The organism is Actinomadura meridiana (genome assembly GCF_039537545.1).
Taxonomy (GTDB): Bacteria; Actinomycetota; Actinomycetes; order Streptosporangiales; family Streptosporangiaceae; genus Spirillospora; species Spirillospora meridiana.
Genome location: NZ_BAABAS010000011.1, coordinates 107,730 through 165,026, shown reverse-complemented (window position 1 = coordinate 165,026; position 57,297 = coordinate 107,730). Strand labels below are relative to the sequence as shown.

The 57,297-nt window shown below is 70.2% G+C and carries 47 protein-coding genes and 1 pseudogene (2 of these 48 running past the window's edge); 27 read left to right on the top strand and 21 right to left on the bottom strand.

Annotated features, from left to right (window positions below):
* The 6 genes in view from ABD808_RS20370 to ABD808_RS20345 are tightly spaced (at most 45 nt apart) and all read right to left on the bottom strand, a layout consistent with a single transcriptional unit that may run on beyond the window.
* A protein-coding gene (locus tag ABD808_RS20370; RefSeq protein WP_344898971.1) for a hypothetical protein crosses the window boundary here: on the bottom strand, positions 1-65 show its 5' portion. Its footprint begins 313 nt before the window's first position; 65 of the gene's 378 nt are visible here — the first part of the coding sequence; its start codon is at positions 63-65; its stop codon lies beyond the left edge, outside the window.
* A gap of 34 nt (positions 66-99) precedes the next feature.
* Complete coding sequence (locus tag ABD808_RS20365) at positions 100-903, bottom strand: hypothetical protein (RefSeq protein ID WP_344898969.1); 804 nt, start codon at positions 901-903, stop codon at positions 100-102.
* Positions 904-948: 45 nt separating this feature from the next.
* Positions 949-1,773, bottom strand: a complete 825-nt coding sequence (locus ABD808_RS20360) for a hypothetical protein (protein WP_344898967.1) — start codon at positions 1,771-1,773, stop codon at positions 949-951.
* 33 nt (positions 1,774-1,806) lie between these two features.
* A complete protein-coding gene (locus tag ABD808_RS20355; protein WP_344898965.1) occupies positions 1,807-10,815 on the bottom strand; it encodes an ADP-ribosyltransferase in 9,009 nt (3,002 codons plus the stop codon).
* 8 nt (positions 10,816-10,823) lie between these two features.
* A complete protein-coding gene (locus ABD808_RS20350) occupies positions 10,824-11,126 on the bottom strand; it encodes a WXG100 family type VII secretion target (RefSeq protein ID WP_344898963.1) in 303 nt (100 codons plus the stop codon).
* Complete coding sequence (locus ABD808_RS20345) at positions 11,123-11,524, bottom strand: YbaB/EbfC family nucleoid-associated protein (RefSeq protein ID WP_344898961.1); 402 nt, start codon at positions 11,522-11,524, stop codon at positions 11,123-11,125. The genes ABD808_RS20350 and ABD808_RS20345 overlap by 4 nt, the downstream gene beginning before the upstream one ends.
* 253 nt (positions 11,525-11,777) lie before the next feature.
* Between ABD808_RS20345 and ABD808_RS20340 the strand changes: the two genes are divergently transcribed.
* Positions 11,778-12,053, top strand: coding sequence for a hypothetical protein (locus ABD808_RS20340; protein WP_344898959.1), 276 nt, complete (start codon positions 11,778-11,780; stop codon positions 12,051-12,053).
* A gap of 310 nt (positions 12,054-12,363) precedes the next feature.
* Complete coding sequence (locus ABD808_RS20335; RefSeq protein ID WP_344898957.1) at positions 12,364-13,926, top strand: nucleotide-binding protein; 1,563 nt, start codon at positions 12,364-12,366, stop codon at positions 13,924-13,926.
* 40 nt (positions 13,927-13,966) lie between these two features.
* Here ABD808_RS20335 and ABD808_RS20330 read toward each other — a convergent pair whose 3' ends face one another.
* The gene (locus tag ABD808_RS20330) at positions 13,967-14,776 is read right to left on the bottom strand and encodes a hypothetical protein (protein ID WP_344898955.1); all 810 of its coding nucleotides are present in this window, start codon (positions 14,774-14,776) and stop codon (positions 13,967-13,969) included.
* Positions 14,777-14,959: 183 nt separating this feature from the next.
* Between ABD808_RS20330 and ABD808_RS20325 the strand changes: the two genes are divergently transcribed.
* Positions 14,960-15,391, top strand: a complete 432-nt coding sequence (locus tag ABD808_RS20325; RefSeq protein ID WP_344898953.1) for a hypothetical protein — start codon at positions 14,960-14,962, stop codon at positions 15,389-15,391.
* Between the two features lie 69 nt (positions 15,392-15,460).
* On the opposite strand, the gene ABD808_RS20320 is transcribed toward ABD808_RS20325, so the two are convergent.
* Both ABD808_RS20320 and ABD808_RS20315 read right to left on the bottom strand, forming a co-directional pair.
* Positions 15,461-16,591 (bottom strand): DUF1266 domain-containing protein, encoded by a 1,131-nt coding sequence (locus ABD808_RS20320; RefSeq protein WP_344898951.1) that lies wholly within the window; start codon positions 16,589-16,591, stop codon positions 15,461-15,463.
* 77 nt (positions 16,592-16,668) lie between these two features.
* Complete coding sequence (locus ABD808_RS20315; RefSeq protein ID WP_344898949.1) at positions 16,669-17,610, bottom strand: DUF6177 family protein; 942 nt, start codon at positions 17,608-17,610, stop codon at positions 16,669-16,671.
* A 140-nt stretch (positions 17,611-17,750) separates the two neighbouring features.
* On the opposite strand from ABD808_RS20315, the gene ABD808_RS20310 reads away from it, so the two are divergent.
* Together ABD808_RS20310 and ABD808_RS20305 are read left to right on the top strand one after the other, a co-directional pair.
* Positions 17,751-19,196: an LCP family protein gene (locus ABD808_RS20310; RefSeq protein WP_344898948.1), complete on the top strand. Its 1,446-nt coding sequence runs from the start codon at positions 17,751-17,753 to the stop codon at positions 19,194-19,196.
* A gap of 182 nt (positions 19,197-19,378) precedes the next feature.
* Positions 19,379-20,413, top strand: coding sequence for a glycosyltransferase (locus tag ABD808_RS20305; protein ID WP_344898946.1), 1,035 nt, complete (start codon positions 19,379-19,381; stop codon positions 20,411-20,413).
* A 61-nt stretch (positions 20,414-20,474) separates the two neighbouring features.
* Here the strand turns inward: ABD808_RS20305 and ABD808_RS20300 are convergent, their stop codons facing one another.
* Genes ABD808_RS20300 through ABD808_RS20290 form a run of 3 tightly spaced genes read right to left on the bottom strand, consistent with a single transcriptional unit; the run spans position 20,475 to position 26,081 of the window.
* Positions 20,475-23,816: a hypothetical protein gene (locus ABD808_RS20300; RefSeq protein WP_344898944.1), complete on the bottom strand. Its 3,342-nt coding sequence runs from the start codon at positions 23,814-23,816 to the stop codon at positions 20,475-20,477.
* A 37-nt stretch (positions 23,817-23,853) separates the two neighbouring features.
* Complete coding sequence (locus ABD808_RS20295; RefSeq protein WP_344898943.1) at positions 23,854-24,798, bottom strand: glycosyltransferase; 945 nt, start codon at positions 24,796-24,798, stop codon at positions 23,854-23,856.
* A complete protein-coding gene (locus ABD808_RS20290; protein ID WP_344898942.1) occupies positions 24,795-26,081 on the bottom strand; it encodes a hypothetical protein in 1,287 nt (428 codons plus the stop codon). The genes ABD808_RS20295 and ABD808_RS20290 overlap by 4 nt, the downstream gene beginning before the upstream one ends.
* 199 nt (positions 26,082-26,280) lie before the next feature.
* On the opposite strand from ABD808_RS20290, the gene glf reads away from it, so the two are divergent.
* From glf to ABD808_RS38540, 11 genes are all read left to right on the top strand, one after another.
* Positions 26,281-27,456 carry a UDP-galactopyranose mutase gene (glf, locus tag ABD808_RS20285; protein ID WP_344898941.1) on the top strand — a complete coding sequence of 392 codons (1,176 nt, stop codon included), beginning with the start codon at positions 26,281-26,283 and terminating at the stop codon, positions 27,454-27,456.
* On the top strand, positions 27,453-29,450 hold the full coding sequence (locus tag ABD808_RS20280) for a glycosyltransferase (protein ID WP_344898939.1): 1,998 nt from the start codon (positions 27,453-27,455) through the stop codon (positions 29,448-29,450). The genes glf and ABD808_RS20280 overlap by 4 nt, the downstream gene beginning before the upstream one ends.
* Complete coding sequence (locus tag ABD808_RS20275) at positions 29,447-30,352, top strand: ABC transporter permease (RefSeq protein ID WP_344898937.1); 906 nt, start codon at positions 29,447-29,449, stop codon at positions 30,350-30,352. The genes ABD808_RS20280 and ABD808_RS20275 overlap by 4 nt, the downstream gene beginning before the upstream one ends.
* A complete protein-coding gene (locus ABD808_RS20270) occupies positions 30,352-31,164 on the top strand; it encodes an ABC transporter ATP-binding protein (RefSeq protein ID WP_344898935.1) in 813 nt (270 codons plus the stop codon). Before ABD808_RS20275 ends, ABD808_RS20270 begins: the two co-directional genes overlap by 1 nt.
* Entirely contained in the window at positions 31,161-32,288 is a 1,128-nt protein-coding gene (locus ABD808_RS20265) for an acyltransferase family protein (protein ID WP_344898933.1), read from the top strand. Before ABD808_RS20270 ends, ABD808_RS20265 begins: the two co-directional genes overlap by 4 nt.
* Positions 32,285-33,520, top strand: coding sequence for an acyltransferase family protein (locus tag ABD808_RS20260; protein ID WP_344898931.1), 1,236 nt, complete (start codon positions 32,285-32,287; stop codon positions 33,518-33,520). The genes ABD808_RS20265 and ABD808_RS20260 overlap by 4 nt, the downstream gene beginning before the upstream one ends.
* A 61-nt stretch (positions 33,521-33,581) precedes the next feature.
* On the top strand, positions 33,582-35,105 hold the full coding sequence (locus tag ABD808_RS20255) for a sulfatase family protein (RefSeq protein ID WP_344898929.1): 1,524 nt from the start codon (positions 33,582-33,584) through the stop codon (positions 35,103-35,105).
* Positions 35,106-35,167: 62 nt separating this feature from the next.
* Complete coding sequence (locus tag ABD808_RS20250; RefSeq protein WP_344898927.1) at positions 35,168-35,395, top strand: hypothetical protein; 228 nt, start codon at positions 35,168-35,170, stop codon at positions 35,393-35,395.
* A 126-nt stretch (positions 35,396-35,521) separates the two neighbouring features.
* Entirely contained in the window at positions 35,522-35,965 is a 444-nt protein-coding gene (locus ABD808_RS20245) for an SUKH-3 domain-containing protein (RefSeq protein ID WP_344898925.1), read from the top strand.
* A 43-nt stretch (positions 35,966-36,008) separates the two neighbouring features.
* Positions 36,009-36,557 (top strand): hypothetical protein, encoded by a 549-nt coding sequence (locus ABD808_RS20240; RefSeq protein WP_344898923.1) that lies wholly within the window; start codon positions 36,009-36,011, stop codon positions 36,555-36,557.
* Positions 36,558-36,581: 24 nt separating this feature from the next.
* On the top strand, positions 36,582-37,010 hold the full coding sequence (locus tag ABD808_RS38540; protein WP_425548951.1) for a DUF4240 domain-containing protein: 429 nt from the start codon (positions 36,582-36,584) through the stop codon (positions 37,008-37,010).
* 281 nt (positions 37,011-37,291) lie between these two features.
* Here ABD808_RS38540 and ABD808_RS20235 read toward each other — a convergent pair whose 3' ends face one another.
* The 3 genes and pseudogenes from ABD808_RS20235 to ABD808_RS38535 form a co-directional block, all read right to left on the bottom strand.
* The gene (locus tag ABD808_RS20235) at positions 37,292-37,855 is read right to left on the bottom strand and encodes a GNAT family N-acetyltransferase (RefSeq protein ID WP_344898921.1); all 564 of its coding nucleotides are present in this window, start codon (positions 37,853-37,855) and stop codon (positions 37,292-37,294) included.
* Positions 37,852-38,868: a hypothetical protein gene (locus ABD808_RS20230; RefSeq protein ID WP_344898919.1), complete on the bottom strand. Its 1,017-nt coding sequence runs from the start codon at positions 38,866-38,868 to the stop codon at positions 37,852-37,854. The genes ABD808_RS20235 and ABD808_RS20230 overlap by 4 nt, the downstream gene beginning before the upstream one ends.
* Before the next feature lie 60 nt (positions 38,869-38,928).
* Positions 38,929-39,108 (bottom strand): annotated as a pseudogene (locus tag ABD808_RS38535) (helix-turn-helix domain-containing protein); the annotation flags it as partial.
* Positions 39,109-39,303: 195 nt separating this feature from the next.
* Here ABD808_RS38535 and ABD808_RS20225 point away from each other — a divergent pair.
* The 4 genes from ABD808_RS20225 (at position 39,304) to ABD808_RS20210 (ending at position 40,887) form a co-directional block, all read left to right on the top strand.
* Entirely contained in the window at positions 39,304-39,762 is a 459-nt protein-coding gene (locus tag ABD808_RS20225; protein WP_344898917.1) for a hypothetical protein, read from the top strand.
* Positions 39,759-40,064, top strand: a complete 306-nt coding sequence (locus tag ABD808_RS20220; RefSeq protein WP_344898915.1) for a hypothetical protein — start codon at positions 39,759-39,761, stop codon at positions 40,062-40,064. The genes ABD808_RS20225 and ABD808_RS20220 overlap by 4 nt, the downstream gene beginning before the upstream one ends.
* Positions 40,061-40,273: a hypothetical protein gene (locus ABD808_RS20215; RefSeq protein ID WP_344898913.1), complete on the top strand. Its 213-nt coding sequence runs from the start codon at positions 40,061-40,063 to the stop codon at positions 40,271-40,273. Before ABD808_RS20220 ends, ABD808_RS20215 begins: the two co-directional genes overlap by 4 nt.
* 71 nt (positions 40,274-40,344) lie before the next feature.
* Positions 40,345-40,887 carry an HAD family hydrolase gene (locus ABD808_RS20210; protein WP_344898911.1) on the top strand — a complete coding sequence of 181 codons (543 nt, stop codon included), beginning with the start codon at positions 40,345-40,347 and terminating at the stop codon, positions 40,885-40,887.
* 731 nt (positions 40,888-41,618) lie between these two features.
* Here the strand turns inward: ABD808_RS20210 and ABD808_RS20205 are convergent.
* Positions 41,619-42,737, bottom strand: a complete 1,119-nt coding sequence (locus tag ABD808_RS20205) for an alpha/beta hydrolase (RefSeq protein ID WP_344898909.1) — start codon at positions 42,735-42,737, stop codon at positions 41,619-41,621.
* Between the two features lie 303 nt (positions 42,738-43,040).
* Here ABD808_RS20205 and ABD808_RS20200 point away from each other — a divergent pair, with 303 nt between their 5' ends.
* Both ABD808_RS20200 and ABD808_RS20195 read left to right on the top strand, forming a co-directional pair.
* Entirely contained in the window at positions 43,041-45,098 is a 2,058-nt protein-coding gene (locus tag ABD808_RS20200) for a hypothetical protein (protein ID WP_344899007.1), read from the top strand.
* A 169-nt stretch (positions 45,099-45,267) separates the two neighbouring features.
* Positions 45,268-48,195, top strand: coding sequence for an ATP-binding protein (locus ABD808_RS20195; protein WP_344898907.1), 2,928 nt, complete (start codon positions 45,268-45,270; stop codon positions 48,193-48,195).
* A gap of 47 nt (positions 48,196-48,242) precedes the next feature.
* Here ABD808_RS20195 and ABD808_RS20190 read toward each other — a convergent pair whose 3' ends face one another.
* Positions 48,243-49,070, bottom strand: coding sequence for a hypothetical protein (locus ABD808_RS20190; protein WP_344898905.1), 828 nt, complete (start codon positions 49,068-49,070; stop codon positions 48,243-48,245).
* A 99-nt stretch (positions 49,071-49,169) separates the two neighbouring features.
* On the bottom strand, positions 49,170-50,744 hold the full coding sequence (locus ABD808_RS20185) for a hypothetical protein (RefSeq protein ID WP_344898903.1): 1,575 nt from the start codon (positions 50,742-50,744) through the stop codon (positions 49,170-49,172).
* Positions 50,745-51,112: 368 nt separating this feature from the next.
* Between ABD808_RS20185 and ABD808_RS20180 the strand changes: the two genes are divergently transcribed.
* The 4 genes from ABD808_RS20180 (at position 51,113) to ABD808_RS20165 (ending at position 55,357) form a co-directional block, all read left to right on the top strand.
* Complete coding sequence (locus tag ABD808_RS20180) at positions 51,113-52,363, top strand: MurT ligase domain-containing protein (protein WP_344898901.1); 1,251 nt, start codon at positions 51,113-51,115, stop codon at positions 52,361-52,363.
* Complete coding sequence (locus ABD808_RS20175) at positions 52,353-53,069, top strand: type 1 glutamine amidotransferase (RefSeq protein ID WP_344898899.1); 717 nt, start codon at positions 52,353-52,355, stop codon at positions 53,067-53,069. Before ABD808_RS20180 ends, ABD808_RS20175 begins: the two co-directional genes overlap by 11 nt.
* A 453-nt stretch (positions 53,070-53,522) precedes the next feature.
* Positions 53,523-53,837 (top strand): DUF485 domain-containing protein, encoded by a 315-nt coding sequence (locus ABD808_RS20170; RefSeq protein ID WP_344898897.1) that lies wholly within the window; start codon positions 53,523-53,525, stop codon positions 53,835-53,837.
* Complete coding sequence (locus ABD808_RS20165) at positions 53,834-55,357, top strand: solute symporter family protein (RefSeq protein ID WP_344898895.1); 1,524 nt, start codon at positions 53,834-53,836, stop codon at positions 55,355-55,357. Before ABD808_RS20170 ends, ABD808_RS20165 begins: the two co-directional genes overlap by 4 nt.
* A 114-nt stretch (positions 55,358-55,471) precedes the next feature.
* On the opposite strand, the gene ABD808_RS20160 is transcribed toward ABD808_RS20165, so the two are convergent.
* The 3 genes from ABD808_RS20160 to ABD808_RS20150 are packed head-to-tail and all read right to left on the bottom strand — an operon-like array spanning position 55,472 to position 56,856.
* Positions 55,472-56,047 carry a TIGR03086 family metal-binding protein gene (locus ABD808_RS20160; protein WP_344898893.1) on the bottom strand — a complete coding sequence of 192 codons (576 nt, stop codon included), beginning with the start codon at positions 56,045-56,047 and terminating at the stop codon, positions 55,472-55,474.
* Positions 56,034-56,510 (bottom strand): SRPBCC domain-containing protein, encoded by a 477-nt coding sequence (locus ABD808_RS20155; RefSeq protein WP_344898891.1) that lies wholly within the window; start codon positions 56,508-56,510, stop codon positions 56,034-56,036. The genes ABD808_RS20160 and ABD808_RS20155 overlap by 14 nt, the downstream gene beginning before the upstream one ends.
* On the bottom strand, positions 56,482-56,856 hold the full coding sequence (locus ABD808_RS20150; protein WP_344898889.1) for an ArsR/SmtB family transcription factor: 375 nt from the start codon (positions 56,854-56,856) through the stop codon (positions 56,482-56,484). Before ABD808_RS20150 ends, ABD808_RS20155 begins: the two co-directional genes overlap by 29 nt.
* A gap of 169 nt (positions 56,857-57,025) precedes the next feature.
* Between ABD808_RS20150 and ABD808_RS20145 the strand changes: the two genes are divergently transcribed.
* Positions 57,026-57,297 carry the 5' end (the start) of a TIGR01777 family oxidoreductase gene (locus ABD808_RS20145; protein ID WP_344898887.1) on the top strand. 694 nt of this gene lie beyond the right edge of the window, so the window shows 272 of its 966 coding nt (coding positions 1-272); the start codon lies at positions 57,026-57,028; its stop codon lies off the right edge, out of view.

The window sequence follows — 57,297 nt, the reverse complement described above, 5'->3', positions numbered from 1 at the left end:
TGCGGGAGAAGGCGGCGCGGGCGTCCCCGGAGGAGCGCCCGCATCCCACGGGGCAGGCTGCTCACTCATCATGCGGACGCTCGGTGTGGAGAGGACATCTCAGGACGAGGCCGCCGTGATCGTCTCCGTGGCCCGGCGGCGCGCGTCCTCGTCCACCTCGGGAATCTCGAACCCGTTGCCCCGGGCGAAACCCACCAGACCGGCCTCGGGCGCGACACCGTGGACGCGCAGGTAGTACGCGACCGCGCCCGGCCAGATCCACGCACCGTCGGTGTGGTAGGTCATCGGCACCTCGGCGCGCCGACCCGGGTCCAGGACGTCGGTGTCATAACCCCTGGCCGCCAGGACGATCGGGGCGCGTTCCAGATACCGCAGCAGCGCCTCCCTCTCCTGCTCGGGAACCGAGGGACGTCGCACGACCGGCGCCCCCGACGGGTCGACGGAGTCGAACACGCGCGCGATCAGCATCTTCACGGGCGCGGGGTCCGGGGTGCCCGCCAGCCCGCGCTCGCGCAACGCCTCGTCGAACAGCGGGTTCGTCCGTGCGCTCAGCGAACGGATCAACGCCCGTTCCTCGGCGCTCAACCGCCGACGCCCGTCCTCCGACGCGGCCTGTTCAAGACCACGCATCGTCTCGTAGAGCGCCGCGACCGCGCCGTCCCCCAGACCCTTGTGAGCCCGGAACAACTCCACCGCCTCGACGAACTCCGCGAACGACAGTTCGTCGATGTCGGCGCTCTTGTTGAGGTCCAGTTCGCCGATATATCGCATGGCCCGTACGAACGCGCCGGTGCGGGGGTCGGCCGCCACACAGTCCAACCCGCCGCCGGGAACCTTCACCAAGACCACCGGCCGTTCGTCGTACACGAAGTACCGCGGATAGGTCTTCCTTACCAGCTGCACAGCGGGACTCCCATGATGATCCGTGATGGACGGCCGAACCTGGCGCTATTCGCGTGCGAGGCGGTCCAACTCGTCGAGCCCGGTGGCCTGGTGCTCCTGCGCGTCGGCGGCGATGCCACCGGCGAGCGGGTCCTCGGGTGTTCCGCGCAACCGCCGTACCGCGTCGGCGGCGGGCACGCCCGCGCCGAAGGCGTCCGCCAACCGCGCCTCCCACAGTCCCGCCGCGATCTCGCCGTCGCGGTCCGCGCGTGCCCGCCGGAGGTAGGAGGCCGCATCCTCCGACACCGACGCCCACACGTAGCCGAGGACCGTCCCACCGCGCGTCACTGGATAGGACAACACGGGCGTCGCCGTCCGCGTCGCGTACGACGGCGGCCGAACACTCACCAGCGGACCCCAACCCGCCGAGCGGTCCACCGGTGTCCCGTCCGGATACAGACCGTCCTGAATCAGCGGCCCGGACGACACCGGGGTGCCAGGGTTCGCCAACTCGTGCAGAGCGGCAAGACTCGGTACGCGCCGCTCTCGCGTACCCGGCGGGACCGCGCCGCCGACCGGGTCCTCGGGCGCACCGACCCAGCCCCGAATCGCGTCCAAAGCGGGAGTTCCACGGTCATGGAAGGTGTCCAGGCGCCGTCCCCAGACAGAAGTGGCATCCGCGCCCGCCGCCCGGGCCGCGATGGACCGGATGAAACCGGCCGCCTTCACGTTGGATTCTGCGGCCCACAAGTACCCGAGCAGCTCACCACGACGAACGACGGGCAGGTAGAAGACCGCCTGCCGCGTGAACTGTTCATAGGACGGCTTCGGCGGCCGGATCCCGCCCTCGATGGGCGGGGCCTGCGGAAGATCCGGAAACCCGTCACTCATGACGTGTGCGCCTCTCCCTCGTCATTCTGTCTCTCACGTAGCGGCCCTGGGCGGGATGACGTCCGCCTCGACGGAGAAGACCGGCTGGGTTCCGTTCCACCCGGTTTGGGTGACGCTCCTGATGTAGTACCTGGTGCCGCGCGGGAGGACGAGTTCGCGCTGGTCAGGATATGCGCTGCTGCGCCCCATCCACACCCCGTGGGCACCCTCGGGAAGGTTGAGGTGCAACTGGTAGTTGAAGCCTTCCCCGTCGACTTCCGTCGTCCCCGATCCTAGCGAGGTCGACATGTAGCCCGGCTCGTTCTGCACGGTCCCGACGAGGAGTAGCGGATTCCGTCCGGCCAGGGGCCCACCGTCCGAGGCCAGCATGAAGTTCACGTCGTGCAGACCGCGCATCGTCTGGACGGGTTCGGGCAGCGGCTGATGCAGGGCTTGGTCGAGCTCGTCGATCCGCCGCCAGAAGGCGTCCGGAGTAGGTTCCGCACCGAGATAGCGCCGTAGGAACTCGCGCTGCTGGTGGCTCCCCCACATCTCCTGGAGACGGGCCTCCGGGTTCGGCTGTGTGACGACGTGCTGGATCAGCTGCCGTTGGTAGTCGGTGAGGTCCGGCCGGTTCCAGATCTGCATCAGCTGGTCCCGGTGAACCGGCATCATCCCGCCGTTCAGGTGCGCGAGATGCTGAACGTAGTTCTGCTCCGTGTACAGATGGGTCAGATACCGTGCCACGTCGGCGCCCGGCCGCAGATGCGGGTTCGGCATCGACTGCACGGTGTACCAGTGCAGGGCCTGCTGCAAGTGGTGCGGCAGGTTGTGGTAGGTCTGCGCCAGCCGGTTCTCGCCGTACCGCTCACCCTGCTCGTCGGTGTCGAACCGGCGATACCCGTCCTCGTCGACGTGGCCCTCGCGCCGGAACCAGTCGCGCAGTCCCCGAGCCTCGGCGTCGCCACCGGGCCTCTCCTGGTCCGGGCCGCGATGCTCCTCCCTGCCCGGGGGACGGCCGTCCTGCCCGGCCATGGAGGTGGTGCCGTCGGGATTGAAGGTCTGCCACGTGCCGTTCGGCGGCCAGGTGGGGCGGAGCACCCCGTCCGGCCCGGTCTGGCCGGACGTGGCGAAGGTGTTGCCGTTGCTGTCGGTCCACGCCAGCCCGTGCGGGGCGGTGACCGGCACGCCGAGCCGCTGGGCCAGCTGCGCGGCGAAGTCGCCGTCGCCGGTCCGGCACGCTAGCAGCAGGACCTCGCGGCCGTCCCAGGTCGGGTCGTTGCGGATCAGGTGCGCGAGGTCGTCGACGTTCAGCCGGCGCCCGCCGCCGAGCCGCAACCCTTCCGCGTCGGCGTGCCCGTCGACCGTGTACCGCTGCGGGTCCGCCGGGACGCGCCGGGCGAGATCTCGCATCGCGGGATCGTCAGGGTCGTGGAATGACCGGCCGGCGGGAGTCGCCTCACTGTCCCGGAAGGCGTCGTGCAGGTGCGGCGGCAGGCCCTCCGGGATGTTCTCCGGAGTGTCGGCCTCCTCGTCCCGGACGGGGCCCTGCTCGTCGTCGTGGGTCTGCTGGTCGTGGGGTTGTTCGTCGTGAGGTTGTTCGGTGCGGGTCTGCTCGTCGGTGGGGGCATGGTCGTCGCCGTCGTCGCGCGTGGAGCGCAGTTCCGGCGGCAGCGCCTCGTCCAGTGCCGCGTCGAACCGCTCGTTGAGACGGCGGTTGATCACCTCGCGGACGGCCTCTTCCTCCGGTGTGAGCGGAGCGTCGCGCTCACCACGCGCCGCCCGTTCCTCGGCGACGTTGGGCATGTCGCGCGACACCTCGTACAGCGAGTGCTCGTAGTCGGCGACGTTGTCGAACGAGCGGAGGTGAAGCCGAAGCTCGCCGATGTGCCCGTTCGGCATCCGGACCGTCATCCGAATGTCGCGGTAGCCGCTCGGCTGCGGGCTGCGCAGCCGGTCCTTGATCGACACGACCTCGACGCCGTGCCGCCGCGCGACCTCCACGACCTGGTCGAGCGCCCGGTAGAGGTCCGAGACGCTGTCGAACTGGACCTTGCCGCCGAGCAGGTCGTTGAGCGCCGAGGCGTCCCCGTCGTTCTCATTGATGATCTTGTCGAGGGCGCGGACCCGGTCCTTCGGTCCCGGACGCATCTTGGCGTCGGCGGGCTCGTTCGCCAGGTCGTCCAGGACCTGCCGGAGTGTGCCGGTGCCCTCGGCGGCCTGCCGGTACAGATCGTTCAGGTACCGGTTGACGAGTTCGTTGTCCTTCGCGAGCGGCTGACCCCCGGCCTGCTCCCGCTCGGCGTTCAGGGCGTCGTCGTCGAATCCCGGCTGTTTCGGCGACTTACCGGGGCCGATCTCGTCGATGGCCCGGTCGCTGATGTCGATCTGCCAGTCCTCGAACGGGGTCGGCGTGGGCTGTATCTCGCCCTCGTCCAGGATCGCGTCGGCGCCGCGCTCGTTCACCTCCCGGACCGCGTCCTCCAGGATGTGGACGGCCTCCGGCTGGGACAGCAGGCTGTGCAGCGTCCTCGGCCGCGCCAGCAGGGAGTGCCGGAGCGAGTCCTCGGCCGGTGTCAGCGGTGGCGGGCCGTTGCCCTCGATGATCCGCGCGAGGTGGGGATGGTTCGGCAGCCGGTTCCGCAGGTCGTCGTCCAGTAGATCGCCGAGCCGGTTCCCCCGCTCGTCGACGACCGTCGCGCGTGACTCCTCCACCAGTTGCCGGATCTGCTCGTTCTCATGGATCCGGCGCATGAGTTCGGGATCCGCCGTCCGTGGCGCCTGGCCATCACCCTCGGCCGTTCTCGGGACGGCATGTCCCGGCGGTGGGACGGACGCGTCCTGCAACCTGCTGTCGGTGCCAGCCCGGCCATCGGTCGGCGGTGTGGACTCGTCGCCCGATCGCGGGGCGGGCGACTCCGTCGTCGTCCTCGGCGTCGGCGTGCCCGCGTCCGCTGCTCCGCCGGGCGTGGGGCTGGGGTCGCCGGGCGTGGGATTGCCGGGTGTTGGGCTGGGGTTGCCGGGCGTGGGGCTGGGGTTGCCGGGCGTGGGGTGGGTTGCGGTCGGTGTGCCCGAGGTCGGTGTGGCTGGGTTCGAGTTGCCTGGGGTTGAGGGGCTGGGTGCGGATGCGGTGCCCTGCTGGGATTCCTCGTACCAGCCGTAGCGGGCGGGGGCGTCCGACCGAGGTGTTGCCGGGCTGTCCGTGGCCTCACCAGGTGAACGCGGGGTTTCCCCCGAGTCCTCCGTGCCGCTCCGCCTGAAACGCGGCGAACCCTCGCCCTCGTGCCGAGGCTCGTCCGCGTCGCGCGGTTGGGTGTTGTCCGAGCGCTGTCCGGTGTCGTCGGAACGGGGTTGGCCATCGCTCGACCGTGGCTGCGATTCGCCCGGACGGCCGTTCTCCGGCGTCGGACCCCCGCCCGGGTCGGACGGTGGTGCGGTGCGGAAGCGCGGCGTCGGGCCCGAGTTGGACGAGCCCGGGTCGGACGGGCCGGAGTTCGGTGTCGCACCTGGGAGCGGCGCAGGGCCGGGGTTCGGTGGCGAGCCTGGGCCCGGGTTTGATGGCGATCCTGGGAGGGGTGAGGGGCCGGGGTTGGGTGGTGGGCCCGCGTATGCCGGGTTGCCGGTCGGTGGTGTGGCCGACGCGCCGCCCGGGGTGACCGGGCCCGGGTCGGGGGCGCCCGGCGGGATCACGTTGGCGCGGATCTCGACGATCGGGTTGCCGGCGCTGTCACGGGCGTTGGTGTCCACGCTCGTGATCTGGTAGCGGGTGCCGCGCGGAAGGATCAGCTCGCGCTGCTCCCCATAGTGGCTGTTGCGGCCCATCCAGACCCCGTCCGACCCCTCCGGAAGGTCCATATGGATCCGGTAGCTGAACGGGTCGCCGTCGACCACGGCGGGCTCGCGCCCGAGGGACGTCGACATGAAGCCCGGCTCCGTCTGGATCGACCCGACCAGCATCTGCGCGTCACGCGGGCCGAGCGCGGTGCCGTCGGGGAGCCGCATGAAGTTCACATCGTGCAGGCCGCGTTCGGTCTGCACCGGCTCCGGCAGAGGTTGGTTCAGCGCGTGGTCGAGTTCGTTGATCCGCCGGTTGAACGCGTCCACGGACGGCGTCTCACCGAAGTAGCCATGGAGGAAGGAGTGGTACCCCGCGTTCTCATGGAGTTGCTGAAGCCGGATGTCCGGATTGGCGGCGGACAGCACATGGTCGACCAGTGCGCGTTGGTCGGGCGTGAGATTCGGGTTGGCCGACCAGGCGCGCAGAGTGTCGACCGTGGGCAGCGAGTGGCCGCCGTTCATGTTGGTCAGGCCCCGAGCCGTATTGGACTCGCCCTGCAACTGGTTCAGGAATCCGGGCAGGTCGGTGTTCGGCCGCAGGAAAGCGTTCGGCATCGACTGCACCGTGTACTGGTACAGCGCGTTCTGTTGGTCCGGCGGCAGGTTGTGGAACTGGTCCCCGAGCTGGTTGTCGCCGTACCACTGGCCCTCGTCGTCGCTGGTGAAGCGGCGCACCGGGTCGGGCGCGACCTCGCTGCCGTCGCGGTCGTGGATCGTCCAGCCGGACGACTCGGGGTTGCCGTGCGCGTCGAGGTCAACAGCGGCGGTCGGAGCCGTGACGCGGACCCCGAGCTCCCGGGCGACGTCGGCCGCGAAGCGTCCGTCCCCGCTGTCGTTGGACAGCAGGAGCAGGTCGCGGCCGTTCCAGTTCGGGTCGCTGCGGACCAGCGCCGCGAGGTCCGCGGCACTCATCCGCTGGTCCCCGACGATCACTCCGTCGCGGTCGCCATGCGCGTCGAGGACGAACCTGCCCGCCGGGTCGGGTTGCACCATGCCCGCGGTTCCCCGCGCGAGCGGCTCGTCCGGCCCGTAGAGGGCCCGTCCGGCCGGGGTCTCGGTGCTGTTGTGCCAGGCGTCGTGGAGTGAGCCGGGCAGCCCCTCCGGTGTGTTCTGACGTCCCGGTTGCCCGTCGGAGCCGTCGTTCGGCTGCCCTTCACCGTCCGTGCGCGGCTGCCCGTCGTCGTTGCGTCCGGCGCCTTCATCATCACGACCGCGACCGTCATCCGCCCGAGTCTGACCATCATCCGTACGCGGCTGACCCGCGTCGTCTGTCCGCGGCTGACCCGCGTCGTCTGTCCGCGGCTGGCCTGTCTCGTCCGTACGCGGCTGGCCAGTGTCCTCAGTGCGAGTTTGACCGTCGTCCGTACGCGGTTGGCCCGTGTCGTCCGTGCGAGTTTGACCGTCGTCTGTGCGCGGTTGGGTCGTCTCGTCCGTGCGTGGTTGGCCCGTGTCGTCCGTGCGTGTCTGACCATCGTCTGTGCGTGGCTGGCTGTTGTTTTCGGACGACGGGTTTTCGTCGGTGCGTCCTGGGCCTTCGTCCGTGCGGGGCTGGCCGTTGTCCGTGCCGGGCTGGTTCTCCTTGGGGTGGGACGGGGATGAGTTCCCATTCCCGTTGGCCGGGGGGCTCGGGTTCGGGTTCGGCGCGTTCGTGGCGTTGGCGCCGAGGTGGCGGTCCATGACCTGGCCGATGGCCTGGGCGAGGGCGCGGGGGTTGTCGGAGAGGCGGTACTCGGTGAACGCCTCCGCCATCATCTCGTGCGGGTCGCCCGATCCGTACTCGGAAAGGGCGTTCTCCACGCGCTGCTGCGTGGCCGGGTCGTGCGGCTGGGTCGCGTCGTACGGGACGCCGAGCGCGTTGGACACGGCCTGGTTCAGGTCCGCGAGCATCTGCGTGTTGTTGAGGAGCTGCTCGCCGAGATGGTGGCCGAACTCGTGGGTGAAGACGCCCTCGGTGGACCCGCCACCGGGAACGGTGAAGCCGGTCGACTCTTCGTCGGCGCCGTCCTGGGACCGCTGCGTGTTGTCCGAGAAAGCGTCGTCGTTGATGTAGATCCCCGGGCTGTTGGACTCGGGGGTCGCGTAGGCGAGGACGTCGTCGTTGCCCGGTCCGAGCGACTGGTTGAAGTCCTCGGAGCCGATGTGGTCCAAGCCCCGCATCGTGCTCGGATAGTCAGCGGCGAGCTGTTGGATCGCGTTGTTGATCTCGGCGACGGCGGCCGGGTCGAGCGGGTTGGACGTGAAGTCCACGGTGGGGGCGTCGTTGCCGAACTGGGCGAGGGCGTCCCGCGTCTGCTGCTCGGCGTCGGCGAGTTCCTGTGCCTTGTCGGCCGCGTCGTCGGCGGAAGTGCTGCTGTCCGGCGGGGTGCTGTCGTCCGCCGGAGTGCTGCCGTCCGCTTCCTTCTTGTGCGGCGCGTCCTCGTTCGGTTGGGCCGTGTCCTCGTGGGGTGGGGCCTGCTCGTTGCGGACGACCCCTTGCTCGTTCACGTTCTCGATCGGGGGCGGTTTCGGCTGTGCCCCCGGGTCCGAGGGCTCGTACGGTTGGGACTCCTGCCTCGGCTGAGGAGATTCCAGCTCGGGGCCGTCCGCCGCGCCCGAACGTTCCGGTGAGCGCGCCGAGGACGGCGACGATGATGCGGGCGTTCGTCCCGGACCGGCGTTGGACGGCGTTGCGGCGCCGCCCCCTGCGGAAGGCATTCCGGCCCGGCCACCGCCTCCGCCCATCATGCCCATCGGCATGATCGGCATGGCCGTGAAGTTGCCGGGTTGCCCGCCGGAGCCGTCCGAAGGCTGGGCCATGGCGTCCTGCGGTTCCGCGTGCTCGTCAGGGCTGAGCGGATCCGAGTTGGAGGCAGTACTCGTTTCCCCGCCATCGGGCGCGGGCTCATCACCCGGTGTGGTGTCGCCCCCGGTGTCGGGTGTCGTGGAGCCACCCTCGTCCGGCGTGCCTGAACCACCCTCGGACGTTGTCGAGTCACCGCTGGACGCGTTCGAGTCGCCGCCAGAGGTGGTCGAGTCGCCGCCGGACGTGGTCGACGATGTGTCGCCGGGTGTGGACGTGCCTCTGCTCGCCGCCTCGGGGGAACCCGCATCGCCGCTGGAGGACGGCGTGGCGGGCGAGGAAGTGCTGTCAGTGGAGCTTGAGCCACCATCTCCCGGGGTGCCCGACTCCGGGGAGGACGTGGACGTTCCGTCGCCCGGTGTGGAAGTGCCCGTGCTGGGGGTGGTGCCGCCGGTTGGAGCGGACGTTCCGTCTCCGGGGGTGGACGCGCCCTCATGCGGTGTGGAGGTGCTGTCGCTCGGGTTGGACGTGCCCTCGTGAGGGGTGGGGGTCCCTTCGCTGGGCGTGGTGCCGTCGCCCCGGGTGGAGGTGCCGTCGCTCGGAGCGGACGCTTCGTTGTGCGGCGTGGACGTGCCGTCGCCGGGGGTGGTCCCGTCACCTGGCGTGGAGGCGCCCTCGTGCGTTGTGGACGTGCCGTCGCCCGGAGACGAGGTGCCGTCGGCTCGGGAGGGACCGCCGCCTTGCGCGGAGGACCCGCCACGGGTGCCGGGGCCGCCGCCCGCGCCAGCACTGCCGCCGCCACCCGAGGACGAGCCGCCAGAGGAGGACGACGAGCCGCCGGAAGAGGACGAGCCGCCGGACGACGAGGAACCGCCTGAAGACGACGAGCCGCCTGAAGAGGATGAGCCGCCGGACGACGAACCGCCGCCGGAGGATGACGAGCCACCTGTGGAGCCGCCGGAGGATGAGCCGCCGCCTGATGCGGAGGCGCCGCCGGAGGGGGCCGCGCCGCCGCCCACGGGGGCTCCGCCACCGCCCATGGGGGACATGCCGCCTGGGGCCGCGCCGCCGCCGGACGGGGCGCCGCCGCCCATCGAGCCGCCACCGGAGGGTGAGCCGCCGCCGCCGAACGCGGCCGGGTTGCCGCCGAGGCCGCCGCCAGAACCTCCGCCGGAGCCGCCGCCGGAACCGCCCGAGGCTCCGCCGCCTCCGCCGCCGTCGGGGGCCGCGGAAGCCAGGGACGCTCCGCCGCCACCACCGTCGTTGCCGCCGCCGCCCAGCAGTGTCGCGATGCGGTTCCCGCCACCGCCGCCGCCACCGTCGTTGCCACCGCCGCCGGAGGCGGAGCCTCCGCCCCCGCCTCCGTGGCTGCCGCCGCCACCGCCGCCGCTCCCGCCGCCGCCGTCATTGCCGCCGCCACCATCATTGCCACCGCCGGACGGCGAAGGCGAAGGTGACGGGGAGGGCGACGGGTTCGGGTCGGAGCCCGGAGAGGGAGGTGACGGTGGAGCCGGTGGGTCGCCGCCGGGGAGGGACGAGCGGTACTCGTTGAGGCCGTCCTTGCCGCCGCCGACGGCGCCGCCGAACGCGCCGGACGTGGCGCCCTTGGCGATGGAGTCCCAGGTCAGGGGGTCGCCGTGGATCGCGGCGGTGGCGACCGTGCCGGCCACGCCGCTGATCGCCTCGGACGCGCCGTCGCGGGCCATGCCCTTGGCCATGCTGCCGAGCGCGGTGTCGGCGGCGTCGCCCACGCCGGGGATCTTGCCGATTCCGTGGCCGATGCCGCCGGAGATGGCGCCGCCGATCGCGCCGTCGAGGGTGGCCGAGCCGGTCTTCTTCCAGTCGACGCCGTCGCGGTTGCCCTGCGCGATCTGGACGCCCTGGACGAGCAGGTCGAGCCCGCCGCCCTCCAACGCGCCGACGATGGCGCCCTTCAGCACGGCGCCGAGGAACCGCTGGCTCAGCCACTCCAGCAACCGCTGGAAGATGGTTCTGGACGCCACCTGCGCCCCGGCCTCGACGGCCGGGATGCCCGCGGTGGACGCGCCGAACGTCGCGAAGGCAGCCGCGATCAGGTAGGCGATCTCGATCGCCGTGACGATCAGCAGCGCGATGAACATGTACTTCGCGTACTCGATGTCGAGCGCGCCGCCGTCCATCGTCTCGCCGAGCTTGCCGCACGACTCGGCGAGTTTCGGCAGGATCTCGGGGTCGGTGGAGACCCACTTCTCCCAGTTCTTGCCGAACTCCTCCGCCGCGCCGCTGTCGAGCGCGCCCTTGACGTTGGAGGCCGTGCCGTTGAGGTCCTCGATCAGTTCGTTGATCTCGGTCGCGGCGGTCCGCCACGCCTCGGCGCAGCGGCGCATCGCCGTCTCGTCGCCCTCTGGCCAGTCGGATCCGATGATCCAGGACAGCCACTGGACCGGTTCTGGGATTTCAAGACCCACGGGTCAGCTCACTTCAGCCTTGAGGAGTCCTCGGCCTTTTTGTAGGACTTGGCCATCTGGTCCACGCCCTTCTTGATGCCGTCGAGACCGTCCTTGAGCTTGGGGAACGACTCCAGCACGCTGTCACTCGGCTCCTTGTAGCCCTCGGCGAACGTCTGGCCCGTCTCGTCCGAGCCCCAGCACGGGCCCTCGGTGTTGAGCGCGTTGCTCAGCCGGTCGTAGATCTTCTGCATCTGGGTGGCGCCGGTGTGGAAGCCCTCGCCCGCACGTTTCAGTTCGTCGGTGTTGACTTCGAGGTAGTCATAGGTCATCGCGGCAGGATCCCGAGTCGTTGGCGGATGGCGTCGATGTCGTCAGGACGTTCCGGCAGCAGCTTGCCGATGTCGAAACCGGCGTCGGCCGCTCCCTCGGGCGCGAGATCACGCATGGCGGCGCGCATCTGGTCGGTGACCTGCGACTGAGCGTCCTTGGAAGCTTCCAGGATGGCTTCGGCGAGCTGCTCCGAGCCGAGCTTGCGCTGTACGCGCGGATCCAGTTCGAGGGAGGTCAGCCGGCCCTGTCGGTCGACCTTGACCCGTACCATTCCGTCGGCGGCCTCGGCCTCGGCCTCGATCGCCTCCAGCTTGGACTGCATGTCAGCGATCTGTCGACGCTTCTCCTGGTAGGTCTGTAGGAGTTCGTCGATGTGTGCCTGCCATTCAGCGCGCACGGGTACCCCTCTGTTCGTCGGGAGCTTTGAGAGCCCGCGACCGCGCACGATCACAGGAACACAGAGATTGATCATTTATAGGGCTTATCTGGATCCTTATGCAACCTGCCGCGGAATGTCCAGGACGCCTGGGGAACACCGGTGTCCTTATGGAACACTGCGGAGACCGTGCGGTGCGCCGCGCGGACCGAGTCGAGCACCAGTGAAGGGCGGGCCAGCGATGCGCAGGAGGCCGAATATCTGTGACGCCTGCGTGCGGTTGCAGAAGCGGTCCAACCCGGAGTCCGAGACGTCGCTCGATCGCTGGATCCCCTATTGCGACGCGTTCCCGGAGAGGGTGCCGAACGAGATCTACCGCGCGGGATTCGATCACCGGAACCCGTTCGAGGGCGACCATGGCATCCGGTTCGAGTTGCGTCCCGGAGGAGAGCGGGCGCTCGCTTCGTACGAGACGTGGATCGCCCGGAAGGAGAGCCGGCGGCAGGACGCGGAGGACTCGCGGAGCGCGGGGCCGGGTCAGGGCGGCTGACCCCGCCTGCCCCGGGCGCCGGTCGCTCGGACGTGGCGCCCACCGCCGTGCCGGGGTGGGGGGCATGGTGGCTCCGGAGGTTTTCGCTGGCTTGGCGAGACGGGGCTGAGAACAGACTAACTGGGGACTCGGTCGCTTTGGGATTGGACGCCACGATCAACCTATTGGTTCGGTGAGATTCTGGTTTGGCGGTACTCCTACGATTGTGGGAGGACGGTGCGCGCGGTCTTCGGACGTACCGCGGATGTGTCCGGCGGCGTCCGTGCGGCGCGGCCGGGTCTCGTAGGCTGACCGGTGAGAGGGGAGGCAGGTGACTGACTCCAGCTGGCAGCACGCGGTGCTCCGCGAGCTCGGCGTCTCACGACGCGGGCTCCAGTTGCTCGACGGCGTGCCGGGCAGCCCGGTGCACGGATCCTGGGGGGCCGAGGCGCCGCCGCGTCCGGCGCCCGAGCAGCAGCCCGTCGCCATGCCCGTCCCGCGTCCCGCCGCGGAAGCGCCGACCGCCGCGCCGGAAGTGCCCCCGTTCGCCCCGTCCGCAGAGGCCTCCCCGTCCGCGCCCCAACAGCAGATGCCGCTGCTTCCGGAAGCGCAGCCGGTGCCCCCGCAGCCGCCCGAGCCCGCCCCGCAGCCACCCGCTCCGCAGCCGCCCGTCCAGCCGACGCGACCGCCCGCGCCGCCCCCACAACCACAACCGCAGCCGCAGCCGCCCGCGCCGTCTCCGCAGGTGGCGGCTCAGCCGGGGGCTCCGAGGCAGGGGGCGGACGCTCCCGGTGAGGGGCAACAACCGGAGCCGCTCGTGAGCTCCGACTTCGACTGGGAGTCGGCGGTCAATCCCGTGCTCGGCGCCGCGTCGGCGCCCGGTGACGCGTCCCAGCCGGGGGACGGAAGCGAGCGCGCCGAGACGGCCGCGGGGCCCGTGGCGCCGTCGCCCGTCCAGCCCGCGGCTCCCGGCCAGCACGGTGAGCAGGGGCCGCCACCGCCGGACGACCTCGTCCGCCGGAACCAGCACGGCGACCCCCTCGGACGGCGCGTCCGGCGCGGTGTCCGCAACGCGATGGGCGGCGGTGCGCGGGAGGCCAGGGAGCTGGCCGCGTTCGTCGACCTGATGCGGCGGCCGGTGCCGAGTGCCCGCCAGATCGCCATCGCGAGCGTGCGCGGCGGCGCGGGCAAGACGACGATGGCCGCGCTGGTCGCGACCGAGTTGGCCCGGCACCGTCCCGACCGGGTGCTCGCCGCGGACGCCGACGCCGAACTGGGATCGCTGCCGTTGCGTCTCGGCGTCCGGCCGCACCTTTCGCTGTTCGACCTGGCGGCGCAGAACCCGAACACCTTCCAGGAAGCGGAGTCGTTCCTGACGCGCACGCGCGAGGGCCTGTACGTGCTGTCGTCCACGCGCGGCGGACGCATCGCCGGAGAGTTCGCGCTGGAGACGTTCCAGACCGCCCTCAGCTCCCTCAGCCGTTATGTCGCCGCGACGGTCATCGACTGCGGCGCGGGCATCCTCACCGAGGTGAACCGGGGTGTCGTCGCCGGTTCGCACGGCCTGGTGCTCGTCACGCCGGGCACGGTCGACGGCGCGCTCAGCGCCCGTGGCGCCCTGGAGTGGTACGCCGCCAACGACCAGCGGGACCTGCTGGGACGCACGGTGATCACGATGGTCTCGCACGCGCCCCAGGTGGGCGCCGACCTCCAGCGGGCGCACCAGATGCTGACCGCGTGGGGCCTGCCCGTGGTGTTCGTGCCGTACGACCGGCACCTGGCCACCGGCGGTTCGATGGACATGTCGAAGGTCTCCGCCGCCGCCCGCACCGCCGTGACGCGCGTCGTGCACGAGGTGTTCGCGCGGTCGCTGGGCGGCGGCGGGCACCGCTGACCCTCGTCCCTGGCACCCCGGCGGGTCGGGCGGGCGGCGGTCAGTCCGTCCAGACGAGGGTGTTGGTGACCTCGACGCCGAGTTCGCCCGCGGTGGTGAAGACGCGGCCGGTGCGGCCGCCGGTGTCGTTGCCCGTCGTCCAGTACGACTGGGCGTAGATCACGTTGGCGCCCTGCGTCCAGGACCGCGTCCAGTAGGCGGGGTCGGAGCGGGGCTGCGGGAGGCCGCTCGCGTCGGACGGGGTGAGCAGCAGCGGCCAGCCCTTGGTGTTGGTGAGGCGGCTGATACCGCTCGCCGCGGTCGAGCTGGAGAACCGCGCGATCGACACCGACGTGATGATCCGCTTGGCGGGGTCGGCGTAGACGGCGGAGTACATGTTCCCGACGCAGGGGCTGGAGCGCAGCGCGGTGCGCAGCTTGGAGTTGGCGCGGCTGACGCAGTCCGAGGTGCGGGTCCCCGCGCGGGTGAAGGTGTTGCCCTTCGCCGTCCGGATCGTTGGGCCGAGGACGGACGACGGGTCCGACCCGCCGCTGGACTCCGTGGGACTCGGGTCCGGGGTGCTGGGCCGTTCCGTGGCGGTCGGCGGCGAGTAGGCCGACTCCGTGGGCCGCGCCGACGTCGTGCGGGGGTCGTCGCCGTCATCGTCGCCCAGGATGACGAACGCGCCGATGCCGACCACGGCGAGCAGCGCCACCGCGCCGAAGATCAGCACCAGGACGATCGCGCCCCCGCCGCCGCGCGGCGGCGGGGGAGTGGGGAAGCCCGGGCCTCCCGGCAGCGGCGGTCCCGGCGGGGGCGGCGGAAAACCCGGACCGGCCGGGGGCCCGCCGGGCCATTGGGGGGAGTTCATGGACGCTCCGTGCTGGGGTCCCTGCGGGAACGCGGTTTCGGATCGGTCCAGGGTAGCGGTCGTTAGTTCGGACTATGGCGGTTGATGGTAGGGATGTCGGGGGATGGGCGTATCCGCGGACGCGCGGCGGCGCCCCCCGGATGTCTCATAGGGTTGCGGTGGAGAGGGGAGGCAGGTGACTCGATGAGCAGTGATCTGGTGGCGCTCGCGCGCCGCCGTCCAGATGTGCACGCCGTGGCCGACGGCATGATCGCGATGGGTGAGCCGCTGGAGCTGCGCGGCGGGGAACCCGAGCCGACCCTGGTGTACGACGCCGAGGGCCGGTTGCTCGTGGCGATCGAGGACGCCGTGCAGGTACCGGTGCAGAGCGAGATCCGGCGGCTGCTCGGCTCCGACTTCGCCGACCGGGTGACCGCCCCCGTGTGGTGGGTGGACGTGCGCGCCGTCGCCGACGTGCCGGACGCGCTGCGCGTCGCCCGCAAGTTCGCCGACTCGCTGGTCCGCTGGGCGGGCGGGACGGTCTACCCGGACGGGTCGAGCGAGGCCCCGGCGCGCAGCTGGCGAGCGTCCGACCAGGACAGCGCCGCCTACCACGGCGGAGTCATCGGCGGCTGACCCCCTGGACGGCTGACCCTCGTGGGGTGGCAGGTCCGGGTCAGGGCTGGCCCCGCGCACGAGGCTGGATCAGGGCCAGTCGCGGGTGAGGTCCAGGTCGAACGGGACGAGGTTCCAGGGGCTGCGCGGATTGGTGACGAGGTCGTCGATGAGACGCTCGTATTCGTCCTGCGCCTTCCCGGCTCCGCCCGACCAGAGCAGACGGCCTTGCAGGTAGCAGGTGGCCATGTCCCGCCAGGACGAGTAGCGCCGCTGGATGTCGAGAGCCAGCGGAAGCATCCGTTCCCAGCAGTACTCCTCTGTCAGCCAACCCACCATGTGGCCCCAGCGGTAGAGCATCGGGGCTCGGGCGTAGTCCCAGATGAGGAACCGTCCCACGTTGGCGCGCAACGCCGGGTCGGCGAGGGCTTTCAGACGGTGCAGCTCCTCGACGGCATGGTTGCGGTCGTTGAAGAGCTGGTGCAGGAACAGGGCGAGTTCGGCGCCCTCCTCGCTGGCGTCCGCGCCGGGTTCGTCGCGGAGCAGCGGCGGGACGAGCCGCGTGTACGAGCCGCCCTCGTCGTCGTAGCGGACGCGCACCAGCTCGATCAGCCGCTCGACGAACGGCGGTTCGAGTTCGTCGCGGGCGATGAGGCCGTCTGCGGGACGCGCCGCGGCGCGGGGTAGGCCCGGCGCGGAGATCAGGTCCCAGAGCCGCCGCTCGAACTCGACCGCCTGCCGTTCCTCGCTGCCGAAGAACCCGGCGAGCTGTCTGCGCAGGGACGGGTGCCGCACGTACAGGCGCCGGAAGAACCGTCCGTTCTTCCACACCAGATGCTCGGGCCGCAGGTCGCCGAACGGGACGCGCGTGCTCCGGTGCACCATCGTCCGCTCCGCGAACCGCAGCTCCAGATCGGGCCACATCGCGCTCAACGGGGTGAACCGCAACAGCATGAGGAGGCCGGGCACGAGGACGAGTAGAACCGCGCCGGGAGCGAGCGCCCATCGCGCCGCGTCCTGCGACCCGGTCAGGGACAGGACGGCCCCGGCGAGCAGCAGCCCGATCCCCGCGACGCCGCAGGACAGCAGCCAGCCCGTCGTCAGGATGAAGGACCCCTCGATGCGGAGGACCGAGACGTCGCCGTCGAACTCGAACGACCCCTCGGCGAGGGTCCCCTCCACGGCCCGCTCAAGCGCGTCGAGCTGACCGTCCTCTCCCATGGGCAGGACCGTACATCATCCTGGACAGGTAGATCATCGGCGGTCCCGAGCGCCCCGGGCGCCCCCGGCGGCGCGGCTCAGGCCGACTGGAGGTGCTGCATGAGGGCGCTGTGGCGCTGCCAGCCGTCCGGGGAACGTCCGTCGCCGAGGGGGAAGAAGGTGAGGGGCGCACGTGGCGGCCCGACCTGCTGGCCGGGCAGGCCGTTCGGCCCGCTGACGGTGCCCGCGACGGCGAGCGCGACGGGCGCGGGCGCGCCCGTCCAGCGCGGCTCGGTGGCGAGGTCGGCACGACCCGGGGTGAGCTGCACGAACAGCGACGCGACGCTCTGGTCGGCGGCGAGCGCGCCGACGAGCGTCGGCAGGTGTTGCAGGGGCGGCGGGTCCTCCGGCATGTAGCCGATGGTGACGGTGCTGACCTCGGCGACGACGCCGCCCTCGGCCGCGGTGAAGTCGCAGATCGCCATGGCGGGACGGGGCCCGTCGCCGCTGACCAGGAGCCGGGCGGTGGCGCGTCCGCGCGCGTACTCGGTGAACCGGTCGGCGCGCCAGGGATGCTCCAGCGGCTCGGCGGCGCCGAGTGCGCCCGGGGGCTTGCCGGTGAGCAGTTGCAGGAGGCGTTCGACGGGCCCGCCGAGGTCGCCCTCGGCGCCGTGCCTGGTGCGGTAGACGAGGGTGAGCTGCGATCCGATCGGCGCGCTGGGACGGGTCGTGAACCCGGGCGCGTAGTCGCGGGCCTCGGGCACGGGAATGTACGTCGAGCCGTTCCATTTCATCGGCCGTCCGGTCAGGCCCTCGTAGTAGCCGTCGCCGTTGCTGACGATCCACTGCACGTCGTCCCCGGACGCGGCCGTGCGGAGGGGGAGCGACAGCCGGGAGTCGAGGGGCGTGACCAGTTGCAGGGTGCGTCCGCTCGCGGTGCACTCGCCGAGAGCCTTGGTCAACCAGGCGGTCAGCGGCACCAGCGGCCGGTCCTGCAACACGACCATGGCCTGGTCGGTCAGCGCGTCTACTGTGCTCATCTTCGGAGGAGTCTAGCGACCGGGGCCCTCCCCGCGACGGCCCTCCCGTGATCATCGCGGGCGGCCGGAGGGCGCGGTGGTTCGTCCGACTTTGCTGTGACGCCCGTGACTGCTGTCCAATCTGTGCTGAAATGTTACGGATGCAGCGAGCCGCCGCGCCGTCTCCGGTGTACTACGCGGATGACGCCCCACCGCCACCGGAGCCACCGGCACGGGGGCGCGTGTGGCGCGTGCTCGGCTGGCTGTCGATCGGACTGTCGGTGGTGCTGGTCGCCGCGAGCCTCACCGCGTACGGGTTCTGGCGCCGCCTCGACGGCCAGATCGCCCGCGAGAACGTGGACGGACGGCTCGGCGACGACCGTCCCGAGAAGCTCAACAACTCGCTGAACATCCTGCTGATGGGCTCCGACAGCCGCGCGGGCGAGAACTCCCGGTACGGGGAGGAGTCCGGCCAACGGTCCGACACCACGATCCTGCTGCACATCTCGCCCGGCGGTGAGAGCGCGATCGGGATCAGCTTCCCGCGCGACTCGATGGTGCAGATGCCGTCCTGCGAGAAGAAGAACGGCGCCGTCATCCCCGCCCAGTTCGGAATGATCAACGCGGCGTTCTCCAACGGCGGCCCGGCGTGCACCTGGAAGACCATCGAGTCCCTCACGAGAGTCCACATCGACCATTACGTCGAGGTGGACTTCTCCGGCTTCAAACGGGTCGTGGACGCGCTCGACGGCGTGGAGATCTGCGTGCCGCACCGCATCGACGACCCGAAGGCGGAACTGCACCTCAAGAAGGGGCGCCAGACCGTCCAGGGCGAACAGGCCCTCGGTTACGTCCGCACCCGGTACGTGCTCAACGACGGCTCCGACCTCGAACGGATCAAACGCCAGCAGGCGTTCATGGCGTCCGTGGTGAAGAAGGCCACCGACCGGGGGATGCTCACCGACCCCGGACGCACCTACGGCTTCCTCTCCGCCGTCGCCAAGTCGATCAAGGTGGACGACCGGCTCACGCTGCCCACCATGCAGAAGATCGCGGGCAGCCTGCGCGGCATGAGCGCCGGGAAGGTGCGGTTCGTCACCGTCCCCGTGCAGGCGTATCCGCAGGACAAGAACCGCGTGCAGTTCAGCCGGGCCTTGGCCGCGCCGCTGTTCCAGGCCGTCCGGGAGGACAACAAGCTGCCCGAGCCCGCGCCGACGCCCGTCCCGGCGCAGAACGCGAACCAGGCGCCGCCCGTCCCGCCCGCGCAGGTGAGGGTCGGCGTCTTCAACGGCACCCACACCCCCGGCCTCGCGCAACGCACCGCGGACCAGCTCACCGAACGCCGCTTCAAGGTCGTCAAGGTCGGCACCACCAAGAAGCCGTACCCCCGCACCCAGATCCTGTACGGCGTCGGCGCCGAGGCGCAGGCCGCCCGGCTGGCGATCGCCATTCCCGGCCATCCGCCGCGACCCTGGAAATCCGCGAAGCCCGGCTACGTCTACCTCGTCATCGGCAAGGACGGCGCCGCGCTCCGCGGCCAGAACACAATGGTCCCGACGGTCGCCGGAGAGATTCGCGCAGACCGTGACGTCTGCGCACGAACGTGACCAGGGCGGCGGTCGCCGCGCAGGCCGTCCGGGCGGAGCGATATCTTGGCCGCGCAAACCAACGCCATTGCTGAGACGTCACATCTACGACGACCGACGATCCCCCCGACTTCTGCCCCGAGGACCCGCCCCCCGCACCGGGCTCTGCCGGGCGCTCACGCTCCCTCCCCCGGAACGGACGCATGCAGCCCGAACCCTTCTCCCTTCTGATGACCGTCTACGGCGGTGATCGCGAGGAGCACGTCAGGGCCGCCTTCCACAGCGCGGTGCACGACCAGACGCTCCGACCCGACCAGGTCGTCCTGGTGCGGGACGGCCCCGTCTCCGCCGACCTGTCGGCCTGCCTGCGGGAACTGGTCGACGGCAGCCCCGCCGAGGTGACGTTCGTCCAGCTCGCGCGCAACCAGGGCCTCGGCCCCGCCCTCGACGCGGGCCTGCACGCGGCGCGGCACGACATCGTCGCGCGGATGGACGCCGACGACGTCGCGATGCCCCACCGGTTCCAGATCCAGGTGCCGCTGGTCCGCGCCGGCGCGGACCTCGTGGGCGCCGGGCTCCTGGAGTTCGGCTCCGACATCTCCGACATCGTCGGGCAGCGCACTCCGCCTAGCGACCCCGCCGACATCGCGCGCTACTCCCGCCTGCACGACCCGTTCAACCATCCGACGGTCGTGTACCGGCGCAGCGCCGTCGTCGCGGCGGGCGGCTACGGCGACCTGCCGCTGATGGAGGACTACTGGCTGTTCGCGCGGATGATCGCGAACGGCGCGCGGATGGTGAACGTCGCCGAGCCGCTCGTCTACTACCGGGTCGGGGACGGCGCCTACGAACGCCGCGGCGGCCGTGACCTGCTGCGGTCGGAGCTGCGCCTGCAACGCCAGATGCTCCGCGAGGGCTTCATCTCCCAGCCGCAGTACTGGCGGAACGTCATGGTCAGGGGCGGCTACCGGCTCGTCCCCACCGTGATACGCAAACCGTTCTACCGGCGGGTCGTCGCGTCCTACGGCGCCCGCCGCAACCGCTCCCGTGACCGGGAGGACGCGCGCCAAGCGATCGAGTCGGCACCACCTGACCCTGTGCCGCCAGACACAGTGCTGCCTGACCTGGTGCTGCCTGAGCCCGTGCTGCCTGACCCGGTGCCCGACCACGAGCTTCCGGTGGTCGAGCACGACGACGTCCGCGGCTACGACCCGGCGCCACCGAACCGCGACCACTGACCCGCGAACCCCGTCCCGCGAGCCCTGTCTCGCGAGTACAGGGCCGCGAGCGCTGGGGCGGTCATGAGGCCGGGCGGCTCCACAGGACGGGTTGTTCGCCGGACGTGGCGACGTTGCGTCCCACGCCCAAGAGCCGGTCCTTGAACGACGCCAGGCCCGTGATCTCCTGACGTCCCGGGCCGGACAGGCCGTCCCCGGTGGGCGTCGACGACTCCCAGGACGCGCCGTCGGACGACGTCCAGGTGACGACGTCCGCCCCGCCGGTGCCGCCGGTGGTCCCGGCCATCGTGAAGGACCTGGACGTCGCCGTCACCGCCGTCACCCGGACGGATCCCTTCGAGCCGGGCGCCGGGAGCTTGCCGTCCTGCCAGGTCTTACCGCCGTCCGACGAGACGAGGCAGAACACCGCCTCCCCGGACGAGTCGGTGCCTTCCCCCGTCGCGACCAGGACGTTCCCCTTGGCCGCGACGTGGGTGAGCCAGCCCTGCGTCAGCCCGCTCGGCAGCTTGAGCTCCTGCAACCGCCACTTCTTCCCGTCGGGCGACGCCCACATTGCGGGACGTCCGCCCGGAGTGCCCGGTTTCAGCATGCCGCCGACCGCGACGAAGCCGAATGCCCCGCCCGCCGCCGCGCGCACCCAGCGGTTGCCGTTGCTCGTGGCGGTGAGGTCGTTGCGCTCGACGCCGCCGCCCCGCTGCCAGACCTTCAGGTCGCGTGAGTACCAGATCGAGCCGGACGGCCCGTCGTCGCCGACCACGACATACCCGGCGGGACCGGCCGCAGCGCCATAGGTGGACAGGGGGAGCGAACCCTTCGACTCGAACACCGAGCCGGTGTCGGCGGGCTGCCAGACGTTGCCGTCCGCCGACGTCACCACCAGCGGCTTGCGGGGCGAGCCGCCGCCGTCGCCGACGGCCAGCCAGCCCGCGCCGCCATGCGCGACGGCGGACAAACGCTGGAGGGCCGGTCGGGCGATCCCGCTGGAGAAGCGGGCGCGCTGCCAGGCCGAACCGTCCGACGATGTCCAGACCGCGGCGTCGCCGCCGGTGCTGCCGACCGCGACCGCCTGGCCGTCCGTCCCGCCGACGGCGGTGACCGTCTGGTCCTTGCGGAACGCGCCGGAGATCTTGAGCGGGTCGACGGGGATCTCGCCGCCGCGCGCGTCGCGCACCGCCAGCACGGCGTTCAGGTCGCCGTCGCCGGAGTCGCGGCCGACCAGGATCGCCTGTTCGCCCGAGACCGTCGCGCCGAGCAGGGCCCGGCCGGACGTCAGGGGCAGCGTGCCCGCCGCCTTCCAGCTCCGGCCGTCCTCCGACCGGACGACCATCAGGTCGCGGCCGCGCTGCGCGATCCCGGCATAACCGGTGTCGGCCGCCAGCAGTTGCTGGACGTACTGGTAGCCGGACGACTGGATCTTCCCGGCCTTCTGCCATTCCGTGGCGTCCGCGGACGTGAACACCTGACCGTAGGTCGTCTTCCCCGACTTGACCTCGCGGACGGCGACCAGCCCCGCCCGGCCGCCGCCGACCTGGAGACCGCGGGTGCCCTTCGGCGCGGGGATCTTCGCGGGCGACCAGGTTCGGCCACCGTTGGTGGACCGCCACGCGCGGTGGAACGACGCCTTGCCGGGCTTCGGCGTGTGACCGCTGCCCATCAGGACGACGCCGCCGCTCGCCGCCACACCTTCCAGGACGACCTTCCCGCGCAGGGGGACGCCGACCTGGTCGCCGGTCAGGGCGTCCCAGTTCGTCCCGTCGGTGGACAGCCAGACGGCGGGCACCGAGTCGCTGAAGTCGCGCTTGGGGGAGTGCTCGCCGATCGCGAGGAAGCCCTTGTCGGTGCGGATGACCCGCGTGACGCGGTTGCCGGGGCCGAAGACGTCGCCCGCCGCGTCGGGCTGGCGCTGCCAGACCCGGCCGTCGTCGCTCGTCCACACGGCGCCGCCGTTCGGACGTGTGCCGATCGCGACCCAGCCGCCCTGGCCGCCCGCGACCGCGCGGGGCACCTCGGCGGCACCGGGGTCGCCGCCGCCCTGCCCCTTGACCTCGGCGGACTTGAAGGTGCGGCCGCCGTCGGCGGACACGAGGAACACGCCCCGGTAGTTGCCGGGGTCGGCCTCCCCGCCCACGGCGACCACCGTGGAGCCGGACGCCGCGACGCCGGTGAGCTCCTGGTCGCGCCCGTCGGCGCGGGCGGCGGGATCGGCGGCGAACAGCGCGCCCGCGAGGCGCGACTTCCCGCCGTCGTCGCCGGAGTCGCCGCCTCCGCGGTTGAGTACGACGAACGTGCCGCCCGCGGCCAGCGCGACGACGGCCAGGCCGCCGACGATGCCGAAGATCAGCTTCTTGTGGCCGCCCCTGCGCCGGGGCGCGGCCGACGAGGTGCGCCACGGCTCCTCGACCGGGGGCGGCGGTGGCGGCGGGGCGGCGGCCAGCGGGTTGCCCTGCGCCGGTGGTCCGGGGACCTCCTGCGCGTACGGGGGGACCTCCTGCGCGTACGGGAACTGCGGGGGCCCGGACGGTTGCGGAAGCGGAGCCGGTGACTGGCCGGGGATCTCCTGCGCCCACGGGAACGGCTCGGGTGCCGGGGGCTTCGGCGTCTCCGGAATTTCCTGCGCCCAGGGGAACGGCTCAGGGGCCGGGGGCTTCGGCGCGTCCGGGATCTCCTGTGCCCAGGGGAACGGCTCCGGCGCGGGAGGCTGCGGCGTTGGCGGCTGGGGAGCCGGGAGCTGTGGAGCGGGAGGCTGCGGGGCGGGCGGTTGGAAAGGGGGAGGCTGCGCCACGGTGGCCGGGGGCGGGGACGGTTCCGGCGGCGCGGGCGGCGGGGCCGGTGACTGGCCGGGAATCTCCTGCGCCCACGGAACCGGCGGGAGCGGCGGCGGACCGGCGCTCTCCGGCTCGGCCCCCGGCGCGGCGGGCCCGGGGCCGGGCACCACGCGGGTGCGGTCCTCCTCGTCGCGGTCCGGGGCGGCGGGCTGCGCGCCTTCGCCTCCCGGGGCGCCCGAGGACGTCCCGCGCGAGAAGTCGGTCATCGTGTAGTCGGCGATGACGCCACCGGTCGGCGGCGCGGCGGGCGGGGCCGCTGGCGGTGCGGGCGGCTGGGGTGCAGGAGGCGCGGGCGGCTCGGGGGCGGGCGGAGCGGGTGGCGCGGGCGGTCGGCCTGTGTCCTGCGAGAAGACCTGGGTGCGCGGCTCGCCGCCGACGCCGATCGTCTCGTCGCCGGTCGTCCCGCCGGTCGTCCCGCCGGATCCGCCGACTACCTCGGTTCCGCCGGGTTCGTCCTGGTCGTCGTCCTCGCTGAGCCACTGCGGCCGCGGGGGCGGTCCCGGCAGGTGCCGAGCCGGCGGGTCCTCGTTGGGCAGGTCGTCCCCGCGCTCGTCGTCCGGGCTGCCGTTCGAAGTCACACCCGCCCTCCCGTTAGCCCTCGTATGGTCTGCGTCGTCAGGGATCATATCGGCGCATCGCCGCCAAAATGACCTCCTCGGTCGGCCGGGGACGTCGCCGCACACCGTCGCGGACACCGGCCGCCAGCCCCCTGCGCAGGGTCGCGCGATCCTTGGAACGAGCGTAGGTACGGGCCCAACGCCGGACGGACGACCCGGCGTAGAGCACCCGTTCGCCGGGGCCGAGACCGCGGCTGCGCGTGAACAGCCACAGCTTGTTCCGCACCTCGTAGTAGAAGCGGTCGCCCGGGTCGGCGTCGGTGCCGCCGAACGCCCCGGTCTTGTGGACGACGACGCTCGCCGGGCAGTACAGCCCGGTGCGCCCGCGCAGCAGCCGGGTGGTGAACTCGAAGTCGTCGTTCCACAGGAAGTAGTCCGCGACGGGCAGCCCGCGTTCCCGCACCGCCGCCGCGTCGACGAGCACGGACACGAACGACGCGGACCGGACGGGCGTGCACCCGGCCTCGGCGGCGTCCGCCAACTCCGTCCGGGACGCGCCCGGCTTGACGCGCGGCGTGTTCATCGGATGGTCGCGCCCGTCGGTCCACACGACGCGGCTGGCGACGAGGGCGGGGCTGCGGGGCGCCAGGTCCCGTGCGTCCAGCAGGGCCTGGAGCGCCCCGGGTTCGGGGACGGTGTCGTCGTCCATCAACCAGATGAGCGCCGACTCGTCATCGGGCACGGTGTCCAACGCGCGGGCGATCCCGGCGGCGAACCCGCCCGCGCCGCCGGTGTTCACGGCGAGTTCGAGCAGGTCGGCGTGCGGGAACCGGTCGCGGACGAGCGCGGGAGTGCCGTCGCCGGACGCGTTGTCCACGACGATCAGCCCGTCCGGCGGCCGGGTCTGGGCGGCGAGCGCGTCCAACGCCTCGACGAGGAGGTCGCGCCGGTTATACGTGACGACCACGGCGGTGACCCGGGGCCGGGGCGTACCGGGGTTCATCGCGTCGTGGCCCGGGGTGACAGCGCGCCGCCTGGGATCTCCGACTGCTCGTCGTCCGCCTCGGGTTCGGGTTCGGGCGTCGGCTCGATGCCCTTGAGGCGCTCCTTGAGATGCCAGTACCCGACGCGCATCTTCCAGACGGCCTGGTTGCGTTCGCTCAGGTGGCGGGCCATCAGCTTGGGAAGCGCGGTCTCGTACTGCTCCGACCGTTCGCGTTGCAGTTCGGTGAGTTCTTCGCGCAGCACGGAGACCCGGTCGAGAAGTCCGAGAATGGTGTGGGCGGCCGCGTCGAGCAGTTCCGCGTCGCCGGGCGCGGCGGCGGGCTGGCTCGGGCCGTCCCCGGGCAGCAGTTCCGCCAGGTCGCCGACGACGTCGTACCCGCCGGAGCGGATCGCCTCCGTCAGATCGCGGGCCCTGTCCGCCGCCCACGCACGACGCCCTGGCGGCAACGGAACACGGCCGGGCTCCCCTCGGCCGGGCAGGATCGTCAGCGCGAGGACGTCGGTGACCAGCCGGTGGTACAGCCACATCGGGACGTCCTCGTCGACGGCGGCGTTCACCGTGCGGAGCAGTTCCGTCTCCGTCCAACTGAGCGAGGCGTTCGTGCGCACGTCCGACAGGTCGGCCGTCGCCGGGTCGATGCCGATCAGCCCGGCGAAGCGTTCCCAGAGCAGTTCGCGGGGGGCGTCCCGTCCGGGCAGGGTCAGCACGTGCACTCGTTCTGGCGGGACGTGCGGCGCCCACCGTCCGAGCACATCGGGAATGTCGTGCACGCGCCAGAACCACCAGGCCGCGCCGCCGTCACGATCACCGTCGACCACTTCGCCGAGCCAATGGTCGAAATCGTAATGGAACCGGTGTTTGACGTACTCCTGCCATTCGGAGGGCAGGAGCCCGGCGAGGTCCCGGGCGGAATAGACGAGATGGACCTCACAGGGCGCGAGGGACCGCACGGCCCGTTCGGCTCCCTCGGCGTCGACCGCGCAGATGACCTCGTTGGAGATCACGGCCACGCGCTGGTCGGACGCCCTGACCTCGTCGGCGAGCAGATCCCACGCGCCCTCCCAGCCGGGCCGGGGGTCGTCGGGTTCCCTGGTCAGGCCGCGCAGATCACGGGTGGCCTGCACGTGCGCGTCGAACGAGCCGCCCGGAAGGAGAACGCCCGCCTCGGGCAGATCCTCGGCGTTGTTCCACATCAGGTTCTGTAGGAAAGTCGTTCCGCTCTTAGGCGCGCCGATATGGAGGTATACGGTCGGCGGGAGGCCGCCGGAGGCCACCGACACCAGTGACTCCTTCGGGGAGCTCGCGGACGACGCGCGAGGCGCCGGTTCGGTTCACAGGCGAGGCGTGGCGGACCGACCGGGGTGATTCCACACAAGTGGGATGATGTTGTCGGTATCTTGGCCCGCGCGGCCCTGCCGGGTCCTTTCTATCAACGGATCACCCCCACGACGCGACGGGGGCGTCGCAGGAAGACGAGCCGTGAACGTTGATCTTGTAGTGGTGGGTTCGGGTTTCTTCGGACTCACCGTCGCCGAGCGCTGCGCGACCGAGCTGGGGTCGCGGGTGCTGGTCCTGGAGAGACGCGACCACATCGGCGGCAACGCCTATACCGAAAACGAGCCGGAGACCGGCATCGAGATCCATCGGTACGGCGCGCACCTCTTCCACACGTCCAACGAACAAGTGTGGGAGTACGCGAACCGATTCACCCGGTTCACCGGGTACCGGCACCACGTCTACACGACGTTCAAGGGCCGCGTGTACCCGTTGCCCATCAACCTCGGCACCATCTGCGAGTACTTCGGCCGGGCGTTCACCCCGGACGAGGCGCGCGCTCTGATCGCCGAACAGGCCGCCGAGATCCCCGCCGGACGCGAGCCGCGCGACCTGGAGGAGAAGGCGGTGTCGCTCATCGGGCGGCCGCTGTACGAGGCGTTCATTCGCGGCTACACCGCCAAACAATGGCAGACCGACCCGCGCGACCTGCCCGCCGAGATCATCACGCGGCTGCCGGTGCGGTACACGTTCGACAACCGGTACTTCAACGACGTCCACGAGGGCCTGCCGGTCGACGGCTACACCGCGTGGCTGGAGCGGATGGCCGACCACCCGAACATCGAGGTGCGGCTCGACACCGACTTCTTCGACATGCGCGACGGCCTGGTCGGCCGCGTTCCCGTCGTGTACACCGGCCCCCTCGACCGTTACTTCGACTTCGCGGAAGGGGAACTCGGCTGGCGGACGCTGGACTTCGAGACCGAAGTCGTCCCGACCGGCGACTTCCAGGGGACACCGGTGATGAACTACGCCGACGAGGACGTCCCCTACACCCGAGTCCACGAGTTCCGGCACTTCCACCCGGAGCGGCACTACCCGGACGACCGGACGGTCATCATGCGGGAGTTCTCGAGGGCCGCCGACCGGGGCGACGAGCCGTACTACCCGATCAACACCGCGCGCGACCGCGAGCGCCTGCTGCGCTACCGGGAGATGGCCCGGCGTGAGGACGGCGTCCTGTTCGGCGGGCGGCTCGGCACCTATCAGTACCTTGACATGCACATGGCGATCGCGAGCGCGCTGAGCGCCGTCGCCAACCGGCTGCGGCCCCACTTCGAACAAGGCGAACGACTGACCAGCGGAGGAGTCGACCGATGACCGAGCCGGCCGAGGGGCTGCGCGTCCTGCACCGGATCGTGATGCCCGGCGAACGCGACTTCGACGTCCTCGCCCTCTACGTGGACGGCAACGCCGTGTTCGGCCGCCGCACCGCCGACCTGGAGAGCACCGCGGTACGGGTGCTGGGCGAGGCGGACGGCGACGCCGGACGCGCGACCGCGTACCGGCCGTCCACCCAGGACGACAGCGCCGAGATCATCGGACGCCGCAGCATCGTCGTCCCGTCCGGCACCAGGGTGTCGTTCTGTAGTTACTTCAACGCGTTCCCCGCCGGGTACTGGCGACGGTGGAGCACGGTCGAGAACGTCCAGTTGCGCGTCCGTCTCCGTGGTGAGGCGACCATCCTCATCTACCGCTCCACCGGCAAGGGTCATCTGGAGCGCATCAAGGCACTGCACGTCGACTCCGACTCCTCCGTCGAGGAGACCGTCGACCTTCCGCTCGCCCCGTTCATCGACGGCGGCTGGTACTGGTTCGACGTCATCGCCGACGGGCGCACCGCCGTCCTGGACGGCGCGGACTGGTGCGCGGTCACCGACCGCACCCGTCCCGGAACCGCCACCGTCGGCATCACGACGTTCAACCGGCCGAAGTTCTGCGTCGAGCAGCTCACGACCCTGGCGGCGTCGGGCGACGTCCTGGACGTCGTCGACGAGATCGTCGTGGTCGACCAGGGCACCGACCGCGTCGAGGACCACCCCGACTTCGCCGCCGCCGCGGAGGCGCTCGGCGACCGGCTCCGCGTCATCGACCAGGCCAATCTCGGCGGCTCCGGCGGCTTCTCCCGCGTCATGCACGAGACCGTCGAGTCGGGGCGCAGCGACTACGCGCTGCTCCTGGACGACGACGTCATTCTGGAACCCGAGAGCATCCTGCGTTCCACCACGTTCGCCGACCTGGCGCGCGGGCCGATGCTCGTCGGCGGTCACATGCTCGACCTCTACAACCGGTCGGTGCTGCACGTGTTCGGCGAGACCGTCGCGCGCTACCGCTGGTGGATGGTCCCGGCGGCGCACACCGAACTGTCGCACGACCTCGCCGAGAACCCGCTCCGCAGCACGCCGTGGCTGCACCGCCGCGCGGACGTCGAGTACAACGCCTGGTGGATGTGCCTGATCCCGGTCGAGGTCATCCGCAAGGTCGGGCTCTCGCTGCCGTTCTTCATCAAGTGGGACGACATCGAGTACGGGCTGCGCACCAAGGCCGCCGGTTTCCCGACCGTGTCGCTGCCGGGCGCCGCCGTGTGGCATGTGCCGTGGCACTCCAAGGACGTCATGACCGACTGGCAGGCATACTTCACCGAACGCAACAGGATCATCACCGCGCTGCTGTACTCGCCGTACGACCGCGGCGGCAACATGCTCAAGGAAAGCCTGTTCATCACCATCAAGCACGCGCTGGCCATGCAGTACTCCACGGCCGAGCTGATGCTGCTGGCGATCGAGGACGCGCTCAAGGGCCCCGAGGACCTGCACCCGTCGATCGTCACCAAGATGGGGGAGCTGCGGGAGTTGCGCGCCGGGTTCGTCGACGCCCAGGCCAAGTCCGACCTGGACGAGTTCCCGGTGGTCAGGCGCAGTAAGCCGCCGCGCAAGGGCCGTGACGTCGTCGCGCCGAAGAACCGGCGCGCCATGTTCCAGACGGCCCTGCTGGGCGCGGCCCGCCAGATCAAACCGGTCGGCCCGTTCCCGAAGACGCACCCGGAGGCGCTCGTCCCGCACGTCGACCAGACCTGGTGGCTGCTGACCAAGTTCAACAGCGCGCTCGTCTCGTCCGCGGACGGCACCAAGGTCTCCTGGTACCAGCGCGACCCGCAGCGGTTCTGGTCGCTGATCCGGCGGGCGTCGGCGCTGCACACCAGGCTCGGCAAGGACTGGGCGTCGCTCAGCCGCCGGTACCAGGACGCGCTGCCGGGCCTCACGTCGCCGGACGAGTGGCGGGAGACCTTCGAAACGGCGCGGCGGCAGCAATGACGTCCGTATCGGGGCCACCTGTGCACGACCCGGCCGACTCGGCCGACGACCTTTCCGACCCGGAACTGGTCGAGCCGGGGCGCGGCGGCGGGCTCGCCGACGTCCTGCGGCGCCGCTACCTGCTCAGGCTGATCGTGCGGCGGGAGCTGCGGGCCCGCTACCAGGGCTCGCTGCTCGGCCTCGGCTGGTCGTACGTGCGGCCCGCCGCGCACTTCGCCGTGTTCTTCTTCGTCGCCGGTGTGTTCCTGCGGATGAGCGAGCACATCGAGCACTTCCCGATCTTCATGTTCTCCGCGCTGGTGCTGGTGTCGTTCTTCAACGAGACGCTGATCAACACGACCCACGCCGTGGTGGGGAACGCGCCGCTCGTCCGCAAGGTGTACCTGCCGCGCGAGCTGTTCCCCGTCGCGTCGCTGCTGGTGTCGTGCGTCCACCTGCTGCCGGGCCTCGCGATCGTGCTCGGCGTCGCGCTCGCCTGGGGATGGACGCCGACGGCCGCCGCGATCGGCGCGGCACTGCTCGGGTTCGCGCTCGTCGCCGTCCTCGGCATCGGCCTCGGGCTGATCTGCTCGGCGCTGCACGTCTTCTACCGCGACACCGCCAAGGCCGTGGACATCCTGACGCTGTTCGTCACCTGGTCGGTGCCGATGATCTACCCGTGGACGGTCGTGCGGGACACCGCGCCCGGCTGGGCCCTGGACCTCTACCTCGCCAACCCGCTGGCCCTGGGCGTCCTGCTGTTCGAGCGGGCGTTCTGGTGGCCGACGACCGACGGCACACCCGAGTTCCCCGTCCACCTCACCAGGGACGCGCTCGTCATGATGGTGTTCGCGGTGCTGCTGCTCGGCGCGGGCCAGGCCGTCTTCGCCCGGTTGCAGCGCCGCTTCGCGGAGGAACTGTGATGGACGCACCCCGGCGCGCGGTCGTCGTCGACGCGGTGACGAAGCGCTTCACGCTGCGGCACGCCCGCTCGATCAAGAACATGACCGTCCGGGCGCTGCGCCGCGAAAGCCTCCGCGACCGTTTCACCGCCCTGGACGACGTCTCCTTCACCATCGGCGTGGGCGAGGCCGTCGCGCTGGTCGGCGTGAACGGATCCGGCAAGAGCACCCTCCTGAAGATCATCTCCGGCGTGATGCCGCCCGACACGGGCTCGGTCCGGATCCGCGGCCGCGTCGCCGGACTGATCGAGGTCGGCGCCGGACTGCACCCCGACCTCACCGGACGCGAGAACGTCTTCCTGAACGGCGCCATCCTCGGCATGGACCGTGACGAGACCGTCCGCAAGTTCGACTCGATCGTGGAGTTCGCCGACATCGGACAGTTCCTGGACCAGCCCGTCCGGTTCTACTCCTCGGGCATGTTCATGCGGCTGGCGTTCTCCATCGCCGTCCACACCGACCCCGACGTCTTCCTCATCGACGAGGTCCTCGCCGTGGGCGACCCGCTGTTCCGCCGCAAGTGCATCGACCGCCTCCACGAATACCGCGACAGCGGCCGCACCATGGTCGTCGTCGCGCACGACGCCCAACTCCTGCGCCAACTGTGCACGCGCGGCGTCTTCCTGGAGAACGGCAGCGTCCTGTGGGACGGCGACATCGACACCGCCGCCGACCTGCTCCTCCGAAAACGCCGCGAACGCCGCCAAGCCCAGGCGACCCCGGCGCCCGCCGCCGAGCCGAACGCGGCAGGAGCAACCGAGGCCCCCCGATGACCGCACGCCCACCCACCGACCGCCCCCGACTCCGAGAACTGGACCTCCTCCGCTTCGTCGCCGCCTTCCTCGTCGTGCTGCACCACTACGTGGGTCGCATCAGCGGATGGGGCGTGCCGAACCACCACCACATGCCCGGCATCGCGCAGATCGCCCACTTCGGGAACCTCGGCGTCGACCTGTTCTTCCTGATCAGCGGCTTCGTGATCCTGATGAGCGCGTGGGGACGGGGCGTCGGCGACTTCGCGGTCTCGCGAACCGTGCGGATCTTCCCCTGCTACTGGTTCGGTGCCGCGATCGCCCTGGCGGGCTACGCCCTGGTCGGCGAGACGCCGATGCAGTCGCACAGCCCGTTGCGGCCCTTCCTGCCGAACCTGACCATGCTCCAGACGGGCATCGGCATGCCCAACATGGAGGTCGTCTACTGGACGCTCTGGGTCGAACTGCACTTCTACGTGCTGATCGCGATGCTCGTCTGGCGCGGCATCACCTACGAGCGGTGCGTGGCCTTCATGGCCATCTGGCTTCTGCTGGGCCTGTTCGCCCAGGAGTCGAACTTCACGGTGCTCACCACGGCCCTGATGCCCCCGTGGACGCCGTACTTCGTGGCGGGCATGGCGTTCTACCTGATCCACCGGTTCGGCCCCAACCTGCTGATGTGGTTGATCGTCTCGGGGTGCTGGGCGCTCGCCGTCCCGTACCGGGTCGGGACCGTCAACCCCGAACTGGCCTGGCCCCAGGTGTGGGACGCCGTCATCACCGGCGGCGTCACGTTCGCGTTCCTGATCATGGCCATGGTGGCCACCCACCAGTTCGACATGGTGCGCTGGCGCGGGTTCACCCTCCTCGGCGCGCTCACCTACCCGCTGTACCTGGTGCATGAGACCGTGGGACGGCTGCTGGACGAGGCCCTCGGCCCGTGGCTCGACCGGTGGACCCTGCTCGTCGTGTCCTTCGCCGCCGCGCTCGCCGCCGCCTACCTGGTGCACCGGTTCGTCGAGGAACCCGCGCAGCGTTGGCTGCGGCCCAGGATGAAGACCGCGCTCGTCCGGCTCCGTCAGGCGCGGCTTCCGCTCGCCCGTAACCAGAACCCGTCCAGCGCCACCGCGGAGATCGTCCGATGACACGTCCGTCCGCAGCCCCCTCGACCGCCGTCTCCACGTCCGTGGCACCGGCGGGCACGATCCCCGCCGGGACGCGGCCACGGCTGCGCGAACTGGACCTGCTGCGTTTCGTCGCCGTAGCCGCGCTCATGCTGCATCACTTCGCCGGTGTGCGCAGCACGGTCTGGCCGGGCCGGGACGCCCAGAAGATCTATCCCGAACTGTCCCCGGTCGCCCACTTCGGCTACCTCGGCGTGCAGCTCGCCTTCCTGATCAGCGGCTTCGTCATCCTGATGGCCGTGTGGGACCGCGACGTCGCCGACTTCGCCGTCGCCAGGGTCGTCCGGATCTACCCGGCCTACTGGTTCAGCGTCCTGCTCAGCCTCGTGCTCTACCTGATCTGCGGCTCGGCGGTGCCGTACGACGACGGCGCCGACCCCGTCCGGCGGGTCCTGCCGAACCTTACGATGCTCCAGGACGGCCTCCACGTAGCGCCGCTTGAGGTCGCCTACTGGGTGCTGTGGGTGGAACTGCATTTCTATGTACTCATGGCGCTCCTCGCATGCGTCGGCATCACCTACGCGCGGTGCGTCACGTTCATGGTGTCCTGGCTGCTCATCGGTGCCTACGCCAAGGAGAGCGGCAGCGCGTTCCTCGGGGCGGTGTTCCTGCCGGAGACGGCTCCGTACTTCATCGCCGGAATGGCGTTCTTCCTTATCTACCGGTTCGGTTCCAACCTCGCGCTCTGGCTGATCATCGCGGCGTCGTGGGCGCTGTCGGTGAACCATCTGGTGAACGACGTCAGCCCGCTGAACGAGTGGGAGGGCGTCCACGAGGTCGTGATCCCGATCGTCGTCACCGTCCTCTACGCGATCATGGCATTGGTGGCGTTGCGGAAACTCACCTGGCTGAACTGGCGCGGCTTCACCGTCCTCGGCGCGATCGCCTATCCGCTGTACCTGGTGCACGAGACGGTGGCGCGGGCGATCGTGAAGCAGTTCTTCCCACACCCGATCATCGACCGGCTGACAGTCCTTCCCGTCATCACCGTGGCGGCGTTGGCAACGGCATGCCTGGTGTACTGGTTCGTCGAGAAGCCATTGCAGCGAATCATGCGGCCCCGGCTACGGGCCGCCGTCGCGCAGATTCGTAGGAATGGCGCGGCACCACCCGTCCCGCCCACCACGGAGACCGTCACGGAGCCGTCCGAGCGCGAGCCCGCGGCGGCGGCTCCGCCCGCGTCGGTGCCCTAACCTGATCATCATCGGGCGGCCGTCGACCGGCTGACCGCCGTACGACGTACAACAGGGGGACATGATGCTGGGCGCCCGGCCGCGACGACGATGGCAGGCCGCACCGTTGGGGGCGGCACTGCTGGCGGTCGCGCTGGTCCTGGCCGCGTGCGCGACGCCCGGGGCCCCCGACGAGGGCAAGGGCGGACGGGTGTCGGCCACCCCCGCGAAAGACGGCCCCAAACCCAACATCGTCTACATCCTCACCGACGACCTGTCGTGGGACCTGGTCAGGTACATGCCGAACGTCCAACGCCTACAGAAACGCGGCCTGACGTTCTCCAACTACTTCGTGGCGGACACCCTGTGTTGCCCATCCCGTGCCACGATCCTGACGGGAAAGTATCCGCACAACACCGGGGTCCGCAGCAATGACCCGCCCACGGGCGGGTTCACGGTGTTCCGCGGCCGGGGCAACGAGCAGGACACGTTCGCCGTGGCGCTACAGAAGGCCGGATACCGCACGGCGCTCATGGGCAAGTACCTGAACGGCTACGAGACCACGAAGAAGCAGGGTTCCGCCCGCGCCTACATCCCGCCCGGCTGGACGGAATGGCAGGTGACCGGCCTCGGGTACGCGAACTACAACTACTACCTGAACAGCAATGGCGCCCTCGTCCACCACGGCCGTGCACCGCAGGACTACCTCACCAACGTGATCGGCGCCAAGGGCGTCGACTTCATCAACCGCGCGTCCGACGCCAAGCAACCGTTCATGCTGGAAATGTCGACGTTCGCGCCCCACTCACCCGCGACCCCCGCCCCGCAGGACGCCGCCAAGTTCCGCACCCTAAGAGCGCCCCGCACCCCAGGCTTCAACGAGCCCAACATCACCGACAAACCAGGCTGGCTACGCAAGTACCCCCGAATGGGGAAGCGCCAGCTCCGCGCCATCGAACAGTCGTTCCAGAACCGGGTACGGGCCGTCCAGTCCATCGACCGAATGATCGGCGCGCTGGAAGCCGCCGTCAACGCCAAGGGCCGGGGCGCCGACACCTACTTCGTCTTCAACTCCGACAATGGCTACCACCTGGGCCAACACCGCCTGGTCGAGGGCAAGCTAACCGCCTACGACACCGACATCCGCGTCCCCCTGATCGTCGCGGGCCCAGGTGTCCCAGCCGGAAAAACCGAACAGCGTTTCGCGCAAAACACCGACATCTGCCCAACATTCGAAGACCTAGCAGGCCTAAAACCCTCCCCAACAACAGACGGCCGCTCCCTGGCCCCCCTCATACGCGGACAACCAGTCTCCAGCTGGCGAACAACCGCATTCATCGAACACCTAGGCCCCAACTACAGCCACGACGACCCCGACCTCCCACGCAAATACGGCGGCAACCCACCCACATACGCCGCAGTACGCACAGCAAACGAACTCTACGTCGAGTACGAAAACGGCGACCGCGAATACTACGACCTAGCAAGAGACCCCTGGGAACTAGGAAACCTATGGACCCAGGCCCCCGAAGCGCGCAAGGCGGAATTGAAGTCCCTGGTAACGTCCTACCGCAACTGCTCCGGCCCCGAATGCCGCGACCTCTAGGACGCCCAGCCCGCCAGACGGTGAGACCTGGACCAAACCCCGCCACCGCTTATGGAGAATGAATGAGCGTCGACGTGTGCTTCTGGAAGGCAGGCGGAGCGCCGCCCCTGGGACTCTACGAAGCGGCATGCGAAGGCGACCTGGATCTGTTCTCTTCAAGCCAGGACGTCCTCGACTTCAGAGCCGATATCCACACAAGGTGGCCTGAAATCGAGGACATGGTTGACCCACCCGAGTACAACCCGGATCTGGAGGAACAGGAGGATCTGTCCTGTTACGTTCTGCACTGACATTGCATGTCGGCCGAGCGCACATCATCCCTCTCGCCACAGACCTCGCTGTGCGCTACGGACTCGCAGGATACGACCCCCAGACCGAGCAGGTCATCGGTCATCCGTAATTCGGAGATTGGCAGAATGAGGGTCGAGACCAGAGAGGCGTTGCGAGAGGCCGGCTGGTCACCCTCCCGCAAGACTTCGCCTTGGCGGTGGTTCGACTTCCTGCTGCGCCAAGGGTACGAGGACTTCCCGGCGGCGCGGTGGGCCCTGACCTCGGTCGGCGGACTGCGGGTGGCGGCGCACCAGGCCATCGGCCCGAACTACCCGAACAGTGACATGCTGTTCGATCCACTGCTCGGAGCCTGGGACAACTACGACGACGTCTACCAGCTCATGGACCTATGCGGGTCACGGGTCTTCCCGCTCGGCCTCTGGGACATCGCGATGACTCCAATGATCGACGAGTCGTCCGCGGTGTACGCCTTCGGGGCGTTCGGGACGTGGCGGGTCGGAGCGAGCATGGAGGAGTTCCTCGACAAAGTAGTCTGCGCCGAGGACCCCATAGAAATCATAGAACCCTAACAACCTCCGCATGGAGGAATCCCGCACCCTAAACGCCTGACCGATGGAACTCAAGAATCAAGGGACATGGCAGATGGCCGTGATCAGCCCTGACGCCGAGCGAGCGCTCGGCTCAGATTTCCTGGCCCGCCTCCGCACGGCCGACCTATACCTTCCGCTGCGCACGATCGTCGACGAGGGATGGGTCATGGAGGACGGCGCGAATCTACTCGCCGCACTCCGCGACGCCTACTTCGGAGATCGCAAGCGATCCGCGACAGTTGGTCATTACGAATCTGCGGTCAACGGGCGAGGTATCCCGGACGATGACATCAATGCATCGGGCCCCGACCGAGTTTGCCAGCTGATGCGACGAGGCGTGGCGTTTGCGTGGGCTGCCCTCTACGCGGCGAAGTCGTCCGAGCGGAAGCCCCTGCTGATGTCACGTATATCTATGGAGCCCACTCTGTTTGACTCGAATGTAGTCACCGGGTATGTGACAATCTTTTCATCCGATTTCGCCGACGCATTGGGTGTTGGGCCTCTTCACGAGAAACGCGGAGTTCAGATTCTTCTAGAAAGCTCAGATTGCCCGCATCCACTGCCGGGTTAATCCCAGCCGATCGAGTAGGTGAGGATGGGGCGCGTGATCGACTTTTGGGACATCATCGGGTTGAGTTCAGCACAATCAGCAGACGACGTCCGGTCGACTCTCGGCCGAGTCTCTGGGCGCCTCGGTGAGCTGGCTGCGGCTGATTTGGTCAAGTTTTTTGAGCGGCTACACGAAGCTCTCAATGGGCTTGATAGAGGGGAGCTTGCGGAGATCCCAGTGTTCGTGAGGGGTCAGGAATGGCCGCAATCAAGCGACCACTTTCTCTATGCACGCTGCGCGTGCGTTCTGGCTGGCAGGGATGCGTACGATGCGTCCTTGAGATCAAGTTCGGAGTTCGCGCGCTTCGTCCAAACTTTCTTTCAGACCGCCGAGGAGCTCCTCTCCCTCGCACCTGCTGTTCACGAGAGAAGAGTTGGCCGCGAAATGGACATGGTCGGCGGGCCGACACCATAACCGACGAACGCCTCGGCCACGAGGACAGGCAGCTCCAGCGCCGATACACCCAAGTCACACAGGTAATAAAGAAAGGGGGCGACTCGAAGGTCGGCCCATGGGATTCCCGCAGGGGAACGTTTCCGTCCTCTGCGCCAAGCGCCGAAAGAGGACCTGACCTGTGTCGGGGTGGCGAGATTTGAACCCACGACCTCTTGATGTCCTCCAGAAATGCGAGTGGCGCCCACTCTCCTGGTGAGGGTGGGCGCCACTCGCACGTTCGCGCTTTGCCCGCGCCGCCCCTATGGAATGGAAGAGGCGAGGGGTAGGTCGACGATCATCACGTCGAAGTGCGGTGAGTCGGGGAACGGTTGCGCCTTTGCCACCTTCTGCCAGCCCCACCGTGCGTACGCGCGCTGCGCTGACTCGTTGTCTTCGCGGACCAGGAGCGTCGCCCGCTGCTCGCCCCGGCCGCCCAGCAGAGCGTCGTGCAGGGCGTGCGCGACCCCCTTGCCCTGCTGTTCGGGGACGACCATCAACTCGTTGAAGGCGAACGTTCTTGCCCCGGTCTCGACGGTGAACCCGTCCGGGACCGGCGTCGTCAGCCCGTCCCACCAGCGGGGCTTCACCGGCAATGCGTACCCGAACGCCTGGCCCACCGGCTCGCCGTCCAGATGCGCGATGACGATCTCGAACCCGGGCGCCTTGGCGTAGCCAGGAAAGCGTTCGGCGAAGCGCTGCGCGGAGTAGAACGGCTGGTCGATCACGTCCTGATGCGACGCGACGTACACCGGCACAATCACGTCGTCGAGGATGTCCACGGCTTCGGCGGGGTCATGGCGGGTGAAGGTGAGGTCCGCGGTCATCGGTCTCCTGCTGCCAGTAGTTCACGTACTTGCCGGATCGAGGGCCGCCCGGCCTGCGCGGGAGGAGCGAGCCGCAGTGAGGTCATGGCGCTGACTTGCAGGAGCCCGTCCCCACGCTGTTCGGCCGGGAGGCGCTCCAGCACGCGCGCCATGTGACGGGTGCCCTCGTCGACGTCGCCCGCCCCGATCAGGGCCCCCGCCCTGTGCATCTCGACCTGCCCTCGGGCCTGCCAGTTACGGACCGGGAAGAGGGCGAGCGCGGCGTCCTGGGCCTCCATCGCCGACCCGACGTTCCCGGCGCAGGTGTGGACGAGGCTGGTCACATACAGCAGGCGGCCGTTGGACCAGCCCCATTGGCTGCCGTGCTCGGTCCGCACCGCATCGGGCAGCCTCTGAAACATGTCGCCCAGGTCGTCGAGGACGTCCGCGGCCTCCCTGTGGCGTCCGAGTTCGGCGAGGGCCTGAGCCTTGGCGGCATACCCGGATGCGACTCCGGCGCACGGGGTGCCTTGTCCGACAGCGATGGCCTCGTCGGCTGCTTCGATGACCGACAGGCGGGGTGTGGAGGCGTAGAGGGAAAACACCGCGCCGCGGCCTCGGACCAGGGCGGCGATGGCTTGGTCGCCGGTCTGGTCGGCGGCGCGGGCGGCGGTGCGCCACCAGCGGCGCGCGGCGCGCCCCTCGCCCAGGTTGGTCAGATTGATCGCCAAGAGCGCGGCGAGTTGGGCGGCCACGTAGATCAGGCGGGTCCGCACGGCGGTGTGGCCGGACGGCACCAGGTGCGTGAGTTCGGCGAAGTCCACCGCCAGCTCGTGCTGGAGGACGTCGGCTGGGGACCAGCCCACTTCGCGGGCGTAGTCGTGGGCGACGCGTTCCCAGGCGTCAGCGTCGCGGGCACTGGCGTTCGCGGCGGCGGCGGACTCGAAGGCGGCGCGCAACGGTTCTGCGTCACGAGCCATCGCGCCGGTGGCGGCAGTGGTGGCCATGAGGCCGAGAAGGCTACGGCGATTCACCTCCTCATTGTCGTCACCGTCGGCTGCGTCCGCTGTGAACCGGACGAGGTCCACAAGTCGGTCATCGCCGTCGAGGAGTTCGTCGAGGCGTGCGGCCATTGACTCCGAGGGGGCCTTCCCGCCATGGCGAAGCTTGGAAATGTGCGTTGGGTCGCACGGCACCTGTCTGGCCAGCGCACGTACACCTAATCCGCGCTCGGTCATGAGCCGCTGGAGTACTTCGCTGAACGACTCGGGCATTGCTTCCCCGCCGTTTCGCCCGGTGTGCACCCTTTTAGGGCGTGGACCGCTTGGGCGGTCCACGGACTACACCTTCCACGCTAACGCCGGACGCGGTCCAGTAGAGGGCGAACGGTGTCGCAGGACACGTGGAGCGACCCCGGGCGGTGTTAGCGCACCGTGCCCCCGGGGCCTGACCGGAAGCGAGGTCCGGCTGTGGAAAAGGTACCGAATTCGGCACCACCCGGTAGCACCGATCGGAACGGCGACGCCGCGACGTTCACCGATCTGTTCGACGAGTTCCCTGGTTGGACGATCAAGCGGGTTCGCCAGAACGGCAGCGGCAGCCTGCTCTGGCGCGCCGCGTGCGCGGGGGCCGCCGGTCACCTGGCGGTCGAGGTGGACTCGCTCGCCAGGCTGCGGGAGGTTCTGGACGAACTCGATCGGATCGAGTGCCGTCATGCGGCCATCGCGTTGCGGGACGAGCTGCGGGCACTCGGTGTTGACGCCCAGGCGTACGGGCTGACCGTCTCTGCGATGGCTGAAGGCGGGACGCGGCGCGGGGTGACGGCGCACCGTGGAGTGTACGGCTGGACGTCGGGCGTGCTGCTCGGAACGGTGTGCGACCCGGCGGCGACCGCGCGGGCGATGCTACCGGGGCTGGGGATGGCATGAGCACGCAACATTCCGGCGCGCGGTCAAGTCCCCGCGATCACCTTGCCGGGCTGGAGGCCCACCTTGCCGGGCGCGGCTTCGAGACGTACCTGCATGACAAGGGGCTGACGGTGATCGCGCCGACAGATCCTCTGGGGTTCCGGCTTACGACGATGATCCAGTGTCGCCCGCGCTGGGATGACGGCGGCAAGCTGTGGTTCCTCACTGACCAGGGCGCGCCGCTCGCCGAGGCCGGACGGATCATCGACACGGCCGTGGCCGTCACGGCCCTGCTGAGGCCGCTGCCGGGGGCGAGGTCATGACGGCGCGCGAGTCGTTCGAGCCGCCCAAGCCGCCGGGCCGCACCGATCTCGCGCGTGCGATGGCGGCCTACCACGTACTGATGAACTCGGTCGTCGTCCCCGAGTCGCAGTACGTCAGGGGCGCCGAGGAGCCCGAGAAGGAGCTCTACCTCAGCGGCACTATCCGCCGCACCCACGCCCGCCACCGCGAGCGGGAGGCGGGCGACTAAGACCGGAGCGGCGCCGCCGGGCCCCCGCTCACGGCGGCGCCGCTCCTTGATCCGTCAACGGCGGAGGAACCATGGACCGCCTGACACCCGACGATCAGCCCAGCACGAGCGGCGTGCAGGGACTGCCCACGCGGGTGCGATGCCGGACGATCGCGCTGGACTTCGGCGGCACGATCAGCACCGATCATGAAGACCGTGTTCTTGGCCAGAAGAGAGTGGAACAGCGGGCTGCCGCCGCGCTGCACGAGCTGTCCCGTATGGGAGTGCGTCTGCTGTTGGCCTCGAATGCGCTGGCACCAGAGACCCGTTGGCCAGCGCTTCAGGTGGCGGGCGTGCATGAGCTGTTCGCGGTGGGCCTCATCTCGTACTCGCTGAATGTGGCCAAGGACGAGCCCTTGTTCTACGACTTGGTTCTCACCGCTGCGCGGTGTCCGGCCCGGGACGTGCTGTTCGTCGGGAACAGCATCGCCGATGACGTGGCCGGACCAATGCGCGCGGGCATGCAAGCGTGCCTGGTCCGACCCGGCGGGCTGCGGCCCGGTGAGCATCTGCCAGACGGTGCGCTGCTGATCGGTCATATCGCCGAGCTGCCCCCGCTCCTGGAGGCCAGGTGAATCCCGACCAGGCGCCTAGCCACGATCACCGAAGGAGGGCATATGCGTAGGATAATCTCGGAGAACAACTCCATGCCGAACTTGAATGTGACTGGCCATGGCGAACAGGGCAGGGCTTGTGCTGCCTGCGGACGGTTGCTGGACGAACTGGGTATCACCAGGTAGATGATAAAATTCAACTCACTGCGTGCCGACTTTGTGCAGGCGCTTCACAACTCTGGCTGGCACCCCCAGAGAAATGTGGATATTGCCCCTTGGGGGGATTGACGGTTGAACCGATCGTTCAATCGGGACCGAACTTTATCAACGATGACCCTTTTCGTTTCGATCCGCTCCGGGCCGGATCTGGCCATCGGGGTATGGCCACAGAGATCGAAGAGGTTCTGGGTGGGAATTACTCTCCGATCGGTGAATGGCTCAGCTATTCGAGTGTATTCATTGAGGATGGCGGGACGGTGGTTGCCTCCGGCCTTGGCTGGATTTGGAGAATGGGTTCCAGTTTTGAAGAAGCGTTGGAGTTGGCGATTTGTTCGGCTCACCCGCTGGAATGTTTGTACTCGGACCCAGGGCTGAACCCGTGGCCAAGATAAATCCAGATCCCGCCAGTCGTCGCGGATTCTGGTGGGGAGTAAGGGGCCGGTTCGCGCGGACCGCCTGTGTCTAGACGGGTGGGATGTCGGCGCAGTGTAACGATCTTGATCAACAGGTTCGTGAGTGGCCCCTGAGGGGGTTCAGGGGGTGAGGTTTTGGGTTAGCCAGTGGAGGACTTGGGGGAGGACTTGGCGCCAGGTTTGGAAGTTGTGGCCGCCTTTTTCGAGGATTAGGGAGGATGCTTGCATGGGGGGTTTGACCAGGGAGAGGAAGTTTTGGGTCTTGTTTTTGTGGTTCTCTTCGGATCTGGTGGTGGTGACCAGGATTGAGATGGGGGGTTGGGGGCGGTTTTGGAGGCGCCAGACGAGGTCGTTTTCGTTGCGGACCTGTTGGCTGTCGCCGTAGAGGTCGCCTGTTGTGATGTCTTTGATTGCGTTGTAGTAGCCGGAGATTGAGGCTGCTTTGGAGAATGTGTCCGAGTGGCGCATGGCTAGTTTTAGGGAGCAGTAGCCGCCTGTTGAGAGGCCGACAGTCGCCCAGCCTTTGCGGGTTTCTGAGACTCGGTAGGTGGAGCGGATGGCTTCTGGGACGTCCTGGGTGAAGAAGGTCGCGGTTTGGGGGCCGCCGGGGACGTCTGTGCATTCGGTGTCGCGGCCGGGGACCATGGATGGCCTGAGCATTACGTACACCGTTGGTTGGGCGCGTCCCGCGCGTGTTTCTTCTCTTGCTGTTTGTGGGAGTCTGACCTGGGTTATGAGGTTGCGTTGGGCGCCCGGGTAGCCGCTGAAGGCCATTGCGACGGGGAAGCGGCGGCGTTCGGCGCCTCGCTGGAAGTACTGGGGTGGGAGGTAGACGTAGGCCCTGGCGTGCAGGCCGGAGCGGATGCCCCGGATGTCGACGGTGTCCAGTCTGCCGTCGTGGTCTGGGCGGGTTCCGATGGTGAGGTCGGGGTCGCGGCGGATCAGGGTGGAGGACGCCGCCGTCCCGCCGCGGCCTTGGTCCTGGACGAGGTGCACGCTCCCCACGCCGGCCGCGCCCACCAGTTCGCTCCAGGTGCCGTAGAAGCCGAAGTGCCGGTTGATCATGGTGAGCGCGGTCAGGGTGACCAGGGATTGGCAGAGGAGGAGCGCGGCCAGGCGGCTGGTGAGGCGGCGGGTGCCGGGGCCGGCGAGTCGGTCCCATTTCCAGACGGTGGTCGCCAGGACGGCGGCGACGGCCACGATCAGCAGGCAGGCGAGTGGCCGTCCGGTCAGCGACACACGGGCTCCTTGGCTCGGTCGACGTCTGCGGAACATCGGGACCTTACCGTCTCATCGCACCAAAAGTGGCCGGATGTGGTCAGGGTTGGGGCGGGGCGTGTCCGATCTTTCCCGCAGGTTGGCTCGGTGACCGAATTGGCGGACGGAGTCGGGGATCTGTGGCCCTGTTCCATTGAACGCGACGCGGGGACGCGGCAAGCTCTTTACCCTGTGCTGTGTACACCTAGGTAGGAAACCAACCCGGCCACCCCGAGGCGTTCCAATCATTCCCGCGACTCCCAGGGGTCTCTCGACGTGACGGACATGGCGAGCGGTTCCGCGATGGCGCGGCTCACACAGCCCGACCGCGTCTATGTGGGCTGGCGGTACGCGCAGGTGCACCCCGATCCGGGGCCGCCTCCGGGCCGTCCCGAGCCGCCCGAACGGACGCCCGTGCTCCCGCCCGGGCGGCGGCCGCACGAGCACATGGCGGCGCTTCCGCTGCGGATCGTGTTCGGCGGGACGCTCAGCGTCGTGGTGGTGGTTCTGCTGTGCGGTCTGCTGGGTGTGATCCCGTGGGCGTTCGCGGGGCTGGCGGTGCTGGCCTTCACCGTTGTGCTCGGGATCACGGGCGGCGCGTTGTGGCGGGACGAGTGCGGCGTCCGGCAGCGAATAGCGCAGGAGCGGGACGCGGAAGAACGCGAGTACGCGGCCCTGCGACGGCGGCGCGACGCGGCGGAGAAGGCGTACGCGGAGGCCCGGGCCGACTGGGAGCGGCGGCGGACGGCCTACGAGGCGCAGCGCGAGTGGTACCCGGTCGCCGTCCCGCCTGGTGTTGATCGGGTGGACGTCGTCGGCGGGACGCTCGCCGGATGGTCCGCGGCCGTCACGACGATGGGTGCGGCCAGGCTCGCCGTGGGGGCGCGGCTCACCGTCATCGACCTGTCGGAGGGCGCCGTCGCGCACGACCTGTTGCGGGTCGCGGCCGACCGCGGTGACGACCCGCTGGTGTGGGTGCTGCCCGCCGACCTGCCGCGCCTGGACGTCACCCGCGGCCTGAACACCGAGGCGCTCGCGGACGTGTTGTCCCTGGTCGTCGGCGCGGGCGAGGAGGAGGGCGGCACCCGCGACCTGTCGTTCGACAACTCGATCCTGGAACGGATCATCGAGGTCCTCGGCCCGGACGCGACGATCCCGCGCATCACGGCGGCGCTGCGCGTCCTCGCCCAGGTCGGCGACCCGCGCGACGACCTGCGCAAGGGCCTGCTCACCGACGACCAGCTCGAACGGATCGCGACGCTGTTCGGCCGCGACGCCACCGACCGGATCGTGGTCCGCCGCGCATGGGCACTGGAGGCACAACTCCGCAAACTGGACAAGCTCGCCACCGAACAGGTGCGGCTCCCGCCGTCCCGGCTGCACGTGGTGTCGATGGACCGGCGGGCGGGCGTCCTCACCAACCGCGTCCTCGGCACCTACGTCACGACCGCGCTGACCCACCGCATCAGGGAGGCCCCGCCCGGCGGACGCTGGGACCACACGCTCTTCCTGTGCGGCGCGGAGAAGCTGCGCGGCGACGTCCTGGACCGTCTCATCGACGCCTGCGAGGCCACCGGGACGGGCCTGGTGCTGATGTACCGGTCGATCCCCGGGCACGTCAGGGAGCGGCTCGGACGGCGCGGCCACGCCGCCGTCGGCTTCATGCGGCTCGGCAACCCGGAGGACGCCCGCGTCGCCGCCGAGCACATCGGCGCCGGGCAGCCGCTGATCGTCGCCGAGATCACCGACGCGGCGGGCGAGACGCTGCTGGACGTCGCGGCGGAGAGCTACGCCAGCACGGTCGCGTACGCGCGTCCGCGCGGCGACGGCCTCACCGACCCGGCCTGGTCGCCGCTCCCCGCGCCCGCCGCCGACGACTCGGCCCTGGTGGAGGGCATCAGCTCCGCGACGGCGTGGGGTCGCACGGTCGCGCCCCGAGACACGAACGGCAAGCAGCGGTCCCGCGAACTCATGGTGGAGCCGCCGCAACTCCAGGAACTCCCGCAGACCGCGATGGTCTTCACGCACTCCGCCACGACGGGCCGCCGCATTCTCCTCGTCGACGCCAACCCGGGCATCATCACGCTCCCTACCGCGCACTCGATGGAGTTCGAGGAGTACCTCCGCGAACAACAGACCCGCCCCGAGGCGCCCGAGGAGCCACCGTCCAAGGACGCTTCGGCCGTGGTTCCAGAGCCCGCGCCGCAGGACGTTCCAGCGCCGCGCCTCGTTCAGCCGTCCCGCGCCCGTCATGCCCTTCCGCGCGGCGCCGCGCCACGTCCCGTCCGGACGGTCCCGCCACTGCGCGCGAACGGCAAACACAAGGCCGACCCTCCCGCCTGATCGCCTTCTGTGCCGATGTGCATTGGCGTGGGAGCGGGTGTGCGGTAAGGATGCTGGGGTGACTTCGCCCCCTGGTTCGTTGCCGCCGTACCGTGCTGCGCCGCCCGTGACGCGGGACGTTCAGCCGCCCGCGTTGGCAGGGCCGTGGTATCGGATTCAGGCGATTCCGGTGCCGCAGCGGGAGGCGTCCGCCGAGTGGGATTTCGTGAGCGTGTTGCCCGCGGCGTTGTCGGCGGCACGGTCGGGGCGGTCGTTCGTCGTCGGGTGGTTGTCGGCGGGTGGCGGGGCGCCGCTTGAGCTGATCACAAACGCCGGGCCGATCGGCGGGCCCCGGGAGGGCGGCGAGGCGCAGGGGTTGTTGTTTCCGAGTGGGGCGCGGGGCGTGCCGATCGGGGACGAGTGGGTGCGGCGGGCCGAGCGGATGGTGTGGACGCGGTGTCCCGGGCGCCTTGCCCCGCAGGTCGGACGGGCGGAGGCCGGTCCAGGGCTGTTCGAGGCGACGCTCGTCACGTTGATGGAGCGGCCGTTCGGCTGGTTCGTGGTCGCCGATCCGTGTGACGAGCGGATGATCGACGTCGAGATGCGGGAGCTGCACCACGAGCTGCGGATGCTCAGGCGGGGCGAGGACGAGCAGGCGCGCCTCGCGGTCGCCCGGGCCGATCAGCGGCTCGCCGAGCTGGACGCCTTCCGCGAGGCGGGATTGTGGCAGGTCAGGGTCGTCGCGGGCGCCGCCAGGGCGGACGAGCTGGGACAGATCGCCCCGGTGCTGGTCGGGTCGATGGAACTCGGGCACCACCCGTACCGGCTGCGGTCGGGACGCGGCGGCGGCTCGTTCACCGGAATGCTGCGGCCGGAGGTCGAGGCCGGGCCCGCGCGGTCGGTCGCCGAACCGGAGCAGCGGTTTCCGTTCGTCGCGACGGCTGGTGCGCTCGCCGCGCTGGCCGGGCTTCCGCGCCGTGAGGTTCCGGGGCTGCGGGTGCTGGACGCCGGGTACTTCGACGTCACGTCCGAGACCGGCGCCGGAGACGAACGGGAGGCGCAGATCGAACTCGGCGCCATTCTGGACGGCCAGGACCGCGAGGTCGGCCGCCTCACCGTGCCCCGCTCGACGATCAACCGGCACGTGTTCGTGACGGGGTCCACCGGGGCGGGGAAGTCGCAGACCGTCCGGCATCTGCTGGAGCAGCTCACCCGCGCGGGCATCCCGTGGCTGGCGATCGAGCCCGCGAAGTCGGAGTACGCGGCGATGGCGGGACGCATCGAGGACCTCGGCGGCCCGGTCACGGTCGTGAACCCGTCCGACCAGGCATCGGTGCCGCTGTCGGTGAATCCGCTCGCGCCCGAGCCGGGGTATCCGGTGCAGGCGCACATCGACATGGTGCGGGCGCTGTTCCAGGCCGCGTTCGACGCCGAGGAGCCGTTCCCGCAGATCATGGCGCAGGCGCTTCAGCGCGTGTACGAGAACAACGGCTGGGACGTGGTGACCGGCGCGGGCGTGCCCGGCTCGCTCATCGAACCGGCCGTCCCGACGCTGGAGCAGCTCCAGAACGCCGCGCTCCAGGTCATCTCCGACGTCGGCTACGGCCGCGAACTGATGGCCGACGTGCAGGGCTTCGTCGACGTGCGGCTCCGCTCCCTGCGCATCGGTTCGGCGGGACGGTTCTTCGAGGGCGGCCACCCCGCCGACATCGGCGGCATGCTCCGCGACAACATCGTCCTCGCCATCGAGGACGTCGCCAACGACGAGGACAAGGCGTTCCTCATGGGGACGCTCATCATCCGCATCGTCGAGCACCTGCGGATGCGCGAGCGGCGCCGCGACCGCACGAGTACTTTGTGGGGGGACGACCCCCCACACCCCCCGGTACACGCTGGTGGTTCGGCGCTGCGGCACGTCATCGTGATCGAGGAGGCGCACCGCCTGCTCCGCAACCGTGGCCCGGAGCGCACCAGCTCGCACGCCGTCGAACTGTTCGCGGGGATGCTCGCCGAGATCCGCGCCTACGGCGAGGGCATCATCGTCGCCGAGCAGATCCCGACCAAGCTCGTCCCGGACGTGATCAAGAACACGGCGCTGAAGGTCGTGCACCGGCTGCCCGCGTTCGACGACCGGCACCAGGTCGGCGCGGCGATGAACCTGGACGACGACCAGTCCCGCGAGGTGGTGTCGCTGCGTCCGGGAGTCGCGGCCGTGTTCGCCGACGGGATGGACCGTCCGCTGCGTGTCCGCGTCCCACTGGGAGAAGGGCGGGAGGCGGTGCTGCCGGGCCCGCCGCCGCCCGTGGACGGACGCCGCTCCGCCGCCTGCGGATGCGAATGTCGTTCCGGACGGGCCTGCACCCTGTACGAGCTGCGGGAGGCCGACCTCGTCGCCGGGAATCCCGAATGGGCATGGCTGCGGCTGTGGGCCGACACGCTCGTTCTCGCGCATGTGGTGAACCGTCCGCTGCCCGCCGTCCCGCCGGAGCTGGCGCGCGCCTGGTCCAGGTTGGCGCCGAGGTTGCGCGAGTGCGCGCTCGCGACCGTCCTGGAACGGACGGTGTCGCGGCGGTCGTGGGCCCTGCGCACCGCCTACCCGCCCGCCGAGCTGACCGCCGCCGTCGCGGAGGTCGCCGGACGGCTTCTCGGCGGTGGCGCGCCCGGCACGGCGCCCGGCCCTACCTGGGTCATCCCGCAGGTCAGATGGCTGCACGAACTCGACCGGATCTTCCCCTACGGCGGGGACGCCCCCGACAAGCACGCGCCCGCCCCGCCGCTCGACTACCAGCTTCCCGGTCTGAAGCAGCCACCGGACGCGAAGCTCGGCCACCGCCTGCGCGCCCTGCGCCGCCACCCGTTGTCGATGGAGCTGGACCGCAATCGTCCGCTCGCCCTCACCGCCCTCTACGGCGACGACGACAACGCCGGTTTCCACGCCGACCTGCCCGTCGTCGCGATCGGCTTCGAGGAGGACGAGCAGATCGACCACGTCGCCGAGACGATGCGCGTCGACGCGTGGCTGGAACCCGTCCTGAGCTGGTTCGAACGGTTCGTCGCGCCCTTCGAGAACCCGGCCGCCGGGCTCCCCTTCCTCGGTCGCGCCGCCGACGCCGAGTGACCGACCGTTAGCCTTGGCCGCGCCTCTCCAGGTCGGAGACCTCGCCGTCAGATGTCGTCGGCGGTGCGGACCTGGAGGCCCGCCCGCTGCGCGACCGGGTTCCAGAGGCCGATGAACTCGTCCTTGGCGTCGCTGGCCCGCTGGTTGACGTCGGCGACCTCGCTGTCGGACGGGCAGCCTGGCGAGACGTCGACGTAGCGCTGGTTCGACTCGCTGGACGCCTCCAGCGCGCGGACGAGCGCGTCCCGCATCTCGGTGCCGCCGGTGATCGCGCTCACGTCCAGGGCGCGGGCCTTCTCCAGTTGCGCGCGGCGGGCGTCCAGGACGCGCGTCAGGGCGTCGGTCTCGCACCCGCCGACCACGACCGTGCCGAGTTCGGTCCGGGTCGTGGCCATCTCGGTGAGCAGCGCGTCGACCGCCCCGGCCTGCTTGTCGAGATCACCGCTCGGTGTCTCACTCCGGGTCTGCGGCGCGGACGCGGCACCGCCGCCAGCGCCGCCGTGTGCAGGGTCGGCGGACGGGTCCGACCCGCCCTTCGGCCAGAACACGATGCCGATGGCCAGCAGCAGGAGGGCGACGGTGCCCGCCGCCGCCAGGACGTAAGGCGTCTTGCTCTTCCTCGGCGGCGCGGGCGGCTGCCAGATCGCGGGCTCCGACCACGGCTCGGGCGCGAGCCGGGTCGACTCCTCATCGGACGGCGGGGGCATCGGCGGCGGATACGGGGACACCGGCTGGTAGGAGGACGGCGGCTGGTACGGAGACGGCGCCTGGTACGGGGCCGATTCGTGACCGCCGGGAGCGTTGAGGAGCGCGTTGCACCGCGTGCACCGTGGCAACGCCGGTGTCGTGTCGTATCCGCAGCCCGGACACCGCATGACGGCCCCCCCACCCCTGAGTCGACGGTGCAAAGATACTGCGCCGTCACGGGGTGAGGACGGTCCGTCCCAAGGTCGCAACCGGGTCGTGACCGGCCGTCAGACCCGCTTCCAGCTCCGCTGCGGCTGCTCGGTGTCCTTGGCGACCGGATTCCACAGGACGACGAACCGTTTCTTGGCCGCCGTCGCCCGGCGCTCGCCCGCCGCGCGTCCGGGAACCTGTGCGGCGCTCGGACGCGGCTTGCCGTGGCAGTTCTGCTGGTTCTGCTGCGCCCACTGGAGCAGAACCTGGTCGACCTGCAACGACGCCGTCAGCGCCTGCCCCAGCGACGCGCGGAGACGCTCGCCGTTCTTCCCAAGCTTGTCCATCTTGAGGTTCTTGGTGCGGTTCAGCTGGTTCTGACGGCGTTGCGCGACCGTCTGGAACCCCTGGATGGCCTGCGGCAGCGTCTTGCACTTGCCCGCCCGGCCGAGCGCCCCGGCGAGGATGCGGCGGGTGTCGACGCTGTCGTTCAGCAGGGCGTTCAGTGCCGTGGCCTGCTGCTTGGTCTCCTCGGGGATCGGGTTCTTCTGCGCGACCTGCTGGTTGGACGTCGTCGGATCGGGATCGGTGCCGCCGGACGAGTCGTCACCGGACGGCCACGCGACGAACACGATGGACCCGACAGCGATCGTGACCAGCGCGGCGACCGCGGCGAGAAGCGGCTTGTTCGGTCCACCGCGGCCCTGGTCGGGCGGCGGGTAGCCGCCGCCGAACGCGGAATCTCCGGGCCCGCCCGGCCCCATCGGCATCAGCCCGGTCGAACCCTGACCCATCGGGACCAGCCCCTGGCCCATCGGACCCTGGTCCATGGGCCCCGGACCCATCGGGCCCTGCCCCATCGGAGGTTGCGGACCCATCGGGGGCTGGTGGCCCATGGGCGGCCCGCCGAGGTGCGGAGGGGCGCCCATCCCGGCGCCGGGATCCATCCGCGTGTGGTCGGGGTCGCCGCCGAAGCCCATCGGCCCCGCGATCTGCGTCGCGTCGGCGTCCTGCACGTCGGGCTTGCGCGGCTGCGCGAACCAGGAGTCAGGGACGATCGACTCCTGACGCTCGGGCAACGGCTCCAACCCGAACGAGCTCGGCGCGGGCGACACCGGACCGGGCGCCGGAAGCGCGGGCTGAGCACCGGACCACGCGGACGCGGGCGGCGCGCTGAACCCGCCGGACGGGTCGTCCTCGTCGGGGTTGAACGTCCAGGACGCGGTGTCCTCAAGGTCGAAAGACGTCGACGGTTGCAGTGTCGGCGGCGTCGGCGGTGCCGCGGGCGGCATCGGCATCGCGGGCGGTGTCGGCGCGTCGACGGGCTCCGGAGAGAGCCGCAGCGGCTCGGGCGCCGTCTGCTGCGGCGACTGCGACTGCGACTGCGGCGGCAACGGCGGCTGCTGCGACGGTGGTTGCGGTCGTGGCGGCATGGCGAGGTCCGGCGTCACCGGCGGCGGGGTCTCGGGGGCCCAGGACGGCGCGGGCGGCGGCACGCGCATCGTCCGGTCCTCGAAGGCGTCGACGGTGCCGGTGGGCGGCGGTGGCGCCGACAGGATGGGCGCGGCCGAGTACACGTCGATCGGCGCCTCACAGTGCGAACATTTGCCGAGCGTCCCGGGCGTGTCGTTCCCGCACGTCGGACACTGCATAGCTAGACCTCGCCTAATAGCCGCTTGCCCACGCCTTGCGATCGGGCCCGCCGTCCCGGCGGGCGCTGTCCGCCGTGGGTGGCGTCCTCGCGAACCTGCTGGGCTCACGACAAAAGTAGTGGGTGACGCCGTTCTCGGGCGTGTGGATGGGAATCTGGCACACCGCAGTCGAAGGCCGCACCAAATCACGTCATCTCGGTACGGGTCAAGATTGCTCCCGCTGGTTTACCCCGCCCACCTGTGATGATGGTCACAAGCCCCTGGTCATGCCGGGGAACGCCCGCAAGCCCGGTGGGGGAGCCCGGAGCGGTGCGCGCAACGGCTAGGCTCGGAGCGGTTCGCCAGCGCATCAAGAGAAGACGGAGTCCATGAGCGATCTTCCGCTGCGTTCGCAGCTGGCCGTCGCGCTCGGTCGTACGGCCGCCAGGATGTCCCGCATGGCGGGCCGCGGGGACGGCTCGGTGATCGGCGGAAAGGTCGGCCTCCGCCTCGACCCCGAGCTGCTGACCAGGCTCGCCAAGGACCGCAAGCTCGTCCTCGTCAGCGCCACCAACGGCAAGACGACGACGACCCGGCTGATCACCTCGGCGATGACGCCGCTCGGGGAGGTCGCCACGAACGCGTTCGGCGCGAACATGCCGACCGGTCACGTGTCCGCGCTCGCGTCCGCGCCCACCGCCCGCTACGGCGTGCTGGAGTGTGACGAGAAATACGTCCCGATCGTGCTGAAGGAGACGGGTGCGAACCTGATCGCGCTGATGAACCTCAGCCGCGACCAGATGGACCGCGCCGCCGAGATCTGGCTGCTCGCCGGAAAGTGGCGCCGCGCGCTGGAGGCGTCCCCGCAGAGCCACGTCATCGCCAACTGCGACGACCCGCTCGTCACCTGGGGCGCGTCCACCGCCAAGAGCGTCACCTGGGTCGCGGCGGGCCAGCACTGGCGCGAAGACTCCTGGTGTTGCCCCGAGTGCGGCGGCCCCCTCGACCGGCAGGACACCGACGAGGACAGCGACTGGGCCTGCCGCCAGTGCCACTTCCGCCGTCCCCGCCCCGACTGGACGCTGCGGGGCGAGCTCATCACCGCGCCGGACGGCCGGACGTTCGGCCTCACCGGGCTGTCCCTGCCGGGCCGCGCGAACCGGTCGAACGCGCTGGTGGCGCTCGCGGTCGTCGCGCACTTCGGCGTCCCGCCCGAGCAGGCGCTGCCGCTGTTGTCGCAGGTCACGTCCGTCGCGGGCCGCTACACCACGGTCGAGCACGAGGGCCGCTCGATCCGGCTCCTGCTGTCGAAGAACCCGGCCGGGTGGTTGGAGGCGTTCGACGTCCTGCAACCCGCGCCCGGTCCCGTCGCCCTGTCGGTGAACGCGCAGGGGCCGGACGGACGCGACACGTCCTGGCTCTGGGACGTCGACTACCGCATCCTGCGCGGCCGTCCCGTCTGGATCACCGGCGAGCGCCGCATCGACCTCGCCGCCCGGCTGGAGGCCGCCGACGTCCACTTCACGGTCGTGGACGACATCGACCAGGCGGTCATGGCCGTCCCGCCGGGCCATCTCGACGTGATCGCCAACTACACCGCCTTCCAGACCATCCGAACGAGGTACGGCCGTGTCGTCTGACCGCATCAAAATCGTCTGGATCTACCCGGACCTGCTCAGCACCTACGGCGACCAGGGCAACACGATCGTCCTGGAGCGCCGCGCGGCGCTGCGCGGCATCCCGACCGAGACGGTCGGCCTGCGCTCGGACGAGCACGTCCCCGCCGACGGCGACATCTACCTGCTCGGCGGCGGCGAGGACCGTCCGCAGATCCTCGCGGCGCAACGCCTGCGCGGCGACGGCGGCCTCGCCCGCGCCGTGCAGAGCGGCGCGGTGGTCTTCGCGGTGTGCGCGGGCTACCAGCTCCTCGGCCACGAGTTCGGTGGCGAGGAGGGCCAGCCCGTCCCCGGGCTCGGCCTGCTCGACATCCGCTCCACCCGCGGCGAGCAGCGCGCGGTCGGCGAGATCGTCGGCGACGTCGCGGCGGAGCTGAACGTCCCGCGCATCACCGGCTTCGAGAACCACCAGGGCGTCACGCACCTCGGCCAGAACGCGCACCCGCTCGCACGGGTCGTGCACGGCACCGGCAACGGCGACGGCGACGGTTTCGAGGGCGCCTACAGCGGCCGCGTCCTCGGCACCTACATGCACGGCCCGGCGCTCGTCCGCAACCCCGGCCTGGCCGACCTGCTCCTGCGCTGGGCGGTGGGCCACGACCTCCAGCCCCTGGACGACTCCTGGGCCGGACGCCTCCGCGAGGAACGCCTCAACGCCGTCGTGGGCTGACTCCGTCCTTTACAAGGGGCCCCTTAACAGCCGTTTTCCGGCCGCCCTGGCCCGGCGACTGGAAAACGGACGCGCCGTTCAGGCGGCTGAGCCATGGCTGCTCCTTTTGTCGTTCCCCTCGTCTCCGTCGACGGAAGACGGCTCCCGCCGGGATAGGTGGGGGCAACTCGTCGCCGGGTAATGGGCCCCAATGGGCCCCTGCCGCCGGTCCCTCGGGTTCATCACCGGGGTGGATGCCGTCCGGCGCGTCGAGTTCCGAAATGCGGTTTCGCGGCTGACCGGACACAAAGATCTTTTGTGGAGGGTTTCGGCAGCTCAGAGGCTGTTTTATTCTGTCGGTCCGTGATCGCTGTCGCACACACAGCGACAGAGGGGCTTCCTCTACGACTTCGTATATGTTTTCCTATACGGGTCCTTGCTCGGCGCTGCTGCCACCAGAGGAGGCGCACCCGGATGGCCCACCCCCCTGAACATCCGACGACCGGACCCGAACCCGAACCCGCCGAGACCCCGCCGCCCGCGTCCCACGCGGAACACGACGCGATGATCCGGCGGCACAAGCGCACGGTGCTCACCGCGGCGGCGGTCACCATCGTCGTCTTCATGGCGTATCCCGTGCTGACCACGTTCACGGGCGTCTTCAACGGCGTCTCGAACGGGATCGGCGCCGGGTACGCCGCCGGTCTGGTCGTCGTCGTGCTGCCCCTGCTCGGCGGCGTCGCCTACATCAGGTGGACGTCCCGGATCGAGGAGAGGGGACGCCGATGAACGGCACCGCAGTCAGCATCGTCGCCGCGCTGATCGTGATCACCCTGGCGCTGACGACCTACGCCGCCCGCCGCAACAAGAGCACCGAGGACCACTACGTCGCGGGCGGACGGGTCGGCGGCTGGCAGAACGGGCTCGCCCTCGCCGGAGACCAGCTCTCCGCCGCGTCCTTCCTCGGCATCACCGGCGCGGTCGCGCTGACCGGGTTCCACGGCTTCTACCTGGCGGTCGGTGTCCCCGCGGCGTACCTGCTGATGATGCTCGTGATCGCCCAGCCGCTGCGCAATCTCGGCCGCTACACCCTCGCCGACGCCGTCGCGGCCCGGTTCGAGGGACGCGGGCTGCGCGCCGCGATGGCGGTGTCGAGCCTCGCGATCAGCGTCATCTACATGGTGATCCAGTTCGTCGGGGCGGGACTGCTCGCGCAACTCCTGCTCGGCATCGACTTCCCCGCCGCGGTGATCATCATCGGCGTGCTGATGACCGTCTACACCATTCTCGGCGGAATGGTCGGGACGACCTATATCCAGGTGTTCAAGGCGGGCGTGCTGCTCGTCACGGCGGTGGCGCTGCTGGTCATGGTGATGGCCGACAGCGGCGGCAACCCGCTCGGCCCGATGAAGGACGCCGCCGCCCACTTCGGCGACGGCGTGATCGCGCCGCACCAGGAGGGCTTCACCGACTCGCTGGACACGGTGTCGCTGACGCTCGGCATGCTGCTCGGCATGATGGGCCTGCCGCACGTCATGGTGCGGTTCCTCACCGTCCGCGACTCCAAGGCCGCCCGCGACTCCGCCCACATCGCGCTGTGGATCTTCGGCGGGTTCTTCATCGCGCTGCCGCTCTTCGGATACGCCGCCCTCAACGAGGTGGGCAAGGCCCGGATCATCGCCGACAACAAGGCGGGCAACCTCGCCGCGCCCCGCCTGGCCGAGGCCATCGGCGGCAACCTGTTCTTCTCCATCGTCGCGGCCGTCGTCATGGTGACGATCCTGGCGGTGCTCGCGGGCCTGGCGATCGCCACGTCCGGCGCGGTCGCGCACGACCTGTACACCGTCGCGATCAAACGGGGCGAGGTGTCGCCCAGGCAGCAGTTGTTCATCGGCCGGTTCGCCGGGGCGGTCGTCTCGATCGTCGCGATCCTGATCGCCCTGTGGGCCAAGACGCTCAACATCGCGTTCCTCGGCAACCTGGCGTTCGCCGTCGCCGCCAGCACGACGATGCCGGTGCTGGTCCTGACCATCTACTGGCGGCGGTTCAACCGGTCCGGCGCGATCGTCGGCCTGATCGGCGGGCTGGTGTCGTCCGTGGGGCTGGTCGTGGTCGGCCCGGACGTCATGGGCGACTCGCACCTGTTCCCGCTGACCGACCCGGCGCTGGTGTCGATCCCGATCGGCTTCCTGTGCGCGTACCTCGGCAGCCTCATCGGACGCGGCGACGCCGCCGCGGCGGGCAAACCCTACGACGAGCTGGCCCGACGCGCCTTCCCGCTCGGCGAACGCGCGACGTCGTCGGCGTAGCGGTAGGTCGGTAGACGGGTAGGTCGGTAGGCATGTGTAGGTCGGTAGGCAGGTAGGTCCTGGTGGCGCGGGGGCAACGCGCGCCACCAGGACCGGGCTTGTCGAGGTCGGGGGTTAGTTCGGGGGCGTCCAGAAAGGGTCGCGGCCGATGAATCCCAGCAGCCTGGTCTGCGCGTCGGCGTCGTCCGGCACCGCGATCTTGGGGCCGTACTGACCGGAGGACCGCAGGATGTCGTCGATCGGTTCCATCCCGGACAGCAGCATGCCGCAGAACTCGGCGTCCAACCGGTCGTCCTGGCCCGTGGCGCGCGCCAGGTCCCAGGTGTGCATGAACACGTCCGACGTGTAGAACTGGTCGATCGCGCGGTCCAGGGGCAGCGAGCCGATGTGCGGGTTGGTCAGCACGCGGTCGGCGGTCGCCGGGTCGTCCAGCAGGGCCTGGACGGCGTCGCAGTGGACCTGCCACGCGGCGACCGGATCGTCGTCCACGGACGGCCCGCCCGCCAGTTCGATGTCGGCGCCCGACGCCAGGAACGCGGGGAACCATTCGGTCAGGTGCCGGACGACGTCGCGCGCGGTCCAGTCGTCGACCGGGGACGGGACGTCCCAGGACGAGGTCCCCTTCACCCGGTCGGTGAACAGCAGGCCGATCTCCCGGTGCCGTTCGGCGGGGTGGTCAGACAGAGCCATCGGTGAGCATCCTTTCGAGCTTTGCGTGGCCTTCGTTCAGGCCGGTGTCCATGCCGCTGGCCAGCCAGGCGTCGCGTCCTTCGAAACTGTCGACCAGGGATTGCACGCGCAGCCGCGTGCGGCCCTCGCCGAGGCTCTCGAACCGCAGCGTCTCCAACGCGACGCCGTCCGGTTCGCCCTCGAAGGTGAAGGTCTGCACGATGCGGTCCGGACGGATCTCGTGGAAGCAGCCGCGGAAGGCGTACTCGGCGTCGTCGCGGAACGAGACGTACCGCCAGCATCCGCCGGTGCGGGCGTCCCACTGGTCGATCCGCGTCTCCATGCCGTTCGGACCGATCCATCGGGCGAACAACACCGGGTCGGTGTGGGCGCGCAGCAGTTGTTCCGGCGTCCCCGCGAAGTCGCGGGTCATGCGGATGATCGGCAGTTCCGGATCAGCCTCGATGGACGTCTCCCTGGTCATGGGCGGCTCCATCCTTCTCGTCGGTCTCGGTCAGCTCCGCCAGGACGGCGTCGAGACGGCGGTACCGCTGCTCGGCCCGGCGCCGGTAACGCTCGATCCAGGTGTCCATCAGGTCGAACACTCCGGCCTCCAGCCGCACCGGCCGGGGCTGCGGGCCGCGCGGGCGGCTCACCAGCCCGGCGTCCTCCAGCACCCGCAGGTGCTTGTACACCGCCTGGAGCGTCATCTCGTACGGCTCGGCCAGCTGGTTCACCGTCGCGTCCCCATCGGCGAGCCGGGCCACGATGTCGCGCCGGGTCGGATCGGCGAGCGCGGCGAAGACCCGCGACAGCGTGTCGGCGGTCATCGCCCCCCTCGTTTCAACTTTGTGGTTGAAACACCACCGTAGGGCGCCCGGTTCCGTCGAGTCAACCGCGAGGTTGAAAGCCCTGCGTAACGCGGAGAGGTCGGCCCTCTTTGAACACGTTCAACTTTCTGCGTTAGGCTCGTCCGCACGGACCGGAAGGTGGGACGCGATGAAGCTGGTGATCCCCGGTGGGACCGGGCAGGTCGGGACGATCCTGAACCGCGCGCTGACCGCGGCGGGCCACGAGGTCGTGGTGCTGACCCGGACGCCCCGGCGCGACGACGAGATCCGCTGGGACGGCGAGACGCTCGGCCCGTGGGCGGAGACGATCGACGGCGCCGATGTCGTGATCAACCTCGCCGGACGCAGCGTGAGTTGCCGATACACGCCCGACAACCTCCAGGCCATGATGGATTCGCGGGTCCGCTCCGCCGCAGCCGT

What these genes read in the sequence shown, in the direction of transcription:
- ABD808_RS20330 (WP_344898955.1), bottom strand. Translation starts at nt 14,776, where the DNA reads ATGAACTCCCCCCAATGGCCCGGCGGGCCCCCGGCCGGTCCGGGTTTT.
- ABD808_RS20185 (WP_344898903.1), bottom strand. Translation starts at nt 50,744, where the DNA reads ATGCAGTGTCCGACGTGCGGGAACGACACGCCCGGGACGCTCGGCAAA.
- ABD808_RS20220 (WP_344898915.1), top strand. Translation starts at nt 39,759, where the DNA reads ATGAGCACGCAACATTCCGGCGCGCGGTCAAGTCCCCGCGATCACCTT.
- ABD808_RS20200 (WP_344899007.1), top strand. Translation starts at nt 43,041, where the DNA reads ATGGCGAGCGGTTCCGCGATGGCGCGGCTCACACAGCCCGACCGCGTC.
- ABD808_RS20320 (WP_344898951.1), bottom strand. Translation starts at nt 16,591, where the DNA reads ATGGGAGAGGACGGTCAGCTCGACGCGCTTGAGCGGGCCGTGGAGGGG.
- ABD808_RS20280 (WP_344898939.1), top strand. Translation starts at nt 27,453, where the DNA reads ATGACCGAGCCGGCCGAGGGGCTGCGCGTCCTGCACCGGATCGTGATG.
- ABD808_RS20270 (WP_344898935.1), top strand. Translation starts at nt 30,352, where the DNA reads ATGGACGCACCCCGGCGCGCGGTCGTCGTCGACGCGGTGACGAAGCGC.
- ABD808_RS20325 (WP_344898953.1), top strand. Translation starts at nt 14,960, where the DNA reads ATGAGCAGTGATCTGGTGGCGCTCGCGCGCCGCCGTCCAGATGTGCAC.
- ABD808_RS20180 (WP_344898901.1), top strand. Translation starts at nt 51,113, where the DNA reads ATGAGCGATCTTCCGCTGCGTTCGCAGCTGGCCGTCGCGCTCGGTCGT.
- ABD808_RS20210 (WP_344898911.1), top strand. Translation starts at nt 40,345, where the DNA reads ATGGACCGCCTGACACCCGACGATCAGCCCAGCACGAGCGGCGTGCAG.
- ABD808_RS20305 (WP_344898946.1), top strand. Translation starts at nt 19,379, where the DNA reads ATGCAGCCCGAACCCTTCTCCCTTCTGATGACCGTCTACGGCGGTGAT.
- ABD808_RS20350 (WP_344898963.1), bottom strand. Translation starts at nt 11,126, where the DNA reads ATGACCTATGACTACCTCGAAGTCAACACCGACGAACTGAAACGTGCG.
- ABD808_RS20190 (WP_344898905.1), bottom strand. Translation starts at nt 49,070, where the DNA reads ATGCGGTGTCCGGGCTGCGGATACGACACGACACCGGCGTTGCCACGG.
- ABD808_RS20250 (WP_344898927.1), top strand. Translation starts at nt 35,168, where the DNA reads ATGAGCGTCGACGTGTGCTTCTGGAAGGCAGGCGGAGCGCCGCCCCTG.
- ABD808_RS20245 (WP_344898925.1), top strand. Translation starts at nt 35,522, where the DNA reads ATGAGGGTCGAGACCAGAGAGGCGTTGCGAGAGGCCGGCTGGTCACCC.
- ABD808_RS20240 (WP_344898923.1), top strand. Translation starts at nt 36,009, where the DNA reads ATGGAACTCAAGAATCAAGGGACATGGCAGATGGCCGTGATCAGCCCT.
- ABD808_RS20315 (WP_344898949.1), bottom strand. Translation starts at nt 17,610, where the DNA reads ATGAGCACAGTAGACGCGCTGACCGACCAGGCCATGGTCGTGTTGCAG.
- ABD808_RS20215 (WP_344898913.1), top strand. Translation starts at nt 40,061, where the DNA reads ATGACGGCGCGCGAGTCGTTCGAGCCGCCCAAGCCGCCGGGCCGCACC.
- ABD808_RS20310 (WP_344898948.1), top strand. Translation starts at nt 17,751, where the DNA reads ATGCAGCGAGCCGCCGCGCCGTCTCCGGTGTACTACGCGGATGACGCC.
- ABD808_RS20295 (WP_344898943.1), bottom strand. Translation starts at nt 24,798, where the DNA reads ATGAACCCCGGTACGCCCCGGCCCCGGGTCACCGCCGTGGTCGTCACG.
- ABD808_RS20160 (WP_344898893.1), bottom strand. Translation starts at nt 56,047, where the DNA reads ATGGCTCTGTCTGACCACCCCGCCGAACGGCACCGGGAGATCGGCCTG.
- ABD808_RS20260 (WP_344898931.1), top strand. Translation starts at nt 32,285, where the DNA reads ATGACACGTCCGTCCGCAGCCCCCTCGACCGCCGTCTCCACGTCCGTG.
- ABD808_RS20275 (WP_344898937.1), top strand. Translation starts at nt 29,447, where the DNA reads ATGACGTCCGTATCGGGGCCACCTGTGCACGACCCGGCCGACTCGGCC.
- ABD808_RS20265 (WP_344898933.1), top strand. Translation starts at nt 31,161, where the DNA reads ATGACCGCACGCCCACCCACCGACCGCCCCCGACTCCGAGAACTGGAC.
- ABD808_RS20255 (WP_344898929.1), top strand. Translation starts at nt 33,582, where the DNA reads ATGATGCTGGGCGCCCGGCCGCGACGACGATGGCAGGCCGCACCGTTG.
- ABD808_RS20235 (WP_344898921.1), bottom strand. Translation starts at nt 37,855, where the DNA reads ATGACCGCGGACCTCACCTTCACCCGCCATGACCCCGCCGAAGCCGTG.
- ABD808_RS38540 (WP_425548951.1), top strand. Translation starts at nt 36,582, where the DNA reads ATGGGGCGCGTGATCGACTTTTGGGACATCATCGGGTTGAGTTCAGCA.
- ABD808_RS20165 (WP_344898895.1), top strand. Translation starts at nt 53,834, where the DNA reads ATGAACGGCACCGCAGTCAGCATCGTCGCCGCGCTGATCGTGATCACC.
- ABD808_RS20155 (WP_344898891.1), bottom strand. Translation starts at nt 56,510, where the DNA reads ATGACCAGGGAGACGTCCATCGAGGCTGATCCGGAACTGCCGATCATC.
- ABD808_RS20150 (WP_344898889.1), bottom strand. Translation starts at nt 56,856, where the DNA reads ATGACCGCCGACACGCTGTCGCGGGTCTTCGCCGCGCTCGCCGATCCG.
- ABD808_RS20170 (WP_344898897.1), top strand. Translation starts at nt 53,523, where the DNA reads ATGGCCCACCCCCCTGAACATCCGACGACCGGACCCGAACCCGAACCC.
- ABD808_RS20360 (WP_344898967.1), bottom strand. Translation starts at nt 1,773, where the DNA reads ATGAGTGACGGGTTTCCGGATCTTCCGCAGGCCCCGCCCATCGAGGGC.